Origin of the sequence: Streptomyces mesophilus (genome assembly GCF_011044995.1) — a bacterium.
GTDB lineage: Bacteria > Actinomycetota > Actinomycetes > Streptomycetales > Streptomycetaceae > Streptomyces > Streptomyces mesophilus.
The window spans coordinates 1-41,264 of record NZ_JAAKZW010000041.1; the positions used below are offsets into that span (position 1 = coordinate 1).

34 protein-coding genes, 1 pseudogene and 1 riboswitch are annotated in these 41,264 nt (G+C 70.4%); of the genes and pseudogenes, 13 read left to right on the forward strand and 22 right to left on the reverse strand.

The window, feature by feature from the left end; genetic code table 11:
• Nucleotides 1–32 precede the first annotated feature (32 nt).
• The 3 genes from G6045_RS13250 to G6045_RS13260 all read left to right on the forward strand — a co-directional run bounded on the left by G6045_RS13250 (nucleotide 33) and on the right by G6045_RS13260 (nucleotide 3,535).
• Nucleotides 33–1,634, forward strand: coding sequence for an FAD-dependent oxidoreductase (locus G6045_RS13250; RefSeq protein ID WP_206343683.1), 1,602 nt, complete (start codon nucleotides 33–35; stop codon nucleotides 1,632–1,634).
• Nucleotides 1,635–1,697: 63 nt separating this feature from the next.
• Complete coding sequence (locus G6045_RS13255) at nucleotides 1,698–2,669, forward strand: ABC transporter permease (RefSeq protein ID WP_165332120.1); 972 nt, start codon at nucleotides 1,698–1,700, stop codon at nucleotides 2,667–2,669.
• The gene (locus G6045_RS13260) at nucleotides 2,666–3,535 is read left to right on the forward strand and encodes a carbohydrate ABC transporter permease (protein WP_165332121.1); all 870 of its coding nucleotides are present in this window, start codon (nucleotides 2,666–2,668) and stop codon (nucleotides 3,533–3,535) included. The genes G6045_RS13255 and G6045_RS13260 overlap by 4 nt, the downstream gene beginning before the upstream one ends.
• A gap of 22 nt (nucleotides 3,536–3,557) precedes the next feature.
• Here G6045_RS13260 and G6045_RS13265 read toward each other — a convergent pair whose 3' ends face one another.
• From G6045_RS13265 to G6045_RS13280, 4 genes are all read right to left on the reverse strand, one after another.
• On the reverse strand, nucleotides 3,558–4,208 hold the full coding sequence (locus G6045_RS13265) for a thymidine kinase (protein WP_165332122.1): 651 nt from the start codon (nucleotides 4,206–4,208) through the stop codon (nucleotides 3,558–3,560).
• 54 nt (nucleotides 4,209–4,262) lie between these two features.
• A complete protein-coding gene (locus tag G6045_RS13270) occupies nucleotides 4,263–5,456 on the reverse strand; it encodes an alkaline phosphatase family protein (protein WP_165332123.1) in 1,194 nt (397 codons plus the stop codon).
• On the reverse strand, nucleotides 5,456–6,043 hold the full coding sequence (locus tag G6045_RS13275; RefSeq protein ID WP_165332124.1) for a DUF5998 family protein: 588 nt from the start codon (nucleotides 6,041–6,043) through the stop codon (nucleotides 5,456–5,458). Before G6045_RS13275 ends, G6045_RS13270 begins: the two co-directional genes overlap by 1 nt.
• Before the next feature lie 74 nt (nucleotides 6,044–6,117).
• A complete protein-coding gene (locus tag G6045_RS13280) occupies nucleotides 6,118–9,150 on the reverse strand; it encodes a bifunctional acetate--CoA ligase family protein/GNAT family N-acetyltransferase (protein WP_235967864.1) in 3,033 nt (1,010 codons plus the stop codon).
• A 194-nt stretch (nucleotides 9,151–9,344) separates the two neighbouring features.
• On the opposite strand from G6045_RS13280, the gene G6045_RS13285 reads away from it, so the two are divergent.
• On the forward strand, nucleotides 9,345–9,626 hold the full coding sequence (locus G6045_RS13285; protein WP_089104302.1) for an HPr family phosphocarrier protein: 282 nt from the start codon (nucleotides 9,345–9,347) through the stop codon (nucleotides 9,624–9,626).
• Nucleotides 9,627–9,789: 163 nt separating this feature from the next.
• Here the strand turns inward: G6045_RS13285 and G6045_RS13290 are convergent, their stop codons facing one another.
• The 4 genes from G6045_RS13290 to G6045_RS13305 all read right to left on the reverse strand — a co-directional run bounded on the left by G6045_RS13290 (nucleotide 9,790) and on the right by G6045_RS13305 (nucleotide 14,591).
• Nucleotides 9,790–10,476 carry a GntR family transcriptional regulator gene (locus tag G6045_RS13290; protein WP_165332125.1) on the reverse strand — a complete coding sequence of 229 codons (687 nt, stop codon included), beginning with the start codon at nucleotides 10,474–10,476 and terminating at the stop codon, nucleotides 9,790–9,792.
• Nucleotides 10,477–10,666: 190 nt separating this feature from the next.
• Nucleotides 10,667–11,437: a M23 family metallopeptidase gene (locus tag G6045_RS13295; protein WP_165332126.1), complete on the reverse strand. Its 771-nt coding sequence runs from the start codon at nucleotides 11,435–11,437 to the stop codon at nucleotides 10,667–10,669.
• A gap of 14 nt (nucleotides 11,438–11,451) precedes the next feature.
• Nucleotides 11,452–11,610, reverse strand: a riboswitch (cyclic di-AMP (ydaO/yuaA leader).
• A gap of 249 nt (nucleotides 11,611–11,859) precedes the next feature.
• Nucleotides 11,860–13,245 (reverse strand): M16 family metallopeptidase, encoded by a 1,386-nt coding sequence (locus G6045_RS13300; RefSeq protein WP_165332127.1) that lies wholly within the window; start codon nucleotides 13,243–13,245, stop codon nucleotides 11,860–11,862.
• The gene (locus G6045_RS13305; protein WP_165332128.1) at nucleotides 13,242–14,591 is read right to left on the reverse strand and encodes a M16 family metallopeptidase; all 1,350 of its coding nucleotides are present in this window, start codon (nucleotides 14,589–14,591) and stop codon (nucleotides 13,242–13,244) included. Before G6045_RS13305 ends, G6045_RS13300 begins: the two co-directional genes overlap by 4 nt.
• A gap of 213 nt (nucleotides 14,592–14,804) precedes the next feature.
• Here G6045_RS13305 and G6045_RS13310 point away from each other — a divergent pair, with 213 nt between their 5' ends.
• Nucleotides 14,805–17,258, forward strand: coding sequence for a DNA gyrase/topoisomerase IV subunit A (locus G6045_RS13310; protein ID WP_165332129.1), 2,454 nt, complete (start codon nucleotides 14,805–14,807; stop codon nucleotides 17,256–17,258).
• A gap of 24 nt (nucleotides 17,259–17,282) precedes the next feature.
• Here the strand turns inward: G6045_RS13310 and G6045_RS13315 are convergent, their stop codons facing one another.
• Complete coding sequence (locus tag G6045_RS13315; RefSeq protein WP_165332130.1) at nucleotides 17,283–18,467, reverse strand: CobW family GTP-binding protein; 1,185 nt, start codon at nucleotides 18,465–18,467, stop codon at nucleotides 17,283–17,285.
• A 327-nt stretch (nucleotides 18,468–18,794) separates the two neighbouring features.
• Here G6045_RS13315 and G6045_RS13320 point away from each other — a divergent pair, with 327 nt between their 5' ends.
• Nucleotides 18,795–19,346: a DUF6082 family protein gene (locus tag G6045_RS13320; RefSeq protein ID WP_165332131.1), complete on the forward strand. Its 552-nt coding sequence runs from the start codon at nucleotides 18,795–18,797 to the stop codon at nucleotides 19,344–19,346.
• Nucleotides 19,347–19,534: 188 nt separating this feature from the next.
• On the forward strand, nucleotides 19,535–19,768 hold the full coding sequence (locus G6045_RS13325; protein ID WP_165332132.1) for a hypothetical protein: 234 nt from the start codon (nucleotides 19,535–19,537) through the stop codon (nucleotides 19,766–19,768).
• A gap of 168 nt (nucleotides 19,769–19,936) precedes the next feature.
• Here G6045_RS13325 and G6045_RS13330 read toward each other — a convergent pair whose 3' ends face one another.
• Nucleotides 19,937–21,091 carry a citrate synthase/methylcitrate synthase gene (locus G6045_RS13330; protein WP_165332133.1) on the reverse strand — a complete coding sequence of 385 codons (1,155 nt, stop codon included), beginning with the start codon at nucleotides 21,089–21,091 and terminating at the stop codon, nucleotides 19,937–19,939.
• Nucleotides 21,092–21,241: 150 nt separating this feature from the next.
• Between G6045_RS13330 and G6045_RS13335 the strand changes: the two genes are divergently transcribed.
• The 3 genes from G6045_RS13335 to G6045_RS13345 all read left to right on the forward strand — a co-directional run bounded on the left by G6045_RS13335 (nucleotide 21,242) and on the right by G6045_RS13345 (nucleotide 24,845).
• Entirely contained in the window at nucleotides 21,242–22,486 is a 1,245-nt protein-coding gene (locus G6045_RS13335; RefSeq protein WP_165332134.1) for a citrate synthase, read from the forward strand.
• A 162-nt stretch (nucleotides 22,487–22,648) separates the two neighbouring features.
• Nucleotides 22,649–23,659: a LacI family DNA-binding transcriptional regulator gene (locus tag G6045_RS13340; RefSeq protein WP_165332135.1), complete on the forward strand. Its 1,011-nt coding sequence runs from the start codon at nucleotides 22,649–22,651 to the stop codon at nucleotides 23,657–23,659.
• 199 nt (nucleotides 23,660–23,858) lie between these two features.
• A complete protein-coding gene (locus G6045_RS13345) occupies nucleotides 23,859–24,845 on the forward strand; it encodes a sucrase ferredoxin (protein ID WP_165332136.1) in 987 nt (328 codons plus the stop codon).
• Nucleotides 24,846–24,929: 84 nt separating this feature from the next.
• On the opposite strand, the gene G6045_RS13350 is transcribed toward G6045_RS13345, so the two are convergent.
• Nucleotides 24,930–25,706: an SDR family NAD(P)-dependent oxidoreductase gene (locus G6045_RS13350; protein WP_165332137.1), complete on the reverse strand. Its 777-nt coding sequence runs from the start codon at nucleotides 25,704–25,706 to the stop codon at nucleotides 24,930–24,932.
• Nucleotides 25,707–25,813: 107 nt separating this feature from the next.
• Here G6045_RS13350 and G6045_RS13355 point away from each other — a divergent pair, with 107 nt between their 5' ends.
• Nucleotides 25,814–27,562, forward strand: coding sequence for a sensor histidine kinase (locus tag G6045_RS13355; RefSeq protein WP_165332138.1), 1,749 nt, complete (start codon nucleotides 25,814–25,816; stop codon nucleotides 27,560–27,562).
• Nucleotides 27,559–28,239, forward strand: a complete 681-nt coding sequence (locus tag G6045_RS13360) for a response regulator (protein WP_165332139.1) — start codon at nucleotides 27,559–27,561, stop codon at nucleotides 28,237–28,239. Before G6045_RS13355 ends, G6045_RS13360 begins: the two co-directional genes overlap by 4 nt.
• Nucleotides 28,240–28,248: 9 nt before the next feature.
• On the opposite strand, the gene G6045_RS13365 is transcribed toward G6045_RS13360, so the two are convergent.
• The 7 genes from G6045_RS13365 to G6045_RS13395 all read right to left on the reverse strand — a co-directional run bounded on the left by G6045_RS13365 (nucleotide 28,249) and on the right by G6045_RS13395 (nucleotide 35,638).
• A complete protein-coding gene (locus tag G6045_RS13365; RefSeq protein WP_165332140.1) occupies nucleotides 28,249–29,841 on the reverse strand; it encodes a solute symporter family protein in 1,593 nt (530 codons plus the stop codon).
• Complete coding sequence (locus G6045_RS13370; protein ID WP_307813744.1) at nucleotides 29,838–30,317, reverse strand: DUF485 domain-containing protein; 480 nt, start codon at nucleotides 30,315–30,317, stop codon at nucleotides 29,838–29,840. The genes G6045_RS13365 and G6045_RS13370 overlap by 4 nt, the downstream gene beginning before the upstream one ends.
• A 120-nt stretch (nucleotides 30,318–30,437) precedes the next feature.
• Entirely contained in the window at nucleotides 30,438–31,100 is a 663-nt protein-coding gene (locus tag G6045_RS13375) for a response regulator transcription factor (protein WP_165332141.1), read from the reverse strand.
• Nucleotides 31,101–31,122: 22 nt separating this feature from the next.
• Nucleotides 31,123–32,277, reverse strand: coding sequence for a sensor histidine kinase (locus G6045_RS13380; protein WP_165332142.1), 1,155 nt, complete (start codon nucleotides 32,275–32,277; stop codon nucleotides 31,123–31,125).
• Nucleotides 32,274–32,774 (reverse strand): DUF1453 family protein, encoded by a 501-nt coding sequence (locus tag G6045_RS13385; RefSeq protein WP_165332143.1) that lies wholly within the window; start codon nucleotides 32,772–32,774, stop codon nucleotides 32,274–32,276. Before G6045_RS13385 ends, G6045_RS13380 begins: the two co-directional genes overlap by 4 nt.
• A 146-nt stretch (nucleotides 32,775–32,920) precedes the next feature.
• On the reverse strand, nucleotides 32,921–33,346 hold the full coding sequence (locus tag G6045_RS13390) for an NUDIX hydrolase (RefSeq protein ID WP_206343688.1): 426 nt from the start codon (nucleotides 33,344–33,346) through the stop codon (nucleotides 32,921–32,923).
• Nucleotides 33,347–33,520: 174 nt separating this feature from the next.
• Entirely contained in the window at nucleotides 33,521–35,638 is a 2,118-nt protein-coding gene (locus G6045_RS13395) for a DNA gyrase/topoisomerase IV subunit B (RefSeq protein WP_165332144.1), read from the reverse strand.
• Between the two features lie 479 nt (nucleotides 35,639–36,117).
• On the opposite strand from G6045_RS13395, the gene G6045_RS13400 reads away from it, so the two are divergent.
• The gene (locus tag G6045_RS13400; RefSeq protein WP_165332145.1) at nucleotides 36,118–36,348 is read left to right on the forward strand and encodes a DUF7455 domain-containing protein; all 231 of its coding nucleotides are present in this window, start codon (nucleotides 36,118–36,120) and stop codon (nucleotides 36,346–36,348) included.
• Nucleotides 36,349–36,469: 121 nt separating this feature from the next.
• Here G6045_RS13400 and G6045_RS13405 read toward each other — a convergent pair whose 3' ends face one another.
• The 4 genes and pseudogenes from G6045_RS13405 to G6045_RS13420 all read right to left on the reverse strand — a co-directional run.
• Nucleotides 36,470–37,312, reverse strand: a complete 843-nt coding sequence (locus tag G6045_RS13405; RefSeq protein ID WP_165332146.1) for a S1 family peptidase — start codon at nucleotides 37,310–37,312, stop codon at nucleotides 36,470–36,472.
• 159 nt (nucleotides 37,313–37,471) lie between these two features.
• Nucleotides 37,472–39,025 (reverse strand): RNA polymerase sigma factor, encoded by a 1,554-nt coding sequence (locus G6045_RS13410; RefSeq protein WP_165332147.1) that lies wholly within the window; start codon nucleotides 39,023–39,025, stop codon nucleotides 37,472–37,474.
• Nucleotides 39,026–39,406: 381 nt separating this feature from the next.
• Nucleotides 39,407–40,294, reverse strand: a complete 888-nt coding sequence (locus G6045_RS13415) for a FadR/GntR family transcriptional regulator (protein ID WP_165332148.1) — start codon at nucleotides 40,292–40,294, stop codon at nucleotides 39,407–39,409.
• A 204-nt stretch (nucleotides 40,295–40,498) separates the two neighbouring features.
• Nucleotides 40,499–41,264, reverse strand: a pseudogene (locus tag G6045_RS13420) (ABC transporter ATP-binding protein); the annotation flags it as partial.

Consider the following 41,264-nt stretch of genomic DNA (forward strand, 5'->3'; position numbering starts at 1 on the left):
CCCCCTCGGTCGACCCCCAACAAGGAGCCTTCATGCAGGAGTTGAACTGCGATGTCCTGGTCATCGGCGGCGGTCTCGGCGGTATCGCCGCCGCGCTTGCCGCCGTGCGGATGGGCCGGCAGGTCGTCCTCACCGAGGAGACCGACTGGCTCGGCGGCCAGCTGACCTCGCAGGCGGTACCCCCGGACGAGCACCCGTGGATCGAACAGTTCGGCTGCACGGCCACCTACCGCCGGCTCCGCGACGCGATCCGCTCGTACTACCGGCGCGGCTACCCCCTGACGGAGTCGGCGCGGGCCACCGAGTACCTCAACCCCGGCCAGGGCGTGGTCAGCCGGCTCTGCCACGAGCCGCGGGTCGCCGTGGCGGCGATCGACGAACTCCTCGCACCCCACCGGTCGAGCGGCCGCCTTCGGGTCCTGCTCCGGCACAGGCCGGTCGCCGCCGAGACCGACGGCGACCGGGTCACGGCGGTACGGCTCCTGGACACCGGCACCGGCCGCGAACTCACCGCCTCTGCCCCGTACATCCTGGACGCGACCGAGGACGGAGAGCTCCTGGAACTGGCCGGCGTTGAGCATGTGACGGGCTCGGAGAGCAGCGCCGACACCGGCGAGCCGCATGCGCTCGACGGACCGGCGCAGCCGCTCGACCAGCAGTCCTTCACGTACTGCTTCGCCCTGGACCACAGGCCCGGCGAGAACCACACCATCGACCGGCCGCGGATGTACGGCTTCTGGCGCGACTACGCGCCGGACTTCTGGCCCGCGCCGCTGCTCAGCTGGTCACAGGTGTCGCCCGAGAAGCTCTTCCGGTACGAGAAGAACGTCTTCGAGCCGGACAGGGACTTCGACCTGTGGCGCTTCCGCCGCATCCTGCACGGTCCGCACCTGGTGGAGGGGGACGCCTCCCGGGACATCACGCTGGTGAACTGGCAGCAGGTGGACTACTGGCTGGGCCCGGTGATCGGCGTTGACGCCGCCGAACGTGAGCGCCACCTGGACGCGGCCAAGCAGCTCAGCCTGTCCTTCCTCTACTGGATGCAGACCGAGGCGCCGACGTACGACGGCGGCACCGGCTACCCCGGGCTGCGGCTTCGCCCGGATGTGGTGGACACGGCGGACGGTCTCGCCAAGTACCCGTATCTGCGCGAATCCCGCCGTATCCGGGCCGAGTTCACCGTCGCCGAGCAGCACGTCGGGGTGGCCGCGCGCGGCGAGCTGGAAGGTGCGGAGGAGTTCCGCGATTCCGTCGGCATCGGCAGCTACCGCATCGATCTGCACCCCTCGACCGGCTCAGGCGCCGGGCCGCGCCAGTACATCGACGTGGAGAGCTGGCCGTTCCAGATCCCGCTCGGGGCGCTGCTTCCGGTGCGGGTGGAGAACCTGCTGCCCGCGGCGAAGAACATCGGCACCACCCACATCACGAACGGCTGCTACCGGCTGCACCCCGTCGAGTGGAACATCGGCGAGGCGGCCGGAGCGCTGGCCGCGTACTGCCTGGAGACCGGCTCGGCGCCCCGTCAGGTGCATGCCGATCCGGTGAAGCTCGACGAGTACCAAAAGCTCCTCACCGACCTCGGCATCGAGCTCAGCTGGCCGCGCGAGGTCCGCACCCAGAAGAAATACAACTGACACCTGACCAATGACCTATGACCAATGACAACTGACACCTGACCGGATGTGAGGCAGGACGAGATGGTTGTGCTCGACAAACCGGTCGCCGCGGAGGAGGCCGCCGAGGCCGCGGCGCCGCCGAAGAGACGCCGGCGCGGGCGACTGCGCCGGGACCGGCTGCTGCTTGCGTGCGCGCTGCCCGGCCTCGGCGTGATCCTGTTGTTCCACTACGCGCCGCTGCTCGGCCATGTCATCGCGTTCAAGGACTACCAGCCGTACATCGGCATAGCCGACTCACCCTGGGTCGGTCTGGACAACTTCCAGGCCATCTTCAGCGGTGATGTGGTCTTCCTCAACGCGCTCAGCAACACCCTGGTCATCTCGCTCCTGCAGCTCGTGTTCGTCTTTCCGCTGCCGATCGCGGTGGCGCTGCTCCTCAACTCCCTTGTCTCGGAACGCTTCAAGCGCCTCGTCCAGTCGGTGCTCTACCTGCCGCACTTCATGTCCTGGGTGATCGTGGTGGCGATCTTCCAGCACATGCTGGGCAACGCCGGGATGCTGAACAGCTTCTTGTCGGACCACGACCTCGGCAGCGTCAGCATCATCGGCAACCCGTCGATGTTCAAGGAACTGATCGTCGCCCAGGTCATCTGGAAGGACACCGGCTGGAGCACGATCCTCTTCTTGGCGGCGATGTCCCGTATCGATCCGGCCCTGTACGAAGCGGCGGCCGTGGACGGCGCCTCGCGGCTGCGGCAGCTGTGGCATGTGACGCTGCCCGGCATCCGCTCGGTGGTGATCCTGCTCGCCATCCTGCGGCTCGGCGATGTGCTCAGCGTCGGCTTCGAGCAGATCATCCTGCAGCAGCAGGCGGTGGGCCCGGGCGCCTCGGAAGTCCTCGACACCTACGTCTTCAACAACGCGGTCGGCGCCGGCGTCTGGGGCGGGTCGGCCGCCGCCGGCCTGGTCAAGGGCGTGATCGGCGTCATCCTCGTCCTCGGCGCCAACAAGGTCGCCCATCTCTTCGGCGAGCGAGGGGTCTACCAGAAATGAGCGCCTCAGTGACACCGGCCGGAGTGCCGGTACGGACGGCCAAGGGGTTCGTCCTCACCGTCTGCTGCCTCCTGGTGATCCTCCCCTTCCTCGCGGTCATCTCCACGAGCCTCGCGGACCAGCAGCAGGTGACGGCGGCCGGCGGGTACGTGCTGTGGCCCGAGAACCCCAGCCTCGAGGCCTACCGTGCGCTGTTCTCCGGGGGCGTGGTCACCCGGGCCGTGGCCGTCTCGGTCGGCATCACGGTGGTCGGCACCACCTTGTCCCTGGCCTGTACGACGCTTCTGGCGTACGGCCTTTCGCGGCCCGGCAGTTACGGCAGCAAGCCGATCCTGATGCTGCTCCTGTTCAGCCTGCTCTTCACGCCGGGCATCATCCCGATGTACCTGACGGTCAAGCAGCTGGGCCTGCTGGACAGTTACTGGTCGCTGATCCTGCCGACGCTGATCAACGCCTTCAACGTGATCGTCATGCGGGCGTTCTTCCTCGACCTGCCCCAGGAACTCCTCGACTCGGCGAAGATCGACGGCGCCGGCGAACTGACCATCCTGACGCGGATCGTGATGCCGCTCTCGAAAGCGATCATGGCGGTGATCGGCCTCTTCTACGCGGTCGCGTACTGGAACAGCTTCTTCTCGGCCCTGCTCTACATCACCGACAACGAGAAGTACCCACTGTCCCTCGTCCTGCGCACGTACGTGGTCAACAACGCCACGATCGGCAGCGGCGACACCGGCGCAGCACTCCCCCAGCAGTCCCTGCAGATGGCCATGCTGGTGGTCAGCATCCTGCCGATCCTGTGCGTCTACCCGTTCCTGCAGAAGCACTTCGCGAAGGGGATCATGATCGGGGCGGTCAAGGGGTGACCGGTGCCGTAGGACGCCGGGGTCAGCCCGCCACCACCGGCAGCACATCCGGCGACAACGCCCCCGCCTGGGCCGCCGCCGCCGTCATCCGGCGCCGGTGGTGGCGGCGGCACAGCACCTCGTAGCCGACCTCCTCGGCCGGCCGGTTCACATCGCCGACCACGACCTGCGCACCGTCGACGACCATCTCGCCGGCGACGGTCCGCGCATTGTGCGTGGCCCGCGCTCCGCACCAGCACATCGCCTCGACCTGCAGTGTCTCTATGCGATCGGCCAGCTCGATGAGCCGCTGCGAGCCGGGGAACAGCTTCGTACGGAAGTCCGTCGTGATGCCGAACGCGAAGACGTCGAGCTCCAAGTCGTCCACGATCCGCGCGAGTTGGTCGATCTGGTCCGGCGCCAGGAACTGCGCCTCGTCCACGATCACGTAGTCGACCCGGCCGCCGCGCGACAGCTCGTCCACCACATACGCGTAGAGGTCCATGTCCACGCCCGCCTCGACCGCGTCCGTGACCAGGCCGAGCCGCGAGGAGAGCTTGCCCTCGCCGGCGCGGTCGTCCCGCGTGAAGATCAGGCCCTGCAGGCCGCGGGCCGAGCGGTTGTGGCCGATCTGGAGAGCGAGGGTGCTCTTTCCGCAGTCCATCGTTCCGGAGAAGAACACCAGCTCGGGCATGGGAGGTTGAGCGCCTTTCGAATACGGGGTTACGGGGAGGAGGCGGGCGGAGCGTCAGGAGCGGACCTGCAACAGCGGGACCAGTTGCTCGACCGGTGTCATCGAACCGTGGTTGCCCGTCATCAGGGACTCCTTCGGCTCGCGTTCCGTCGCGATGATCAGGACGTCGTCGCGGGCCGCGGCGATGACATCGCCCAGGCGGTCGTAGACGCGTGCGTCGTACGCGCCCGGCGGGCCGAACCAGCCGGCCGCCAGGGCCTCGTCGCGCGAGGCGACCCAGAACTGTTCGCCGAGCACCTCGCGCCAGCAGGCAAGCACGTCGGACTGCGCACCCGGCACGGCGTAGACGTGGCGGGCACGGCCCTCGCCGCCGAGCAGGGCGACGCCCGCGCGCAGCTCCCAGTCGTGGTCGAAGTCGATGCGGTGCTCGTCGTCGAAGGGGACGTCGAGCATGCCGTGATCGGCGGTGACGTACAGGGCACTGCGCGGCGGAAGCTGCTCGGCGAGGCGCTGGACGAGCCGGTCGACATACATCAGCTGGCCGCGCCAGGCGTCGGAGTCCACGCCGTAGCGGTGGCCCTTGCCGTCGACCTCGGCGTAGTACGTGTAGACCAACGAGCGGTCACCGGCGGCCAGTTGCTCGGCCGCGAGGTCCATCCGGTCCTCGCCGGAGAGCCGGCCGTGGAAGGTGCCGCCGCTGAGCGCGATCTTCGTCAGCGGGGTGTTCTGGAAGTGCGGCGCCGAGACCTGCGCGGTGTGCACACCGGCCCGGTCGGCGAGCTGGAAGACCGTCGGATACGGCTGCCAGACCGCCGGGGCCGTCCAGGGCGTCCAGCGGAGCTGGTTCATCAGCTCGCCGGTGGCCGGGTTGCGCGCCGTATAGCCGGGCAGGCCGTGGCTGCACGGCGGCAGGCCGGTGCCGACCGAGGCGAGCGAGGTCGCGGTCGTCGCCGGGAAGCCGACAGTGATCGGGCGGCCGGAGCCGCCGCGCGAGCTCGCGATCAGGCTGCTGAGATACGGCGCCTCGTCGGGGTGCGCGAGCAGCTGCTCCCAGCCGAGGCCGTCGATGAGGAAGACGCAGTTGCGGTCGGCGGGCTCGAGCTCGGCGATCCGCGGCTCGAACCCCGGGACCTCCATACCGGCGGCCAGGGTCGGCAGCAGATCGGCCAGCGAACCGCTGCCGTACGCGGGCACAGGGGCGCTCTCGACCGGGAGGATCTCCGGGTCCGGCCAGGCGGGCTCGGCCATCAGCGCTGCGTGGCCGCGGTCGCCTCGGACAGCGCCTGCGCGAAGGCCAGGGTCTGGCGCACGGTCTCGGGGCCGTCACCGGCCTCGCTGACCCGAAGGCTCAGGTCGTCGGCCGTCGAGCTGCCCGTGTAGCCGTGGTCCGCCTCGCAGTTGGAGTCGCCGCAGGCGGCGGGCTCCAGGTCGATACGGGAGACGGCGCCCCAGCCGATGGTCAGGAGGACCTCGCGCGGCAGGGTGCCGGGCTGGTACTTCTCCGGGTTCGCGACGACGCGGCTGACGACCACGGACGAGATGCGGCCGATCTTCACGGACTCCGTGGACGTCGTGGCGTACGGCGTCGGGGAGCTCGAGTCGGCGGCCTGCTCGTCGGTGTGGCTGACGATGAAACGGGTGCCGGTCAGGACCAGGACCGTGACATGGCGGCGCACCTCGTTGGCATCGAAGGTGGTCTCCTGGTGCACCAGGTACGACACGATCGGCTCCCCACCGACGGCGGCCTCCACCGCCTCGGCCACAAGGGCCGGGTAGTAGCCGCTGCGCTCGATCGCCGCGCGCAGCCCCTGGGTCGTCGTACCGGTCTTCGCCATGGGCCCATCCTACGGGGGTGAGGTGACGGGGGTGACCGGCTATGTCAGCCCCGTCCGGTGCCGTACGCGGACCGTCAGTACGCCGGCAGCGTCCGCGGCCCCAGATCATCCCGCACCGGCGGCGGAGCCAACCGCACCCGCGCGCTCAGCACGCGAGCCCCCCGATGCGCGACGACCACGGGCTCCAGATCCACGGCCACCACCTGCGGGTGATCGTCGAACAGGCGGGACAACCGCTGGAGGAGCTCCTCCAGGGCCGCCGTGTCCACGGGGTCCGAGCCACGCCAGCCGAACAGCAGCGGCGCCGCCCGGATCGAGCGGATCAGTGCGGCGGCGTCACGGTCCGTGACCGGAATCAGCCGGTGCGCGGTGTCACCGAGCAGCTGGGAGGGCGCGCCGGCCAGACCGAAGGAGAGCACCGCTCCCACACCGGGGTCCAGTGAGGCCCGTACGACGGTGTCCACTCCCCTGGGCACCATCGGCTGGACGACGAGCCGCGCCTCCTCGCCCTTGCCGAACAGCCCGGTCAACTCGGCGTGCGCGGCCCGCAGTTGCTGCTCGCCCGCGAGATCCAGGCGTACGCAGCCGAGGTCGGGGCGGTGGCGCAGATGCGGCGCGGTGGCCTTGAGGGCCACGGGGTAGCCCATGAGCGCGGCGGCCTCGACGGTGGCGCTCTCGTCCCAGGCGGGCTTGGACCCGGTCACTTCGATGCCGTAGTCGGCGAGCAGCGCCTGAGCCTCGGGGGCGCTCAGCTCGAAACCCGCCTCGTCGGTGCGCCCGCGGCCGGCCGCCTCGATCCGCTCGTCGGCCGCCTGCTCGTCGATCCGCTCGAGCTCGGGCACCTTCCCGGGCTCGGCGGCCTCCCGCCGCCACTGCGCGTAGGCCCAGGCCTCGCCGAGGGCACGGGCGGCGCGCTCGGCGGCGGGGTAGGTGGGGATGGCCAGGGAGGTGGGGCCGCCGACGGTTCCCGGAGCGGGATGCCCGGCCCCGGCCGGCTGCCGGCCCGGGGGCGCGGGCGCTTCGTGGGTGCCAGGGGTCGCGGGACCGCGCAGGTCACCGGCCGCCACTGCGGCCCCCACCCCGCCGGACACCCGCGCTGCCCCCGTGTCACCGGGTACGCCTCCGGTCCCCATGTCACCGGATACGCCTCGCGTCCCCGCGTCACCGGAAGCCGGACCGGCCCCCGGGCCACCGGACCCCACGCCTTCCCGCCCCGGCGCCGTCCGAGTGGCCGCCGACAGTGCCTCCGCCAGACCGCCCAGCTCCACCGCCACGACCACCACCGGCTTGGCAGGACCCTCGGCCACCGTCTCGCGGACGGCGGCGGCGAGTGCCTCGCGTTCGGCGGCACCGTCGCGGCCACCCTCCCGTACCCAGGGAATCGCCGTGATCACCACGGCGTCGCACCCGTCGTCCGCGAGCGCGCGGGACAGCGCGGCCCGGAAGTCGGAGGGCGTGGCCGAGGTCGTCAGGTCGATGGGGCGCCGCGGCCGCAGGCCCTGGGCCAGGCAGGCGTCGTACGTGAGGAGACCCAGGGACTCCGAGTTGCCCAGGATTCCCACGCGCGGCCCGGCCGGCAGCGGCTGGCCCGCGAGCAGCAGCCCGACGTCGACCAGCTCGGTGACCGTGTCGACCCGGATCACCCCGGCCTGGCGAAGGAGCGCCGAGACCGTGGCGTGCGGCAGCCGGGTGCCCGGCACCGCGTGCCCGGCCGGTGCGACCCCGCCGTGCCGCGCGCCCTGCACCACGACCAGCGGCTTGGCCAGCGCGGTGCGGCGCGCGAGGCGGGTGAACTTACGGGGGTTGCCGATCGACTCCAGATACATCAGGACGACGTCGGTGCGCGGATCGTCGTACCAGTACTGGAGCACGTCGTTGCCCGACACGTCCGACCGGTTCCCCGCGCTGACGAACGACGAGAGCCCGGCGCCGCGCCGGTGCAGTCCCGCGAGCAGTGCGATGCCGATGCCACCCGACTGGGTGAAGAGCCCGATCCGTCCCTGGGCGGGCAGCTCGGGCGCGAGCGAGGCGTTGAGCCTGACGTCGGGTGCCGTATTGAGGACGCCGAAGGCGTTCGGGCCGATCAGGCGCATGCCGTACGAACGGGCCTGGCGCACCAACTCCCGCTGCCGCCCCCGCCCTTCGGGCCCGGACTCGGCGTATCCCGCGGACAGGACCACGAGTCCCCGTACGCCCTTCTCGCCGCACTCGGCGACGACGGCCGGCACCTGCGCGACCGGCACGGCGACCACGGCGAGGTCGACCGGTTCCTCGATGTCCCGTACGGAGGCGACCGCGGGCACCTCGTCCAGCGAGCCGGATGCCGCCGGGTTCACCGCGTACAGCCGGCCGGTGAAGCCGCCCCGCACCAGGCTCTGCAGCACGGTCCGTCCGACGCCGCCGGGCTGCCGGCCCGCCCCGATCACCGCGACGGACGCGGGCGCGAGCAGCCGCTGCACCGAGCGGGCCTCGGCGCGCTGTTCGCGGGCGCGCTGCACGGCGAGCGAGGCCTCGGTCGGTTCGAGGTCGAACTCCAGGCGGACGACGCCGTCCTCGAAGCTGCGCTTCTGGGTGTACCCGGCGTCCGTGAAGACCTTGATCATCTTGTTGTTGTTGGGCAGCACCTCGGCCGCGAACCGGCGGATGCCGCGCTCGCGGGCCACGGCCCCGATGTGTTCCAGCAGCGCGGAGGCGACTCCCCGCCCCTGGTGGGCGTCCTGCACGAGGAAGGCGACCTCGGCCTCGTCCGCGTCCCCGGACGCGGCCCGCCCGTTCTCGTCGATCCGGTCGTAGCGCACCGTGGCGATGAACTCGCCGGCCACGGTGACCGCGAGGCCCACCCGGTCCACGTAGTCGTGGTGGGTGAAGCGGTGCACGTCCTTGTCGGACAGGCGCGGGTAGGGCGCGAAGAAGCGGTAGTACTTCGACTCGTCCGAGACCTGCTCGTAGAAGCTGACCAGGCGCCCGGCGTCCTCGGTGGTGATGGGCCTGATCCGGGCGGTGCCGCCGTCGCGCAGCACGATGTCCGCCTCCCAGTGCGCGGGATACGTCTGCTGCGCATCCTGAGCGGCGGGCTGTTGCGGCATCGGCTCCGGCGGCTGCTGCATGGGGCCAGGGTACGGGTCGCGCGCCCGGCGGGAGCGTTGCAGTCTAGGAAGACCTCGGGCGGCGGGCCGGGGTGACCGCGGGCGGCAGGCCCTAGGTCGGACGGGCTGCGGACCTTTGGCCTGCAGGACCATCCACCGCAACATGAGAGACTGGTCTAGACAAGGCTTGAGTGAAATCTGAAGGGCAGCATCACATGGCTGAGCGCCGCGTCAACGTCGGTTGGGCCGAGGGTCTCCACGCCCGTCCCGCCTCCATCTTCGTCCGTGCGGCCACGGCCGCCGGCGTCCCCATGACGATCGCCAAGGCCGGCGGCAACCCCGTCAACGCGGCCTCGATGCTCGCGGTGCTCGGCCTGGGTGCCCAGGGCGGCGAGGAGATCGTGCTGGCTTCCGAGGCCGAGGGTGCGGACGCCGCGCTCGACCGCCTGGCGAAGCTGGTCGCCGAGGGCCTGGAAGAGCTTCCCGAGACTGTTTGATTCTCAGGGATTTTTCCGACTGAGCCGCTGCCACCGATTCGGTGGCAGCGGCTCAGTCGTTTCCGCACCTATTCCGTCATGCATTTCTTCGCATACGAGAAATCGCATGCGGGCACGCGAAACAGCCCCCGCCGAATTCCCCTCTTTGTATACGGACCGCTTGTTAAGCCCGGCCGCCCGCCATGTTTACGCGATGTTGCGAACCGCTCACACGCACGGTCGGCGGCTGACCGCGCAACCGGTGGGCACGGATGGCGCGTTCGGTGTGCTGGGCGGTGAGCAGCCGGGCGCGTTCGGCGTCGCCGCGGGCCACGGCGTCGACGATCGCGCCGTGTTCGGCCCAGGATTCGGCGGGCCGCTCCGGTGACTCCACCGCGTACATCCAGGCGATCTTGTGGCGCAGCTGCGTCAGCAGGGTGATCAGGCCGGGGCTGCCCGAGGCCTGCGCGAGCGTCTCGTGGAACCAGCCGCCGAGGCTGCGCAGATCCTCGCTCTGCCCGCGTCTGGCCCGCTCCTGCCCCAGTCTCACCAGGCCGCGGAGCACCTTGAGGTGCGCCTCGGTGCGGCGCTGCGCGGCGCGTGCGGCGCCCAGTGGTTCGAGCAGCATCCGGACTTCGAGGAGGTCCGCCGCCTCCTGCGCGGTGGGCTCGGCGACATGGGCGCCCGCATGCCGGCGGGTGACGACGAAGCCCTCGGCCTCGAGGGTGCGCAGGGCCTCGCGGACGGGGACCCTGGAGACCCCGTAGCGACGCGCGAGCACTTCCTCGGTGAGCCGGCTGCCGCGCTCGAAGACCCCGGAGACGATGTCGTCCCGGATGGCCGTGCATACCGACTGCGCGGGAATGCGCATGATCGAACCACCGCCTTTGCTGCCCACAAGTTACTCAACTGTCAGCGACTCTATTGCAGGCTCCCTCAATTCCCGGAAGGGTGGCGGGAATTCATGGGGTTGCATTTCGGCCCGAGTTGGGCCCTGCGGACAAAAGACGAAGGCCCCGGCGGATGCCGGGGCCTTCGGAGCGACTGTGGTGCGCCGTGGGTCAGATGCTGACGCCGTGCGCGCGCAGATACGCGACCGGGTCGATGTCCGAGCCGTAGTCGGGGCTGGTGCGGGCCTCGAAGTGGAGGTGCGGTCCGGTGACGTTGCCGGTCGCGCCCGAGATGCCTATCTGCTGGCCGGGGGTGACCTGCTGGCCGACCGAGACGCCGATGGACGAGAGGTGGCCGTACTGGGTGTACGTGCCGTCGTTCATCTTGATCACGATGTTGTTGCCGTACGCGCCGCCCCAGCCGGCCTCGACGACGGTGCCCATGCCGACCGAGCGCACCGAGGTGCCGGAGGCGGCGTGGAAGTCGACGCCGGTGTGGCTGCCGGAGGACCAGACGGCGCCGCCGGCCTTGTAACCGGTGGAGACGTAGGAGCCGGAGATCGGCGTGGTGAAGGAGTTGAGGCGCTTGCGCTCGGCCTCGCGGGCGGCGCGCTCCTTGGCCTCGCGCTCCTCCTTGGCCCTCGCCTCGGCCTTCGCCTTGGCTTCCGCTTCGGCCTTGGCCTCGGCGGCGGCCTTCTCGGCCTCCTGCTGCTGAGCCTCGGCCTGGGCGTCGATCCGCTCGGTGAGGGTGTCGCCGATGGAGACGGCCTTGGTGAGGCCGGTGTCCTCGACCGTGGACTTGGCGTCCGCGGCGTAGGCGGTGGAGCCGAGCGAGCCGATCACGCCGGTGGTGGTGAGGGCGGCGACGCCCGCGATGCTCGCCGTCTTGCGGCTGAGCGCGCTGGGACGACGGTGCTTCCCGGTGGCACGGGAGAAAGCCATGGAGCGGCGGTGTCCTTTCCTTCCTTCTCGCCTACCGGGTTAGCTGACGGGTTCGGAGCAGGAAGGTCTCCTACGGACGGCCGCCGGGCGGCTGTCCGATTCACCCCAGGGACTGCGTGTGGGTCCCCGGCTCCCCAGGCTCGCGCCTGACGGGGACTCGGCGATGACTGTTCGTTGCCGCGGATGCGGCGTACAGCGGACGAACAGCCGGACCGACGCTAAGCGGGACATCTTTCAATCAACAAACGGAATGGGCCTTTTGTAGCGCATGCCACAGGGCAGACCCTCAACCTCCGTACTAATTCGGACATAAAGCCATAACTCAAGAGAACAGGGACCCCGGAGATCTCCGGAGTCCCTGTCGTCCGCGGCGGTCCCGACTGGCCCGTGACAACCGTCACCCAGCCGGGAACACCCCTCACTCAGCCCGTGACAACCGTCACTTCACCGATCCCGAGCTCCTTCACCGGCTCCGCGATCGCGGCCGCGTCGCCCACGAGCACCGTCACGAGGTGGTCCATCGGGAACGCGCTGACGACCGCGGCCGTCGCCTCGACCGTGCCGGTCTCGGCGAGCATCCGGTACAACTGCGCCTGGAAATCGTCCGGGAGGTGCTGCTCGACCTGGTCGGCGAGCGTGTTGGCGACGGCCGCCGCGGTCTCGTAACGCAGCGGCGCCACACCCACGAGGTTCTGCACGGCCGTCTCGCGCTCGGCGTCGGTCAGTCCCTCCGCGGCGAGCGTGCGCAGGACCTGCCACAGGTCTTCGAGCGCGGGGCCCGTATTCGGTGTGTCCACCGAGCCGCTGATGCCCAGCATGGCCGCACCCGACCCGTCCGGCGCCGAGCGCAGCACCTGGCCGAAGGCCCGTACGCCGTACGTATAGCCCTTCTCCTCGCGCAGCACGCGGTCCAGACGGGACGTCAGGGTCCCGCCCAGGCAGTACGTGCCGAGCACCTGGGCCGGCCACACGCGGTCGTGCCGGTCGGGGCCGATCCGTCCGATGAGCAGCTGCGTCTGGACGGCGCCGGGCCGGTCGACGATGACCACGCGGCCGGTGTCGTCGGCGGTGACCGGCGGCACCGGGCGCGCCTGCCCCGGCGTGCCCGTCCACTGACCGAGGGTCTCGGCGAGCAGGGCGTCGAGGTCGGTGGCGGAGAGGTCGCCCACGATCACGGCGGTGGCGGTGGCGGGTCGCACCCACGCCTCGTAGAACTTCCGCACGGCCTCGGCGTCGATACGGCCGACCGTCTCCTCGGTGCCCTGGCGCGGCCGCGCCATGCGCGCGCCGGCCGGGAACAGCTCCTTGTAGAGCTCCTTGGCGGCGCGGCGGGCCGGGTTGGCCAGCTCGTGCGGGATCTCGTCGAGGCGGTTGCGGACGACGCGGCTGACCTCGCTGTCCGCGAACGCCGGTGCGCGCAGGGCGTCGGCGATCAGCCCGAGTGCCTTCGGCAGCCGGGACACGGGGACTTCGAGCGAGACCCGGACGCCCGGGTGGTCGGCGTGCGCGTCCAACGTAGCGCCGCAGCGCTCCAGTTCGGCCGCGAACTCCTCGGCGCTCAGCTTGTCGGTGCCCTCGGAGAGGGCGCGCGCCATGATGGTCGCGACCCCGTCCAGGCCCTCCGGCTCGGCGTCCAGCGGCGCGGCGAGGAAGATCTCGACGGCGACGACCTGCTGGCCGGGACGGTCGCAGCGCAGCACGGTGAGGCCGTTGGGCAGCGCCCCGCGCCCGGGCGCGGGAAACGCCCACGGCTTGGCCTCGCCGGCCTGGGGCTGCGGGTGGAATTCCATGGTGGAGAGCTCGGTCACTGCCCCGCCTCCTCTTCCTCTACGTCACTGGCGTCGGCGTCGGCGTGCACGGGCTCGTACACGAGCACCGCCCTGTTGTCCGGGCGAAGCCGGGCCTCGGCCACGGCCTGGACCTCCTCCGCCGTCACCGACAGGACGCGGTCGACGGCGGTGAGGGCGAGCTGCGGGTCGCCGAACAGGACCGCATAGCGGCACAGTTCGTCGGCGCGGCCCGCGACGGTGCCGAGCCGGTCCAGCCACTCGCGCTCCAACTGGGCCTGGGCGCGCTCCATCTCCTCGGCCGTCGGGCCCTCGGCGGCGAACCGCGCGAGCTCCTCGTCGACGGCCGTCTCGATGACCGGCACCTCGACATCGCCGGAGGTCTTCACGTCGAGCCAGCCGAGCGAGGGCGCTCCGGCGAGCCGGAGCAGACCGAACCCCGCGGCGACCGCGGTCTGGTCACGCCGTACGAGACGGTTGTAGAGCCGCGAGGACTCACCGCCGCCGAGGACGGTCAGCGCCAGGTCGGCGGCGTCGCACTCGCGGGTGCCGTCGTGCGGCAGACGGTAGGCGGCCATCAGCGCACGGGCCGGCACCTCCTCCTCGATCACCTCGCGCTTCTGCCCGCCGTGGATCTCCGGCAGGGCGCCGTCGCGCGGCGGCTGCTTGCCGTCGTGCGAGGGGATGGAGCCGAAGTACTTCTCGATCCACGCGAGGGTCTGCTCGGGGTCGATGTCGCCGACGACCGAGAGCACCGCATTGTTCGGCGCGTAGTACGTACGGAAGAAGTTCCGCGCGTCCTCGAGCGTGGCCGCGTCCAGGTCGGCCATCGAGCCGATGGGCGTGTGGTGGTACGGGTGGCCCTCGGGGTACGACAGGGCGGTCAGCTTCTCGAACGCCGTGCCGTAGGGCACGTTGTCGTAGCGCTGGCGCCGCTCGTTCTTCACCACATCGCGCTGGTTCTCCATCGACTCGTCGTCGAGGGCCACCAGGAGCGAGCCCATACGGTCGGCCTCCAGCCAGAGCGCGAGCTCCAGCTGGTGGGCGGGCATGGTCTCGAAGTAGTTGGTGCGCTCGAAGCTGGTCGTGCCGTTGAGCGAACCGCCCGCGCCCTGCACCAGTTCGAAGTGCCCGTTGCCCTTGACCTGGCCCGAGCCCTGGAACATCAGGTGCTCGAAGAGATGGGCGAGGCCCGTGCGGCCCTTGACCTCGTGGCGTGAACCGACGTCGTACCAGAGGCATACCGCCGCAACAGGGGTCAGGTGGTCCTCGGAGAGCACGACGCGCAGGCCGTTGGCCAGCCGGTGCTCGGTCGCTGTCAGGCCGCCGGAGCCGGCCTCGGCGGTGGCCGTGTGACCCATGGGCATGTGGTCCCTTCGATTGCGGGAATACGTGTGGGCAGAGAGTTCTGTCACTGTATGCAAGCGCGCGGACATCCGGGTAAGTTCCCGCTCCCGCTCAGCCCACAGCGATCGCGATCAAGCTGCTGTGGCCGGGTCGACGTCCGCGTTGTCAGTGGCGCGGTCCACAATGGTCCGCGTCAGAGAACCGCACATGTAGGTGAAGGAGCCGCAGCAGCGATGGCCCGCCGCACTACGAAGACCCCGCCACCGCCGGACGACTTCGAGGAGAGGATCCTCGACATCGACGTCGTCGACGAGATGCAGGGCTCCTTCCTCGAGTACGCGTACTCGGTCATCTACTCGCGCGCCCTGCCGGACGCCCGCGACGGCATGAAGCCGGTGCACCGCCGGATCGTCTACCAGATGAACGAGATGGGGCTGCGCCCCGACCGCGGCTATGTGAAGTGTGCCCGCGTCGTCGGCGAGGTCATGGGCAAGTTGCACCCCCATGGCGACGCGTCGATCTATGACGCGCTCGTCCGCATGGCGCAGCCGTTCTCCATGCGGCTGCCCCTGGTCGACGGGCACGGCAACTTCGGCTCGCTCGGCAATGACGACCCGCCGGCCGCGATGCGGTACACCGAGTGCCGGATGGCCGACGCCACCTCGTTGATGACCGAGTCCATCGACGAGAACACGGTGGACTTCACGCCCAATTACGACGGGCAGGAGCAGGAGCCGGTCGCGCTGCCGGCCGCGTATCCGAATCTCCTGGTCAACGGCGCGTCCGGCATCGCGGTCGGCATGGCGACCAACATGCCGCCGCACAACCTCGGCGAGGTCATCGCCGCGGCCCGCCACCTGATCAAGCACCCGGGCGCCGACCTCGAGACGCTGATGCGCTTCGTCCCCGGTCCCGACCTGCCCACGGGCGGCCGGATCGTCGGACTCGCCGGCATCAAGGACGCGTACGAGAGCGGCCGCGGCACCTTCAAGATCCGCGCGACGGTCGCGATCGAGAACGTGACGGCGCGCCGCAAGGGACTCGTCGTCACCGAACTGCCGTTCACCGTCGGCCCCGAGAAGGTCATCGCCAAGATCAAGGACCTGGTCGGCTCGAAGAAGCTGCAGGGCATCGCCGACGTCAAGGACCTCACCGACCGCGCGCACGGGCTGCGTCTGGTCATCGAGATCAAGAACGGTTTCGTCCCTGAAGCGGTCCTCGAGCAGCTCTACAAGCTGACGCCGATGGAGGAGTCCTTCGGCATCAACAATGTGGCGCTCGTGGACGGCCAGCCGCTCACGCTCGGCCTCAAGGAGCTCCTCGAGGTCTACCTCGACCACCGCTTCGAGGTCGTACGGCGGCGCAGCGAGTTCCGCCGCACGAAGAAGCAGGACCGGCTGCACCTGGTCGAGGGCCTGCTCGTCGCGCTGCTCGACATCGACGAGGTCATCCGTCTGATCCGCTCCAGCGAGAACTCCGCGCAGGCCAAGGAGCGCCTGATGGAGCACTTCTCGCTGAGCGAGGTGCAGACGCAGTACATCCTCGACACGCCGCTGCGCCGGCTCACCAAGTTCGACCGGATCGAGCTGGAGTCGGAGCGCGACCGTCTGAAGGCCGAGATCGCCGAGCTGACCGCGATCCTCGAATCGGACACCGAGCTGCGCAAGATGGTCTCGGGCGAACTGGCCGCCGTGGCCAAGAAGTTCGGCACCGACCGCCGTACCGTGCTCCTGGAGTCGGCTGGCGCGCCCGCGTCCGCGGTTCCGCTCGAGGTCGCGGACGACCCGTGCCGCGTGCTTCTCTCCTCGACGGGCCTCCTTGCCCGTACGGCCAATGGCGAGGTCTCCTTCGACGCCGACGCCAAGCGGGTCAAGCACGACGTGATCGTCTCGTCCGTGCCGGCGACGCAGCGCGGCGAGGTGGGCGCGGTGCTCTCCTCGGGCCGGCTGCTGCGGCTCCAGGTCATCGATCTGCCCCAGCTGCCGGACACGGCCTCGGCGCCCAACCTCTCGGGCGGTGCGCCGATTTCGGAGTTCCTCTCGCTCGAGGACGACGAGAGCCTGATCTGTCTGATGACGCTCGACGAGTCCTCACCGGGCCTGGCGCTGGGTACGGCGCAGGGCGTGGTCAAGCGCGTCGTCCCGGACTATCCGTCCAACAAGGACGAGCTCGAGGTCATCACCCTCAAGGACGGTGACAAGATCGTCGGCGCGTGCGAACTGCGTACCGGCGAGGAGGACTTGGTCTTCATCACGGACGACGCCCAGCTGCTTCGCTACCAGGCCGCGCAGGTCCGTCCGCAGGGGCGGCCGGCCGGCGGTATGGCGGGCATCAAGCTGACGGAGGGCGCGAAGGTCATCGCGTTCACGGCGGTCGACCCGGCGGCGGACGCGGTGGTGTTCACCATCGCGGGCTCGCGCGGCACGCTTGACGACTCGGTCCAGACGACGGCCAAGGCCACTCCGTTCGACCTCTATCCGCGCAAGGGCCGTGCCACGGGCGGCGTCCGGGCGCAGCGCTTCCTCAAGGGCGAGGACTGTCTGTCCTTCGCCTGGGCGGGACCGGTGCCGGCCAAGGCGGCCCAGCGCAACGGCACACCGGCCGAGCTCCCGGAGCTCGACCCGCGCCGCGACGGCTCGGGCATCTCACTGGGCAAGCCGGTGTCGGCGGTTTCCGGACTGGTCTAGCCGGCGGCGGTACGAGGGCCGGACTCAGGCGTCAGCCGGGTCCGGCTCTTCGTCGTCCTCCGTCAGCTCACTCGCGGGCTCGGCCTCTTCGGCACCTTCCCGCCGTACGAAACGCAGCACGCCCCACATCGTCTCGGGCCGGACCTCCTGCGGTACGTCGTCGGCGCAGCGCTCGAGTCCGGCCTCAAGGCGGGCCCCATCGATCCCGGCCCCGATCAGGACGAGTTGGGTCAGCCGCTCCTCACCCGCGCCCCATGGTTCGGGCGTGAACCGCAGAAACCGGCCCACCGCGTGCAGGGCGTACCGGTTGTGCGGATCGTGCGCCCCGAAGTCGATGAACCCCTTGATGCGGTACAGACCGACAGGCCGCGCGTCGAGGAAGTCGAGCAGCCGCCGCGGGCTCATCGGAGTCCGGGCCGTGAACGAGACCGTCTCGTAGCCCGCGTGCAGGTGACCGCCATGGCCTGCCTCGTGGTCCTCGTGCTCCCCGTGCTCCTCGTCCTCCTCCCGTACGTCGTCGAAGGACAACTGCCCGATCCGCTCCGCACTCGGCCGCCGCTCGAAGAGCAGCTCCGGATCGATCCGGCCGTACGAGGCCTCGACGACAGCGGCCGTCGAACCGGTAGCGGCCAGAGCGCCCCGCAGACGCCCGAGCGCCTCGGAGTTGATCCGGTCCACCTTGTTGAGCACGATCAAGTCGGCGAGCGCCAGATGCCGCTCGATCTCCGGATGCCGCTCCCTCGTGGCCTCGAACTCGGCGCCGTCGACCACCTCGACGAGCCCGCCGTACACCGCGCGCGGGTTCTCGCTGGCGAGCAGCATCCGCACCAGCTCCTGCGGTTCGGCAAGCCCGCTGGCCTCGATCACGATGACGTCGAGTCCCACCGACGGGTGGGTGAGCTTCTCCAGATACGTATCGAGTTCGCTGCCGTCTACGGCGCAGCACAGACAGCCGTTGCCCAGCGAGACGGTGGAACCGACCTGTCCGGAAACGGACATGGCGTCGATCTCGATCGCACCGAAGTCATTCACCACCACGCCGACCCGGGTGCCACCGCTGCCGCGGAGGAGGTGATTGAGCAGGGTGGTCTTTCCTGCCCCGAGAAAACCGGCGAGGACGACCACGGGAATCTGCCGCCCGGCCTCCGGATTCTGCCGCTCGGTCACACTGCGCCTTTCGTACGGCGACGGTTCGAACCGGAACAGCATAGGCAGACCTCACTCGAGGCACTCGGGGCCCTGTGAGCCGGTACGTCCGGCACTGAGTGCAGAGTTTTGCCCGAAGTAAACGATTGTTAGCACTCCATGCGGGGCAATGAAACTGCACGGCGCATGTCACGACATCAGTACGCGACTGTGCGCCGTCCTCTCCGCCCTCCCGCCGACCAGAGCCGCTCGGCACCCTGGGGGGTGGCAAGCGCACCGCCCACCGCTCGCCGGTCCCGCTCCCCTGTCGCCCCGCACCCGACGGCCGGCGGACGGTCGCCTGAATCGAGGGTTGACATGGCCACACGGAAGTCTGGGGTCCTCCGGCTGTTGTCGGTCACCCTGGGGGGAATCACGGCCGGCAGTGCCGCTCTCGCCGCGCTGCACCCGCGCAAGCCGAACCCGGAGCTGCAGCGCGAACTGCTCGACCAGCAGCGGGAGCTGATCGGCCAGCAGCGAGAGCTGCTCGACCATCTGCGCAGCCAGCATCACCATGCCCGGCTGATCGCTCAGCAGCAGCTCCAGCTTGACCTCCTGGAGAAGGTCCTGCGCGATCCCTCGCTCGCCGCCGTGTTCGATCTGCACGAGGGCGAGGCCAGTGCCGAGCGGCGCCGGCAGTACCTCGTCGCCAATGCCATGTACACCAACGCGCTGCTCGCCTGGAGAATCGAGACGATCACCAAAGAGGGCTTCCTCGGCTATGTGCGCGGCATGCTGCAGAACCCGGTCTTCCGCGAGTACTGGGACGCCACCCGCAAGCAGCGCCTCACGCTCGACGACTCCGACGAGGCCCGGATGGGGCGCGAGGTGGACGAGCTGGCGGAGCAGTTGGACGAGTCCGAGTCGGACGAATGGTGGGTCGTGGGAAGGCCGGGTGTCTGAGGGAGCACTTGTCGGCCGATTCACTCCTACGAGCGAGCCAGTCTCAGCCAAATATTGCCGAACTGGAGGGGCAGGCCAGACCTCTTGAGGTACACGGTGCCCATGTCAGCCAGCGCCCACAGTTGGCCTAAAGTGATCCATGTGACGCGATCACAGGTTTTCCTTGCCCGGTGACTCATCCTGATCCCGTGGTCCGCCGCCGTATCGGCGCGTCTCCTGCCCAGCGCGGAAGCCTCAGCGGAAGCAACTGCCCCGACATCTTCGAGTTGTCGGACGGCTCCTTCGCGATCATCGGTACCGACCGTACCGACCTCCTCGAAGGCAGCCTGCCTGCCGACGCGTCGCGCGGCGCACACGAGCGCATCGTGGTCATCACGCGCGAGACCCTGCTGAGGGCCAAAAGTGATATCCCCGAAGCCTGACCGTTCCCACGGTCAGGCCCTCTTGCTTCTCGCTCCCGTTCCCCCAGGCCCGGTATTCGCGCTCCACGCGTCGAATACCGGGCCTTCGCTTGTGTACGCGGCCCGGTCACCCGAAGTACGCGCGGCCCGGTCAATCCAAGTACACAGCGTCAGCCGAAGTACGCGCCGTCAGCCGAGCACCGGCACCTGGACGGGCGGCTCCGCCCCCACATACCTCGCCGCAGGGCGGATGATCTTTGAATCCTGGGCCTGCTCCAGGAGGTTGGCGCTCCAGCCCACCACCCGGGCCGCCGCGAACGTGGGCGTGAACATCTCGCGCGGCAGGCCGCACAGCTCCATGACCACACCCGCGTAGAACTCGACATTGGTGTGCAGCTCGCGGCCCGGCTTCAGCTCCGCCAGGATCGCCTCCACCTGGCGCTCCACCTCGATCGCGAACTCGACCAGCGGGCCGCCGAATTCCCGGGCGATGCCCCGCAGCATCCGCGAGCGCGGGTCCTCCGTGCGGTACACGGGGTGCCCGAAGCCCATGATCCGGTCGCCGGCCAGGACCCGCTCCCTGATCCAGGGGTCGATACGGTCCGGCGTACCGATCGCGTCCAGGGTGTCCAGAGCCCGGCTCGGCGCACCCCCGTGCAGCGGCCCCGAGAGCGCGCCGACCGCGCCCACCAGACAGGCCGCCACATCCGCTCCGGTGGAGGTGATGACACGGGCCGTGAAGGTTGACGCATTGAATCCATGGTCGATCGTCGAGATCAAGTAGCGCTCGATCGCCCTGGCGCGCGCCGCGTCCGGTTCCGAACCGGTCTGCATGTAGAGGTAGTTGGCGGCGTACGAGAGGTCCGTGCGCGGCTCGATCGGCTCGAGACCCTGCCCAAGCCGGTGCAGTGCGGTCAGCAGGGTCGGTACAACGGCACTCGCGGCGAGCGTGTCCGCGAGCCGCTGCTGCGGCGAGATGTCGTACACCGGACGGAAGCCCTTGGCCGCGCCGAAGAGCGAGAGCGCCGAGCGCAGGCCGGCCAGCGGGCCCGACAGGGCCGAGGCGCGGGCGATCGCGGGGAGGGCCGCGCGCACGTCGTCGGGCAGGGCGCGCAGGGCCGCCGTCCGCTCGGTGAACGCCTGGAGCCGGGCGGCGTCCGGCAGTTCGCCGTGCACCATCAGATGCCATACATCCTCGAAGCCGCGGCGCTCCGCGAGCTCCACGGCCGAGTACTGGCGGTAGTGGTAGAAGCCCTCGCGGCCTCGCACGTCCCCGAGCGCCGTGTCCGTGACGACCACCCCGGCAAGCCCACGCGGAACCTCGCCGATCAGACCTTGCGCCATTGTTCTGCTCCCCTCACGCCGTCAACTCTGTCCGGACCTCTGCTTTGTCCGGCCCTCTGTCTTCAACTTGATTTGACTGTCTATCCTTGACTTCATCATTGTCAATATTGATTGAATCAATGCATCGAGATCACGGATACGGTGAGAGCCATGAGCGGTGAGCAGGGCGGCAGCCGGCGGCTGTCCACCAAGGAGGCGGCGGAGCGGCTCGGCGTGAAGGCCGAGACCGTGTACGCGTACGTGAGCCGTGGGCTGCTCAGCAGCCGGCGGGAGGCGAACGGACGCGGGTCCACCTTCGAGGCCAAGGAGGTCGACGCGCTGGCCCGCCGCAACACCCGTGCCGCCGCGGCGAGTTCGGCCGCGGGCGAGCTCGCCGTGAAGACGCGGATCACGCTGATCGAGAAGGACCGCTACTACTTCCGCGGGGTCGACGCGACCGAGCTCGCCGCGCACTACTCGTACGAGCCGGTGGTCGAATGGCTGTGGACCGGTGTCCTGCGCGAGGACGCCCGGTTCACCGCTCCCGAGGAGATCGTGGGCGCCGCGCGCCGGGCCGTACAGGCACTGCCCGCGCACAGCGGGCCGATGGACCGGCTGCGGGTCGCCACCATCGCCGCGGCGGCGGCCGACCCCCTCCGCTTCGACCTCGACGAGCAGGCCGTTCTCGGCACCGCCCGCGCCCTGGTGCCGACCCTCGTCGACGCCCTGCCCACCGTAAGCGACTGGGCGCGCGACGAGCACACGATCGCGGGCCGGCTGTGGCCGAGGCTCACCCGGCGCGCACCCGACGGCCCCTGGATGAGCGCACTGGACAAGGCACTTGTCCTCCTCATCGACCACGACCTCGCCGCGTCCACGCTGGCCGTCCGGGTCGCGGCCTCGGCCCGCGCCCATCCGTACGCCGCGGTCTCCGCCGGGCTCGGCGTGCTCGAAGGGCCCCTGCACGGAGCGGCCAGCGGTCTGGCGCACCGGATGCTCACCGAAGTGCTCGACCGGGGCAGCGCCGCCGCGGTCGTGGCCGACCACCTGCGGGCGGGCCGGCGGGTACCGGGTCTCGGCCACCGCCTGTATCCGCGCGAAGACCCGCGCGCGCAGGCGCTGTTCGCAGCTCTGGACGAGGTGCCGGAAGCGCGTGAGGCGCTGGATGCGGCGCGCGATGTGGTGGCCACGACCGCGCGGCACACCGAGCTGTACGCCAACGTCGATCTCGCGCTCGCCGTACTGACGGTGGCCGGCGGGATGCCGCCGGAGGCGGGCGAGACCGTGTTCGCCGTGTCCCGTACGGCCGGCTGGATCACGCACGCCTTGGAGGAGTACGGCGAACGGCCGCTGCGGATGCGCCCCAGCGGCCACTACACCGGAGCGCGACCACCGCAGCCCTTGCCGCTGCCTTGACCCCGCCGAGCCCACCAGCCGCGCAGGCCCCACCAGCCCTGCGGGCCTCGTCGCCCCCACCAGACCCGTCGACCTGCCCCGCACCCCTTGCCGTAAGCCCGGTTTTCAGTCAACTCCGACGCGCCGCAAGCAGAATGCAAAGCTTGCGCTAATCTTGCGCCCATGACGCGACGACTTGCTCAAGTGGCCAAGAAGGTCGGGGTCAGCGAGGCCACGGTCAGCCGAGTGCTCAACAACAAGCCCGGCGTCTCCGAGGCCACCCGGCAGTCAGTGCTCTCCGCCCTCGATGTGCTCGGGTACGAACGCCCCACCCAGCTGCGCGGCGAACGCGCCCGCCTGGTCGGCCTCGTGCTGCCCGAACTCCAGAACCCGATCTTCCCGGCGTTCGCCGAGGTCATCGGCGGCACCCTCGCCCAGCAGGGCCTCACCCCCGTACTGTGCACCCAGACCAAGGGCGGGGTCTCCGAGGCGGACTATGTGGAACTGCTGCTCCAGCAGCAGGTCTCCGGAGTGGTGTTCGCGGGCGGCCTTTACGCCCAGGCCGACGCGCCGCACGACCACTACAAGCAGCTCGCCGCACGCAATATCCCGGTCGTCCTGATCAACGCGGCCATCGCCGATCTCGGCTTCCCCGCCGTCTCCTGCGACGACGCATCGGCCGTGGAACAGAGCTGGCGCCACCTCGCCTCGCTCGGCCATGAACGCATCGGTCTGGTGCTCGGCCCCGCCGACCACATGCCCTCGCAGCGCAAGCTGATCGGGGCGCGCGCGGCCGCCAAGGCGGCGGGCGGCTCGCTGCCCGACGAGCATGTGGTGCGCGGCATGTTCTCGCTCGAAGGCGGTCAGGCGGCGGCCACCCGGCTGATCGACGCCGGCGTCACGGGACTCATCTGCGCGAGCGACCCGCAGGCGCTCGGCGCGGTGCGCGCGGCCCGTCGGCGCGGGCTGGACGTCCCGCGCGAGATCTCGGTGGTCGGGTACGACGACTCCGCGTTCATGAACTGCACCGAGCCCCCGCTCACCACCGTCCGTCAGCCCATCGAGGCGATGGGCCGCGCCGCGGTGGAGCTGCTCTCGCTGCAGATCGCCGGCAGTTCGGTGCCGTCGGAGGAGCTGCTCTTCGAGCCGGAGCTGGTGGTGCGGGGGTCGACCGCGCAGGCCGTACGCGACTGAGCAGACCCTGCAGCGCGCGACGCTGATGCGCGCAGACAGCACGCGAGCCCCGCACGAACCACGACCACCATCTGTCGAGGAATTGCGATCTGTGCGCGGAATTTCACAACCCACTGCCGAGATCGTCACACCTCCGCCCTATGGACCGGAGTACGGAGCCCCGTGAGAGCCGTCGCCCGCTCAGGCTAGGCTCACCTACGTGAGTACGTGCGCCACCGCCTCCCGCGACCTCGACGAACCCGTCGCGGGAACCGCGGCCACCGCCACCACCTGGCTGCTCCTGGAGCAGCCGGGTCCCTGGGGTGCCAAGGCGCTCACCTCCAGCCACCTCGACGCCGGGCTCGGCGCCGCTCTCGAAGCCGCCGCCAAGGACACCGGCGTACGGATCGCGCTGATCCGGCGCCCGGGCCGGCACGCCGACTCCCACTCCCCCGTGGAGCGCCAGGTGTACGCGGCCCATGTCCGGCCCGACGGCGCTTGGCTGCACAGCGCCGTCATCACGGATCCCGCCCGGCTTCTCGACCTCGACTTCGCGGCCCTCGGGCGAGGCGAAGCCGGCTCGTTCGACGCGGAGTTGGCGGGCGCCGAGCACACCGGCGCACCGCTCGCCCTCGTCTGCACCAACGGCAAGCGCGACCGCTGCTGCGCCCTCCTCGGCCGCCCCCTCGCGGCCGAGCTGGCCGCCGCCGGTGCGAGCGGCACCTGGGAGATCACGCACCTCGGCGGTCACCGTTTCTCGCCGACGCTGCTCGTCCTGCCGTACGGCTATGCGTACGGCAGGCTCGACGCCTCCGCCGTCAAGGAAGTCCTGACGGCCGTCGGCGACGGCCGCATCGTCACCGACGGCTGCCGCGGCAACTCCGCCTGGGACCGCCCGGGCCAGGCCGCCGAGCTCGCGGTGCGTACGACAGTGGGCGAGCAGCGGGCCGGGGCGCTCTCGGTCATCAGCAGCGAGGCCGTCAGCGTCGAGGTCGTCGGCGGCGAGGCCGTCAGCAGTGACGTCGAACGCGGTGAGGACGCCGCTCCCCACTGGCAGATCACCGTCGCCCACCGCGACGGCCGCGCCTGGGCCGTGACCGTCGCGCAGGGCGCCGCCCGGCCGTCGCGCCCGGAGAGCTGCGGAGGCGCGCTGGGGACACCGGCGCGGATGGATGTGGTGGCGGTGCGGGAGCTGGCCGGGGTCTGACGCCCTCCTGCGGACCCGCCCCTACGCGGCGGCCCAACTCCCTTTCCGTACAGGAGAATCGGCGCACACAGGAAAGCCGGCGCCCTACGCCGACCCCTTCACCACGCTCCACCCACCGTCCACCACCAGGCTCGCCCCGGTGATGTACCCCGCCTCGTCCGCCGCCAGGAACGCGATCGCGGCCGCCACCTCCTCGGGCGCACCGAGCCGTCCGGCCGCCGTCTCGGCCATGCTGCGCGCCCGGTCCTCCTCGCTGACGCGATCCCAGGCGCCGGTCAGGATCGGGCCCGGCAACACGCAGTTGACGCGCACCTCGGGTCCGTATTCGACGGCGAGCTGGCCGCAGAGCGAGAGCAGCGCGCCCTTGCTCGCCGCGTAGGCGGGGTGGCCCGGGATTCCCTTGTGGGCGTGGACGGACGAGGTGAGGACGACGGCGCCGCGCTGTGCGCGCAAATCCGGGAGTACGGCCTTGAAGCCCAGGAACGATCCGGTGAGGTTGACCGAGAGCTGGCGTTGCCAGGACTCGAGGGAGAGTGCGTGGGCGGGGGCCACCTCGACGGTGAAGGCGTTGCTGACCAGGACCCCGACCGGACCGAAGGAGTGCGCGGCCGCGACGACCCGGTCCCAGTCGGCGGGATCGGACGCGTCGGCCCGTACGAAACCGGCGCGGCCGCCCTTGCTCCGGATCCGTTCGGCGAGATCGGCGCCCCGCTCGGCGGCGATATCGGTGAGGACCACGGCGGCGCCTTCGGCGGCGAGCCGCTCGGCGGTGGCAGCGCCGATCCCGGAGGCGGCCCCGGTGACGATGGCGACACGGTCGGCGAAACGGTGGCCTGCGGAAGGCTCATTCGGGCTCGTCATACGGACATCCCACCTCCCCGTGTGCCCCAGGACAATACGTGAGCCCGATCACTTCGCACCCCGGCGCATTTCGGCAGCGGCCCCGTACCGCCGTACCGTTCGTAGACATGACCCCCTCCGCCTCCGGCAGCGCGCGCCGGCGCCCGCGCAGACCGCGCCTGGGGCTGCCGCGCAAGGTGTTCTCGCAGGTGCTCCTGATGCAGCTGGGGATCGCCGCCGGGGTCGCCGTCCTCGCGACCGGTCTCTTCCTCGCGCCCCTCGGCAAGGAGATGGACGACCAGGCGATGCGCCGGGCGCTCGCGATCGCCGAGGCCACCGCCGCCGCCCCGCGGATCGCCGAGGACCTCGAGCGCACCGAGCCCACCGCGGACGGTCCCGTGCAGGAGGAGGCCGAGCGGATCCGTGCGGCCACGGGCGCCGAGTACATCGTGGTGATGGACCGGCGCGGGGTGCGCTGGTCGCATGCGAACCCTCGGCAGGTGGGCCGGGTCGTGTCCACCGACCCCAGCGACGCCCTGGCCGGCCGCGACGTGATGGAGATCGACGACGGCACGCTGGGGCGCTCGGCCCGCGGCAAGGTGCCGCTGCGCGACGAGGACGGGGCGATCGTCGGTGCGGTCTCGGTCGGCATCGAGTACGACAGTGTGCGGGCGCGGCTGCTCAACGCGATCCCGGGGCTCTTCGCGTACGCGGGCGGAGCGCTCGCGGTCGGTGCGCTCGCCGCGTATCTGATCTCGCGCAGAGTGCAGAAGCAGACCCGCGATCTGGCCTTCTCCGATATCTCGGCGCTGCTCGCCGAGCGCGAGGCCATGCTGCACGGCATCCGCGAAGGCGTGGTCGCGCTCGATCGCCACGGCCGGATCCGGCTGCTCAACGACGAGGCGGAGCGACTGCTCGGACTCGACGGCGAGGCCGTGGGCAAGCCGCTCGACGAGGCGCTCGGCGCGGGCCGCACCACCGATGTGCTCGCGGGCAGCGTGACCGGCACCGATCTGGTGACGGTACGCGGCAGGCGCGTACTGATCGCGAACCGGATGCCCACCCACGACGGCGGCGCGGTGGCCACGCTGCGCGACCGCACCGAACTGGAGCAGCTCGGCCGTGAACTCGACTCGACCCGCGGCCTGATCGACGCCCTGCGCGCCAAGGACCACGAGCACGCCAACCATCTGCACACGCTCCTCGGCCTCCTCGAGCTGGAGATGTACGAGGACGCCGTGGAGTTCGTCGGCGAGGCGGCCGGGGCCCAGCGGGTGACCGCCGAGCAGATCACGGAGAAGATCCACGATCCGCTGCTCGCGGCGCTGCTCGTCGGCAAGGCGACCGTGGCCTCCGAGCGCGGGGTCACGCTGCGGCTGTGCGAGGGCACGCTGCTGCCGGACCGTCTCGTGGGTCCCCAGGATCTGGTGACGATCGCGGGCAACCTGGTCGACAACGCGCTCGATGCCGCGACCGGCAGCACCCGGGCGCAGGTCGAGGTCGAGGTGCGGGCCGACGGGTGCGAGGCTGTCCTGCGCGTACGGGATTCAGGGCCCGGAGTGCCGCCCGAACAGCGGGAGTTGATCTTCACGGAGGGCTGGTCCACCAAGGAGTCCCCGGCCCATCGTGGTCGCGGGATCGGTCTTGCGCTTGTCCGCCGCCTCGCCGAGCGCCAGGGCGGCAGTGCGCGGGTGGACGAAGCGGCGGACGGAGGCGCCGAGTTCACCGTCGTACTGCCGCAGGCGCTGCGCGACGAGGCGCCGCGGACGAAGATCGGCGGGCCGCGGGAGGCACCCGGAGCCACTGGAGCGGCCGGAGCGGCAGCAACCGGCCAGGCGGTCCCTGACCGTACGGAAGCGATCGAGGAATCACGATGATCGAAGTCCTGGTCGTGGACGACGACCTGCGCGTCGCCAAGGTGAACGCCGCCTACGTGGACAAGGTCCCCGGCTTTCAGGTGGCCGCCCAGGCGCACAGCGCCGCCGAGGCCCTGGAGCGGATCGAGTCCGCCGGTCCGTTCGACCTGATCCTGATGGACCACTATCTGCCGGACGGCACCGGCCTTTCGGTCGTACGGCGGCTGCGCGAGCGCGGCGACCGCACCGACGTGATCATGGTGACCGCCGCCCGTGATGTGGCCACGGTGCAGGCCGCGATGCGGCTCGGGGCGCTGCAGTACCTGGTCAAGCCCTTCACGTTCGCGGGTCTGCGCGGCAGGCTCGAGGCGTACGCGGCGCTGCGGCGGACCCTGGAAGGCGGCGGCGAGGCCGAACAGTCGGAGGTGGACCGGATCTTCGGCGCCCTGTCGACGGACACCGCGCCCCAGCTCCCCAAGGGCCACTCCCCCGAGACCGCCGAGCTGGTCCGCCGCGCCCTGATGTCCGCCGAGGGCCCGCTGTCGGCGGCGGAGCTCGCCGACCGCACGGGCCTGAGCCGCCAGACCGCCCAGCGCTACCTCAAGCTCCTGGAACGCTCCGGCCGCGTACGCCTCGGCCTGAGGTACGGCGATACGGGGCGGCCGGAGCACCGGTACGAGTGGGCGGCGAGCCTGTAACTTCCGGCTCTACACGGCCCCCGCCCCCGTGAGCGAGCGCACCTCGGTCTCCGCGTGCTTGGCCTTGTCCGGGCCCTGAGGTGAGGTGGCCGTGCCCGCCCAGCCGGCCAGGAAGCCGAGGGGGATGGAGATCAGGCCGGGGTTCTCCAGCGGGAAGAGGTGGAAGTCCACGCCGGGGAACATCGCCGTCGGGGAGCCGGAGACCACCGGCGAGAAGATCACCAGGATGAGGGCGGGGATCAGTCCGCCGTAGACGGACCAGACCGCGCCCCGCGTGGTGAAGCGGCGCCAGAAGAGCGAGTACAGGAGCACCGGCAGATTCGCCGACGCGGCCACCGCGAAGGCGAGTCCGACGAGGAACGCCACGTTCAAGTCCTTTGCGAGCAGCCCGAGTCCGATCGCGGTGAGGCCGATGCCGACCGCCGCGACCCGCGCGACCGCGACCTCGCTGCGCGGCTTGGCGTGCTTGCGCCGCAGCGAGGCGTAGAGATCGTGGGCCACCGAGGCCGATGAGGCGAGCGTGATGCCGGCGACGACCGCGAGGATCGTGGCGAAGGCGATCGCGGCGACCACCGCGAAGAGAACCGTTCCGCCCGTGGAACCGGCGCCTCCGCCCAGGTCCAGGGAGAGCAGCGGAATGGCCGTGTTGCCCGAGGCGTTGGACGCCTTCACCTCGCTGGTGCCGACGATCGCCGCCGCGCCGAAGCCGAGCACGATCGTCATCAGGTAGAAGCTGCCGATCAGACCGATCGACCACACGACGGAGCGGCGTGCGGCCCGCGCGGTGGGCACGGTGTAGAAGCGCGACAGGATGTGCGGCAGCCCGGCCGTGCCGAGCACGAGCGCCAGACCGAGGCTGATGAAGTCGAGGCGCGCGGTCCAGTCCCCGCCGTAGCGCAGGCCCGGCGCGAGGAAGTCCTTGCCGTGGCCGCTCTTCTCGGCGGCGGTGTTGAGCAGGCTGTTGAAGTCGCCGTGGAAGCGCACCAGGACGAGCACGGTGAGGGCGATCGCGCCGCCCATCAGGAGCACGGCCTTGACGATCTGGATCCAGGTGGTGGCCCGCATCCCGCCGAGCGACACGTACACGACCATGAGCGCGCCGACGCCGATCACCGTCCAGGCCTGCGCGGCCTCGCTCGTACCGCCGAGCAGCAGCGCGACGAGACTGCCCGCGCCGACCATCTGCGCCACCAGGTAGAGCACGGAGACGGTCACGGACGAGGTGCCGGCCGCGATCCGTACCGGACGCTCGCTCATGCGGGCGGCGACCACGTCGGCGAGCGTGAACCGGCCGCAGTTGCGCACGAGTTCGGCCACGAGAAGGAGCACGACCAGCCAGGCGACGAGGAAACCCACCGAGTAGAGCAGCCCGTCGTAGCCGTACAGGGCGATGAGTCCGGAGATGCCGAGGAAGGAGGCGGCGGACATGTAGTCGCCCGCGATGGCGAAACCGTTCTCCATGGGCGAGAACAGCCGTCCGCCCGCGTAGAACTCCTCCGCGCTGCCGTGCCGGTTGCGGCTCACCCATGTGGTGATGCCGAGCGTGACCGCGATGAACGCGCAGAAGAGGAGCAGCGCCAGTGTCTGATGGTCGCCCGTCAACGCCCGACCCCCCGCGTCAGCTCCTGGGTGTCCCAGCGCAGATCGAGCGCGGCCCGGTCCCTGCGCAGCCGCGCATGGCGGGCGTACGCGAAGGTCAGCAGGAAGGTCGTGAGGAACTGTCCGAGGCCCGCGATCATCGCCACGTTCACGGCGCCCGCGACGGGCTGCGCCATCAGGCCGGGCGCCATGGTGGCGGCCAGGATGTACGCGACGTACCAGGTGAAGAAGGCGATCACCGCGGGGATCACGAAGCGGCGGTACCGGCTGCGCACCTCCTGGAAGGCGGCGCTGGCCTGCACTTCCAGATAGATACTGGCCGCGTCGGGGCGCTGCTCCGCCGCCCTGGGGGCGGGCGGTGCGGGCGCGGAGGCGGGGGCGCCGGTGCTGTCCAGCTCTCCCCAGCCCGAGGCCAGTGCGTCGTACCAGGGGTCGTCGAACCGGATCTGTCCGGTCCGCCGCCCGTCGTGCTTCTCCACCGAACTCTCCTTGTCCGCGACCCGTTTGGTCGCGTGCCCAAGGATGGGCGGACCAGGAAGATCCCGGACACTTCACGCCGATCTGTTCACTCCATCAGGTGAAGCACGGCCGAAGTGACCTCAGCGGCGGGGCGGTTCGGCGAGCCCGTGCCGGTAGGCGTAACGCACCGCCTGGGTGCGGTCCTTGAGGCCGGCCTTGGCGAAGAGGTTATTGATGTGCGTCTTCACGGTGGCGGTCGAGACCTGCAACGCCCTCGCGATCTCGGTGTTCGTCAGCCCGTCGGCGATCTGCGCGAGCACTTCGGCCTCGCGGGCGGTGAGACCGTCGGGCAGTTCTGCCGGGGCCTGTGCGGGAGCGACCGGTTCCGACAGGCGCTCCAGGAGCCTGAGTTGCACCTGCGGAGCGAGCCCGGCGTCACCGGAGAGCACGGCTTCGATCGCCCGGACGATCTCGTCGCCGCCCGCGTCCTTGGTGAGGTAGCCACGCGCTCCGGCCTTCAGGGCGGGGAAGAGCGAGGCGTCGTCGGCGTAGGTCGTGAGCACCACGACCTGGGTGCCGGGGTGTTCGGCGCGGATACGACGGGTCGCCTCCACGCCGTCGACGCGCGGCATCCGCAGGTCCATGAGGACGACGTCCGGGGCGAGTTCGGCCACCAGGCGTACGGCTTCCTCACCGTCGCCCGCCGAGCCGACCACCTCCATGCCGGGGAGCAGCCCGAGCAGCATCACGATGCCCTCGCGCACCACGGTCTGATCGTCGGCGACGACCACACGCACGCTCATACCGGGTCCTCCACGCACCCGCTCATTCCGGCACCCGCAACCGCACCACGAATCCTCCGTCTGCGTCCTCGGCGGGACCCGCGTCGAGCGAGCCGCCGAGCAGTTCGGCCCGCTCGCGCATCCCGAGCAGACCGTACCCGCTGCCGCTCGCGGCGAGCTCGCCCTCGCGGCGCACGCCGCCGGAGTCCCGTACTTCCAGGGCCACTTCGCCCTCCCCGTACGAGAAACGCAGTCGCACCGAAGCGCCGGGCGCGTGCTTGCGTACGTTCGTCAGGGCCTCCTGGGCGACCCGTCGTACGGTCCCCGAGGTCTCGGCGCTCAGCAGGCGCGGGCTGCCGGTCACCTCGACGTCGACGTCGACGAGCGCCCGCAGGAAGTCCTCCACGGGCACCATGTCGCCGCGCAGCGCGGACAGTGCCTGGCGGGTCTCGGCGAGCCCTTCGCGGGCCATCCCCCGTGCGGCGACGACGCGTTCGAGCACCTGCTCCTTGGGCGCGTCGCGCTCGACGAGCAGCCGGGCGGCCTCCAGGTGCACGAGCTGCGCGGAGAGGCTGTGGGCGAGGACGTCGTGGATCTCGCGGGCGATCCGGGCCCGTTCGGTGAGCGCGGCGGACTCCGCCTCGGCGGCGAGCGCGGCGCGTTCCTGGTCGAGCAGCCGGCGCTCCCTGCCGCGGCCCTCGGCGTCGAGCCGCAGCACGTACCCCACGAGGCAGAACGTGGCGGCGGTCAGGACAGTGCTCGTCCAGGGCTTGTCGGCGACCGGTACGAATCCGGCGAAGGCGGCCAGGGCGGCCGCGAGTCCCACGGCCGGCGGCAGCCGCTTGAGCGCGAGCACGATCCCGGAGCACCACACCACCATGCCGACCGTGGTGAACCCGGCCGCCTGCGCCCCGATCGCACCGCCGAACACCGCGGCGAGCACGGCGAGGGACGGTACGAGGCGGTGGGCGAGCGTGGTCCGCAGAAAGAGCTGCCAGCCCAGTGCGCAGACCAGCAGGACGGCCACGTCGACCGAGCTCTCCCAGGTCGGCGCGGCCGGCTCGGTGATCACGTTCCACAGCACGAACCCCGCGATCGCCGCCCTGCCGATCCAGGCGAGCGCGGAGCGCTGACCTCCGAGCCGCTCGCGGGAGAGTGCCTCCCGCGAGGGCCAGCGCAGCCAACTGTTCCGGGTCACATGTGGTCCTTCCACGCGGGCCGCGGGTAACCGGCCACCTCACGGTACGTGCGGGTGCGCCACTGCAGGACGCCCGCCCGCGCGAGCAGCATCGCGGACAGACCCACCATCAGGGCCGCACTGCTCTGGTGTACGCCGAAGGCGGCACCGATCCCGTAGAGGCCGGCGCGGACGGCGATCCCGCCCACCCACACGGCGAGCGTCAGCCTGCTGCCCTTGGACCACACGGCGCCGTCGTCCGCCCGCCACACCTGGGTCGTACGGGCGAACAGCGCGCCCATCGCCAGCGAGAGCACCAGTTCCACGGCGAGCAGCGTCGCGGCCTGGGCGGTCCGTCCTTCGCCGAGCAGATCGGGCTTGCTCAGCGCGACGAACCCGAGCACGACCGGCAGCACCCACCAGCGCCGCTCGTCACCGAGCCGCCGCGCCTTGAACTGACTCAGCACGATGAGCGCGACGACGCCGATGATCAGCAGTCCGTTGACGATCTCGGACATGGTGTCCTCCCTGTCCTCTCCCGGTTTCCCTATGTCTTCGAAGGTAGGGAAAAGCACAGGTCACAGGATCGGACCGAGGGTGGAAACGGGGTGGAAAAGCGGTCTCCACCCCGGGGTGGAGACGGCTTCGGCCGAGGCGCCAGCCCTCAGACCGCCACCCTCCGGTGGATCAGCTCGCGGTGCACGGGCATCAGGGAGTCGGGAAGCGCATCGGGTTCGAACCACCCTGCTTCGAGGATCTCGAACGAGTCGATCTTCAGCGTGCCCCCGGCGAGGACCGCCTCGTACGCGACCTCGACCCGCAGCCGGAACCCGCTGTTGAGCATGACGAGCCGGCCGGGCACCACATCGAGACCGGTCTCCTCCTTGCCCTCCCGCACGACGGTCCCCGGGAAGTCCTCTCCCCGCGCCGCGTGCCCGGTGGGCAGCCCCCAGCACCGGTCACGGGGCCACATCCGGTGGCGCAGCAGGAGCACCCGTCCCCGCTCGTCCCGCACCACCCCGGTCACCCCGACGGTGAACTTCGCGTGCGCGAGCCACATGAGCCGCCACTGCCACGACCCTCGCATCATCCGCCACAACCGCGCGGCGATCCCGTACACCTTGTTCCTCCGACCCACGCACGACGCCGAACTGGCGACGCTACCGCAGGCCGCCGAGGTCTCCCGCGCCCTCCCTGTCCGCCCTCTGCCGCACGCGGAAGCGGGCCCCACCCATGGGGTGGAGCCCGCTGGTGCCGACGGGCGTCAGGCGTCGATGCGCGAGCGGTCCAGGGTCGCCGCCGAGCTGGTGATGAACTCCTTGCGCGGCGCCACGTCATTGCCCATCAGGAGATCGAAGACCTGCTCCGCGGCCTCCAGCTCCCCGATGTTGATCCGTCGCAGCGTGCGGAAGCGCGGGTCCATCGTGGTCTCCGCCAGCTGGTCCGCGTCCATCTCGCCGAGGCCCTTGTAGCGCTGGATCGAGTCCTTGTAGCGGACGCCCTTGCGCTGGAACTCCAGGATCGTCTGCCGCAGCTCGTTGTCCGAGTACGTGTAGACGTACTTGTCCTGGCCCTTCTTGGGCTGGACCAGCTCGATCCGGTGCAGCGGCGGCACCGCGGCGAAGATCCGTCCTGCCTCGACCATCGGCCGCATGTACCGCTGGAACAGGGTCAGGAGCAGCGTGCGGATGTGCGCACCGTCCACATCGGCGTCGACAAGCAGGATGATCTTGCCGTAGCGCGCGGCGTCCACGTCGAAGGTCCGGCCGGACCCTGCTCCTATGACCTGGATGATCGCGCCGCACTCGGCGTTCTTCAGCATGTCCGAGACGGACGCCTTCTGAACGTTGAGGATCTTGCCGCGGATCGGAAGCAGCGCCTGGAACTCGGAGTTCCGCGCGAGCTTCGCGGTACCGAGCGCCGAGTCGCCCTCGACGATGAACAGCTCGCTGCGCTCCACGTCGTCGCTGCGGCAGTCCGCGAGCTTGGCCGGCAGCGAGGAGGACTCGAGCGCGGTCTTACGGCGCTGCGCCTCCTTGTGCTGGCGGGCCGCGATGCGCGTACGGGCGGCGGCGACGGCCTTGTCCATGACGGAACGGGCCTGCGCCTTGGCGTCCCGCTTGGTCGAGGTCAGGAACGCCTTGAGCTCCTTGGCCACCACATTGGCCACGATGCGGTTGGCCGCCGAGGTGCCGAGCACCTCCTTGGTCTGGCCCTCGAACTGGGGCTCCGCGAGGCGCACCGTGACGACCGCGGTCAGGCCCTCGAGCGCGTCGTCCTTGACGATGTCGTCCTCGGCGACGCGAAGGAGCTTGGCCGAGCGAAGCACCTCGTTGACCGTCTTGGTCAGCGAGCGCTCGAAGCCGGTGATGTGGGTGCCGCCCTTGGGCGTGGCGATGATGTTGACGAAGGACTTGACCGTCGTGTCGTAGCCCGTGCCCCAGCGCAGCGCGATGTCCACGCCCAGCTCACGGGTGACCTCGGTCGGCGTCATGTGGCCGACCTCGTCGAGGACCGGGACGGTCTCCTTGAAGATGCCCGTGCCGGTCAGCCGCTGCACGTCGCAGATCGGCTTGTCCGGCGCGAGGAACTCGCAGAACTCGCTGATGCCGCCGTCGAAGCGGAAGGTCTCCTCGCTCTTGCCCACACCGTCGAGGTCGCGCTCGTCGCGTACGACGATGGTGAGGCCGGGCACCAGGAAGGCGGTCTGCCGGGCGCGCTGGTGCAGGTTCTCCAGGGAGAGCTTGGCGTCCTTGAGGAAGATCTGCGTGTCCGACCAGTAGCGGATACGCGTACCGGTGCGGCCCTTGGGTACTCGCTTGCCCTTGGTCAGACCGCTGCCGGCGGTGAACTCGGCGTCGGGCCCCTCGCCCGCGAAGGCACCGGGGACACCTCGCCGGAAGCTGATCGAGTGCACGGTGCTGCGGTCGACCTCGACGTCGAGTCGCGCCGACAGCGCGTTGACCACGGAGGCGCCCACACCATGCAGACCGCCGGAGGCCGCGTACGAGCCGCCGCCGAACTTTCCGCCGGCGTGCAGCTTCGTCATGACGACCTCGACGCCGGAGAGCCCGGTCTTGGGCTCGACGTCGACCGGGATCCCGCGCCCGTTGTCACGGACCTCCACGGACCCGTCCTCGTGCAGGATCACCTCGATGCGGTCGCAGTGGCCGCCGAGGGCCTCGTCGACCGCGTTGTCGATGATCTCCCACAGGCAGTGCATCAGGCCGCGGCTGTCGGTCGAGCCGATGTACATGCCGGGGCGCTTGCGGACGGCTTCGAGTCCCTCGAGGACGAGGAGGTGCCGCGCGGTGTAGTTGGAACCGTCCCGGTCTGCTCCGCTCAGCAGCGCTGTGGACGTCACGGACGTTTCGGCGGTCACGCGTTTCGCTCCTCGCTGAATTTCAATTGGGGCCCCGATGCCGGGGTCCGGTACCGAGTACCGCGTCAGAGGGTACCGAGGCCTGGTAGAGCCGATGTAACGCCACCCTCGGCTGACGACAGACTAGTGCAGAGTCGCATACCTGTTCGATCCCTCGAAGGGGTGATGCGGATATCACGTTCCCAACCAGGCATGAACCATTTAGGCTCCGGGCACGTCCTCATGAACAACCCGACCAGCCAGGTCGGGAAGGACCAGGCAGGCCCGCCGAACAACCGACTACAGGACACGACAAGCAACTCGGCAGACAAGCGAACCCGTAAGCCGCAAGCCAGCACTACGGCACCTTCGCCGCCACCCGGTTGCAGCCGACCGACTCGAGAAGAAATTTTCGAGTCAAAGCCCCGAGCGGGAACGTTTTCGGGCTGGTTGGATGTTGACCCTGGTACGACAGCTCGTCGAGCTAGAGAAGAGGCGACGTGACTACTGTTCTGACCCCAGCGAACCCGCTGACGGCCGCTGACCGATGCGACCGCTGCGGCGCCCAGGCGTATCTGCGCGTCGTACTCCTGAGCGGCGGAGAGCTGCTCTTCTGCGCCCACCACGGTCGCAAGTTCGAGCCGGAACTCAAGAAGATCTCCGCTGAGATACAGGATGAGACGGAGCGGCTCACTGCCGTCCCGGCAGTCGCCGACACCGAAGAACGCTGACACTTCGCATCAACGACGAGCGAGCCAGCGCCGGCCAGGCCGGTCATGACGACGGGCGGGCAGTCCCCACAGGGATTGCCCGCCCGTCGCTTTTCCCGTTTCCGTACGGTTCTGTGGCCGCCTACGACCCCTTCGCGGCCGTCGGCGCCATCCGCGCGAGCAGCTCGCTGATCCGCGTATAGACACCGGGGCTCCCTGCCTGCCCGCAGCCGCTCCCCCAGGACACCAGACCGATCAGGCGGCCCCGGGCCACCAGCGGGCCCCCGCTGTCGCCCTGGCAGGCGTCCCTGCCGCCCTCCACCTCGCCCGCGCAGAGCATCACGCTGCGCAGATACGTGCCGTCGGCGTTCCCCGGATACGCGGCCTCACAGGCCGTGTCCGCGAGGACCTGCACCTTGGCGGCCCGCAGGGAGCGCGCATAGTCGCCCTGGCCTGTGGTGTCGCCCCAGCCGTAGACCTGGGCGCGTGTGCCCGCCTCGTAGGCGCGGTCGCCGACGGGCGCCATGGGGATGACGTGGTCCTTGGGCAGCGGCTTGTCGAGGGTGAGGATGGCGAGGTCGCCGGCGTTGGTGAAGGAGTCGTACTCCTCGTTGACCCAGACGCTGCGCACCGCCACCTCACGGCCGCCCGCCGCCCGCAGATCATTGCGCCCGGCGATGATGTGCAGATCCTCCACGGTCTCCAGCGGGGCGCCGAGCACTTCGAGGCTGAGGCAGTGCGCGGCGGTGAGCACGGTGGTCGGCGAGACCACGGCGCCGCCGCAGAACTGCCCGGCGCGCGTACCTCCGAACCGGTCACGGCTCGCGAGCGCCACGGCCCAGGGACTGTCGGACACCTGCACGGGACTGCCGCCGATCACGACGCCGTCGGCCGCCGCCGGCACCGGGGCGGCCAGCGGCGTGACGACGGCCGCGGCCACCAGGGCGGCAGCGGTCGAAAGCCGCCTGCTCAGAGGTCGACGCATGCGCACTCCTGACTCTGCGTGGTCATGATTACGCTCAGCGTCAGCCAGTACGACAAGGGGCGCGACCTGGGCCGCAGCCCGGGCCCGGAACAGCAGCGAGCCCGGCCGCCCCCGCTGAGCGGGAGTGCCGGGCTCGTGTGCGTACGGCCTCGGAAGGACTCAGTCGAGGTAGTCGCGCAGGACCTGCGAACGCGACGGGTGGCGCAGCTTCGACATGGTCTTCGACTCGATCTGACGGATGCGCTCACGCGTCACGCCGTAGACCTTGCCGATCTCGTCGAGGGTCTTCGGCTGACCGTCGGTGAGACCGAAGCGCATCGAGACCACGCCCGCCTCACGCTCGGAGAGCGTGTCGAGGACGGAGTGCAGCTGCTCCTGGAGGAGCGTGAAGGAGACCGCGTCGGCCGGAACGACCGCCTCGGAGTCCTCGATCAGGTCGCCGAACTCACTGTCGCCGTCCTCACCCAGGGGGGTGTGGAGGGAGATCGGCTCGCGACCGTACTTCTGGACCTCGATGACCTTCTCGGGGGTCATGTCGAGCTCCTTGGCCAGCTCCTCCGGGGTGGGCTCACGGCCCAGGTCCTGGAGCATCTGGCGCTGGACGCGCGCGAGCTTGTTGATGACCTCGACCATGTGCACCGGGATACGGATGGTGCGGGCCTGGTCGGCCATGGCGCGGGTGATCGCCTGACGGATCCACCAGGTGGCGTACGTGGAGAACTTGTAGCCCTTGGTGTAGTCGAACTTCTCGACCGCGCGGATCAGACCGAGGTTGCCCTCCTGGATCAGGTCCAGGAAGAGCATGCCGCGGCCGGTATAACGCTTGGCCAGGGAGACCACCAGACGGAGGTTGGCCTCCAGGAGGTGGTTCTTGGCGCGGCGGCCGTCCTCGGCGATGATCTCCAGCTCGCGCTTGAGCTTCGGCGCGAGCTTGTCGGCGTTCGCCAGCTTGTCCTCGGCGAACAGGCCGGCCTCGATGCGCTTGGCGAGCTCGACCTCCTGCTCGGCGTTGAGGAGCGGGACCTTGCCGATCTGCTTGAGGTAGTCCTTGACCGGGTCGGCGGTGGCACCGGCGACGACGACCTGCTGGGCAGGGGCGTCTTCCTCGTCGTCGGAGAGGACGAACCCCTTCGACTCGCCGCCCTCTTCCTCCTCGTCGTCGTCCTTGCCCGCGGGGGTCTCCTCGGTCGGCTCATCGCCGTCGAGGTCCTCGTCCTTCTTGGACCCGGCCTTCTTCGCGGTGGTCTTCTTGGCCGCCGTCTTCTTGGCGGCGGTCTTCTTCGCGGCCGTCTTCTTGGCCGCGGCCTTCTTGGCAGGGGCCGAGGACTCGTCCTCGACCGAGGCCTCGACCTCGGCGGCCGGGGCGGCGGCCGCGGCGGAGGTCGCCGAGGCGACCTTCTTGGCCGGGGCCTTGGCGGCGACGGTCTTGGTAGCGGTGCGCTTGGCCGGACTCTTCGCTGCGACGCTCTTGCGGGTGCGCTTCGGCGACTCCGCGGCACTGACCATCAGCGTCACACCCTCTTCCTCGAGGATCTGGTTGAGGCTGCGCAGAACGTTCTTCCACTGAGTGGCCGGAATCTGGTCAGCTTCGAAGGCACGACGCACGTCATCGCCGGCGATCTGCCCCTCAGCCTTTCCCCGCTCGATGAGCGCCATCACAGATGCGGACTCGGCGATCTCGGGCGGGAGCGTACGGGATGTGCTGGCCGACACGAACAACCTCTCGGAACGATGGAAACGGCTTCCGACTCCGTCCATGGTGGAACCGGAGCCGACGTCCGCCGACTGGGGATGGGTCGGCGGCGAGGCGGGCGATCCGCGGAGCTCACACAGCGCCAGAACCGGCTGCTGTATTCCTTCCTCGGCAGTCACCTCTTAGGTCATCGCGCTGCCGCGAAGAGCGTTACGCCCAATGTTCGTGGCCCGAGTCACACCGCGTAACCGGTGATAGCGCTCAGAAGCAGACATACGCCCACGCAAACAGCCGCCGAACCCGGTACGAACCGGCCCGGGTCCGGCGACTGCGCAGCGAAAAGGTACGGAGAAACGAGATCAAAGATCAGACATCAAAGATGAGAGATCGGCGATCCGCGGTCAGTGCTCGCGCGGCGCGGGCACCACGCGCTCCACGTCCGGGTGCACCGTGAGAAGTTGACGCATCGCGTTCTCGGCGGCGGCACCGTCGGCGGCCGCGATGGCGTCGGCGATGCGGCCGTGGTGTCCGAGCGAGGCCTCGCCGGGGCGGTCGCAGCCGGTGACCGGACCGCCGGAGACCTGGAGCGCGGCCGAGACGATGCCGGACAGGTGCTCCAGCATGCGGTTGCTCGCGAGCTGGATCAGGAGCGAGTGGAACTCGGCGTCGGCACGCGAGAAGGTCAGCGCATCGCCCTGCCCGAGCGCGTGGCCCATGATCTCCACCATGTCCGCGAGGCGCTGCTGCAGCTCGTCACGGTTGTGGCCGGCGGCGAGCCGGGCGGCGAGCGGTTCGATCGTCCAGCGCAGCTCGGTCAGCTCACGGCGCTGATCGTCGCGCTGTGGTCCGAAGGCCCGCCACTCGATGATGTCCGGGTCGAGCAGATTCCAGTCGCTGACCGGCCGCACCCGCGTACCGACATTGGGGCGGGCGCTCACGAGGCCCTTGGCCTCGAGGACGCGCAGCGATTCACGGACGACGGTGCGGGACACCTCGAAGCGCTGGCCGATCTCCTCGGGAACCAGCGGGCGGTCCGCGCCGAGGTCGCCGGAGACGATCATCTGGCCGAGCTGCTGGACGAGTTGGCCGTGCAGTCCGCGGCCGCGGCTGCCGGCCGCGCGTCGGCCGACCCGGCCGAGGTCCTGGTCGTGGCCCTCCCAGGCCGGTGCGGGTACGCGGTCGACGCCGGGCGTCTCCGCGTACGGGTAGCGGTCGATTTCGCCCGGTCCTGCGAGGCCGGAATCGGCGGAGCGGGCGGCGGTCATCATGGTGTGCGCAAGGGTACTCACGGATCCTTTGTCGGCGCGGTCCCCAACCCCCTTGAGGTCTTTGGTGAAAAGCACACGAAAGGGTGATCGCTTACCTTGCCGTAATTGACGCCTTATCGTAAAGAAAGCGGCATTACCTGGGTGTTGTAGGTCGATCGGGCTGAACGACCGTTCTGTTCTGCTATTGGAGGCGGAAGTTCGAGCCGGCTCCGCGGTGCGCCGCGGCTAGCGCAGGCGGCTGCGCATCGACGTGAGCAGATAGGCCGCCATCAGCGTCGCGAGGCTCAACGCCAGCGTGAACGCGATGGGTTGGGCCAGCATCCGCACCGCACCGGCGAGATAGCGCTCGCTGCCGATCGGCCACTGGACGAGTGCGAGATCGCGCAGCCGGGCGGGCAGTCCGGCGGCGGTGCGCACCGACGGCCCTGCCAGCGCCTTCTGTACGACGGGGACGAGCACGACCGGGACGGCGAGGAGCGCGGCGAGGCCCGCCGCGGTGGACCGGAAGACGCCTGCCGCGAGCAGGCCCGCCCACGAGCAGCCGGTGACGAGGCAGAGCCAACTCGCCGTGAGCGAAGGCCAGTCGGCGGGGAGCCGCGTCACTTCCTCGCCGTAGACGACATGCAGCAGGGCGGCGTCGGACAGCAGCACGAGGGCCGCGATCAGGAACGCGGTCGCGGCGCAGACGGCGAGCTTCGCCGCGAGCAGCCCGAGGCGGCGCGGGACGGTGCCGCGGTCGGCGGCGAGCGCGGGGTGCTTGAACTCGTCACCGAACGAGAGCGCGCCGAGCAGACCGGCGCCCAGAGCCGCGGGGGGCAGCGGCAGTTCGTACGGCCAGGCGGCGAGGAGCCTGGGCAGCGGGGTGTGGCCGGTGCGTGCCTGGACCACGGAGATCAGTGCGGAGACGGCGAGCACAAGCGCCACGGTCAGGTAGCCGGTGGGGATGCCCGTGGCCCGGCGGAGTTCGTAGCGCAGGGGGCGGAGGGGGGAG

Coding starts and splice junctions, on each gene's coding strand:
- G6045_RS13250 (WP_206343683.1), top strand. CDS start 33: ATGCAGGAGTTGAACTGCGATGTCCTGGTCATCGGCGGCGGTCTCGGC.
- G6045_RS13255 (WP_165332120.1), top strand. CDS start 1,698: ATGGTTGTGCTCGACAAACCGGTCGCCGCGGAGGAGGCCGCCGAGGCC.
- G6045_RS13260 (WP_165332121.1), top strand. CDS start 2,666: ATGAGCGCCTCAGTGACACCGGCCGGAGTGCCGGTACGGACGGCCAAG.
- G6045_RS13265 (WP_165332122.1), bottom strand. CDS start 4,208: ATGCCCGAGCTGGTGTTCTTCTCCGGAACGATGGACTGCGGAAAGAGC.
- G6045_RS13270 (WP_165332123.1), bottom strand. CDS start 5,456: ATGGCCGAGCCCGCCTGGCCGGACCCGGAGATCCTCCCGGTCGAGAGC.
- G6045_RS13275 (WP_165332124.1), bottom strand. CDS start 6,043: ATGGCGAAGACCGGTACGACGACCCAGGGGCTGCGCGCGGCGATCGAG.
- G6045_RS13280 (WP_235967864.1), bottom strand. CDS start 9,150: ATGCAGCAGCCGCCGGAGCCGATGCCGCAACAGCCCGCCGCTCAGGAT.
- G6045_RS13285 (WP_089104302.1), top strand. CDS start 9,345: ATGGCTGAGCGCCGCGTCAACGTCGGTTGGGCCGAGGGTCTCCACGCC.
- G6045_RS13290 (WP_165332125.1), bottom strand. CDS start 10,476: ATGCGCATTCCCGCGCAGTCGGTATGCACGGCCATCCGGGACGACATC.
- G6045_RS13295 (WP_165332126.1), bottom strand. CDS start 11,437: ATGGCTTTCTCCCGTGCCACCGGGAAGCACCGTCGTCCCAGCGCGCTC.
- G6045_RS13305 (WP_165332128.1), bottom strand. CDS start 14,591: ATGCCCATGGGTCACACGGCCACCGCCGAGGCCGGCTCCGGCGGCCTG.
- G6045_RS13310 (WP_165332129.1), top strand. CDS start 14,805: ATGGCCCGCCGCACTACGAAGACCCCGCCACCGCCGGACGACTTCGAG.
- G6045_RS13315 (WP_165332130.1), bottom strand. CDS start 18,467: ATGCTGTTCCGGTTCGAACCGTCGCCGTACGAAAGGCGCAGTGTGACC.
- G6045_RS13330 (WP_165332133.1), bottom strand. CDS start 21,091: ATGGCGCAAGGTCTGATCGGCGAGGTTCCGCGTGGGCTTGCCGGGGTG.
- G6045_RS13335 (WP_165332134.1), top strand. CDS start 21,242: ATGAGCGGTGAGCAGGGCGGCAGCCGGCGGCTGTCCACCAAGGAGGCG.
- G6045_RS13340 (WP_165332135.1), top strand. CDS start 22,649: ATGACGCGACGACTTGCTCAAGTGGCCAAGAAGGTCGGGGTCAGCGAG.
- G6045_RS13350 (WP_165332137.1), bottom strand. CDS start 25,706: ATGACGAGCCCGAATGAGCCTTCCGCAGGCCACCGTTTCGCCGACCGT.
- G6045_RS13355 (WP_165332138.1), top strand. CDS start 25,814: ATGACCCCCTCCGCCTCCGGCAGCGCGCGCCGGCGCCCGCGCAGACCG.
- G6045_RS13360 (WP_165332139.1), top strand. CDS start 27,559: ATGATCGAAGTCCTGGTCGTGGACGACGACCTGCGCGTCGCCAAGGTG.
- G6045_RS13375 (WP_165332141.1), bottom strand. CDS start 31,100: ATGAGCGTGCGTGTGGTCGTCGCCGACGATCAGACCGTGGTGCGCGAG.
- G6045_RS13385 (WP_165332143.1), bottom strand. CDS start 32,774: ATGTCCGAGATCGTCAACGGACTGCTGATCATCGGCGTCGTCGCGCTC.
- G6045_RS13390 (WP_206343688.1), bottom strand. CDS start 33,346: ATGATGCGAGGGTCGTGGCAGTGGCGGCTCATGTGGCTCGCGCACGCG.
- G6045_RS13405 (WP_165332146.1), bottom strand. CDS start 37,312: ATGCGTCGACCTCTGAGCAGGCGGCTTTCGACCGCTGCCGCCCTGGTG.